Source organism: Streptomyces sp. NPDC033136 (genome assembly GCF_055578235.1).
In genome coordinates this window covers 55,888-113,221 of sequence record NZ_JBVIPD010000001.1, presented here as the reverse complement: position 1 = coordinate 113,221, position 57,334 = coordinate 55,888, and the positions used below count along the sequence as shown (strand labels likewise).

The window sequence follows — 57,334 nt, the reverse complement described above, 5'->3', positions numbered from 1 at the left end:
AACCGAAGGCGGCTCTGGACGCCCTGCGCGGCCAGATCACGCAGGCCCGGCGCGAGGGCGTCGCACTCGGCTCCGTCCCGAACCTCGACGACTCCCGCACGATGCTCGTCCACGACGGCCTCATCACCATCGGCAAGGCCCTCCACCAGGCCCAGAAGGGCGGCCCCGAGACCGCGGTCCCCACCCTCGAGGACGTGGGCCGCCAGTGGTCCCTCCTCCACTCCCGCCACCGCGTCCAGGGCACCAGCGGCCTCATCTGCCTCACCACAGGCGGCAACCCCTACGACAAACCGGCCGCGATCGTCGAACTCGACCCGGGGCGCGAGGGCGAGGGCACGCTGAAGTTCGTGGGCCTGGGCTGGCCGACGGGCAAGGCGCAGCCGAAGAACTGCGTGATCCCCAGCGACACGCCCTGAGGCCCGCCGAGTATTCATGTTTCCCTGAATTCACGACACCCTGTACTGTCAGGTGGATGCTGACTGTTGCTCCCGACATCGAGGTGCTGGTCCGGTTCGGCCGGGCGCTCGCCGATCCGATCCGCTGCCGCATCCTGCTCGCCCTGCGCGAGGCCCCCGCCCACCCGGCCGACCTCGCCGAGTCCCTCGGCGTCTCGCGCCCCCGCCTGTCGAACCACCTGGCCTGCCTGCGCGACTGCGGCCTGGTCGTCACCGTGCCCGTCGGCCGCCGCACCCGCTACGAACTCGCCGACGAACGCCTCGGCCACGCGCTGGACGACCTGCGAACCGCCGTGGTCGCCGTCGAGACCGACCGCACCTGCCCGGACGCCGGCACCGAGGGGTGCTGCTGACCATGACCGCGGAGATCTCCCTGTCCCGCGGCCCCGGCCAGGGCCGCCACGACGTGCTGACCCGCCGGATACGGCTGCTGGTCGCCGTGACCATCACTTACAACGTCGTCGAGGCGGTCGTGGCGATCACCGCCGGCGCCCTCGCCTCCTCCACCGCCCTGATCGGCTTCGGCCTGGACTCCGTCGTCGAGGTGTCCTCCGCCGCGGCGGTCGCCTGGCAGTTCTCCGCCCGGGAGCAGGCGGTACGGGAGGCGCGGGAGAGGACCACGCTGCGCATCATCGCGGTCTCCTTCCTCGCGCTCGCCGCCTACGTCACCGTCGACGCCGTACGGGCGCTGGCCGGGACCGGTGAGGCGGAACGCTCCATCCCCGGCATCGTGCTGGCCGCCCTCTCCCTGGCCGTCATGCCGTTCCTGTCGGCCGCCCAGCGCAGGGCCGGACGCGAGCTGGGGTCCGCCAGCGCGGTGGCCGACTCCAAGCAGACGCTGCTGTGCACGTACCTGTCGGCCGTGCTCCTGGCCGGCCTGCTCCTCAACGCCACCGTCGGCTGGTCCTGGGCCGACCCGGTCGCCGCTCTGGTCATCGCCGCCGTCGCCGTCAAGGAGGGCCGGGACGCCTGGCAGGGCAAGGGCTGCTGCGTGGTCCCCACGACACCGTCGGCGTCCGGTGCCGAGACGGACGACTGCGGCTGCCAGCCCGGGTGCCAGTGCTGCGGCTGACCGGGCCTGGGGCTCGCACCGAAACCCGGAAGCGCCGGTAGGAAAATTGCTGCATTCGGCTCCGGTCGTTCGCATTCAAGCTATTTTCGCAGTGCTGTGCTCCGTTCGAATGATCGGAAATTCTCCGGCTTTGTTCTAGTCGGTCGCAAGGGTATTTCTGCGTAATGTGCGGCGGTAGCGCCAGGCTTCCCGAATGATCGATGGGGCCCGGTGCACCATGGCCCCCACAGGAAATGGCCTTTCGATGAAGCTGAAGATCCTTCAAGTAGCTCACCGCCGTACTTTGGGCTTGCTGGCCTCGGCCCTTGCCGCCACGGTTGCCGCCGTGATGGTTGCCCTGATGCCGACACAGGCGCTGGCCATCGCTACGCCCGTACCTTTGGGCACGGCCGCGGATTTCTCCGTTCTCGCAGGTCAGGGAGTCACCAACACCGGCCCCACAGTGATCGGCCAGGACCTCGGCACCCACCCGAATGCGGCGATCACCGGATTCCCGCCCGGCATCGTGCTCGGCTCCATGCACGCTGCGGATGCCGTCGCACTTCAGGCCAAGTCCGACCTGGTCACGGCGTACAACAACGCGGTCGGCCAGGCCACGGACTTTGCACTCCCGGCGGCCATCGGCGGTGGCCAGACGCTGCTTCCGGGCGTCTACACCGCCGAGTCCGGAGTCGGGCTCACCGGCGACCTGATCCTGGACGCGGAGGAAGACCCGAACGCCGTCTGGGTATTCCAGATTCCTGAAGCCCTGACGACAGCGTCCTTCAGCCGGGTGCTCCTTACGAACGGCGCCTCGCCGTGCAACGTGTTCTGGCAGGTCGAGAGTTCCGCCACCCTCGGCACCAGCTCCACCTTCGTGGGCACCATCATGGCTCTGCAGTCGATCACCGCCACCACGGGGGCGATCATCGAGGGCCGGACGCTGGCTCGTGAGGGCGCCGTGACGCTCGACACCAACAACATCTTCCTCAACGAGTGCGCGACCTCCACTACTGGTGGAACGGCGACTGGCGGTACCACCACTGGTGGAACGGCGACTGGCGGTACCACTACTGGTGGAACGGCGACTGGCGGCACCACCACTGGTGGAACGGCGACTGGCGGTACCACCACTGGTGGAACGGCGACTGGCGGTACCACTACTGGTGGAACGGCGACTGGCGGCACCGCTACTGGTGGAACGGCGACTGGCGGCACCACCGGCGGCACGTCCGGGGACACCGGGAACACCTCGGGCGTCACGTCCGGGAACACCTCGGGCGTCACGTCCGGGAACACCTCGGGCGTCACGTCCGGGAACACCTCGGGCAACACCGCGGGGAACACCACCGGCGGGAGCGGCCATGCGCCGGGCGGCCCGGACCACGGTGGCAAGCCTGGAAAGCCGGACCACGGTGGCAAGCCTGGAAAGCCGGACCACGGTGGCAAGCCTGGAAAGCCGGACCACGGTGGCAAGCCTGGAAAGCCGGACCACGGCAAACAGTCCGACGAGCACTACGGCTATGACAAGAAGCCCAAGGGCTACGAGGACGACCACTCCAAGAGCCACGGGGGCTAGGCAGCCCACCGCGACCAGTCCGCTCACCTGCTGACGGCGCGCGGCGGAATCTCCTCGAGTCCGCCGCGCGCCGTCAGCGGTAGCCAGCGGAAAACGCCAGGCGCGAGCAGCTGATAAGAGAAAGACAGGGTGGGCGGTGTCGAGCGGAATTGACTCAGTGGCCGTGGAGGAAATCCAGCACTCTGATTCCGGTCCGGTCACGCAGTCATGTCCTGACGCCATGGCCGCGCACCTGAAACCATCGAGAGGCGTCCGTGCGCTGAGAGCCGGACTGTGCGCCGTTGTGGCCCTTTTCCTGGTGACGAGCGTCGTCCACGTGCTTCTGGTGTTCCTCCACGTGGCACCGGCCAACACCGTCTCCAAGCGATACGGCCCGCAGATCAATGCATGGGTGCTCCCCTTCTTCGAACAGAATTGGCGGCTTTTCGCCCCGGACCCGGAATCCGTCAACCGGCAGATTCTGGCGAGAACCGCCCACACCGATTCCGATGGATCGGTTCAGGTGAGTCCCTGGTTCGACCTGACCGCCGTGGACGGCTCGGCGGTCGAACATCATGTGTTCCCGAGCCACACGGCGCAGAACATGTTGCGTCGTGCCTGGGCCGGTTATGTCGACTTGCACGGAGGGGACGACAGGGCGCGCACGGAACGCGCCGTGATGATGCGGAAGTACCTGACCAACATCGCCGCGGACCGCTTTGCCGCCCATGACGGCGACCCTTTCGACTTCGTCCAGCTCCGCGTCGTCACGCTGCCCGTCGCCGCGCCGGGATCATCAGCCGGCGACCGCCCGCCGAAGCCGTCCGAGAACCGGCTTCTGCCCTGGTGGAAGGTGACCCGCCATGCGAAATGAGACGCGGAGGGCGGCGCTTCCCGGCGCCGACCGGTGGCTCGGTGACCGGATCGCCGCGGTGTGGGGCCTCCTGACCGGGCGTCCGGTGTCCCTGTACGCCGCGTCGGTGCTGCGCATCGGCTACGGGCTGCTCTATCTGGTCTTTCTGCTGCGTGAGTTCCCGCACCGGGACGAGATCTGGGGCCCCGGATCCCCGTGGACGCCCGCCCTGGCCCACGAGCTCTTCGAGCAGACGGGCTGGGTCAGCGTCCTGGCACTGTCCGACAGCCGGGCCTACTTCGAGATCTGCTACGTGTTGGCCCTCGTCACGTCCGCGCTGTTCATGCTGGGCTGGCGGACCCGCCTCATGTCCGTCCTCTTCGCCGTCGTGGTGACCTCGTTCCACGCCCGCGCGATCTTCATGACGGACGGGGGCGACAACCTGGTCCTGCTGATGGCCCTCTACCTCGTCCTCACCGCCTGCGGCCGACGCTGGTCCCTGGACGCGCGCAGAAAGAGGTTGAAGGCGGTTCCCGCCGGCAGCGCGCCGCAATCTCCGGAAAGCCCCCTCACAGGGCAACTCCGCGATGCCCGAACCACCTTGGTCACGGCGGTGCACAACTGCGGCATGTTCCTCATCGCGGCGCAGGTCTGTCTTCTCTACGGATCAGCCGGCCTGTACAAGGTCCAGGGCGGTACCTGGGCCGGCGGCACCGCTCTCCACTACGCCCTGAACCTCGAACTCTTCCGGCCCTGGCCCGTGCTCTCGGCCTTCGTGGCCGAGCACACGCTCGTGATCGCCATCGCCGGTTACCTGACCGTGCTCCTGCAGGTGGCCTTCCCGTTCGTGCTCTTCGGACGGCTCAAGTACCCCGTGCTCACCCTGCTGCTGGGCATGCACCTCGGCATCGCCGTGCTCATGGGGCTGCCTCTCTTCTCCGGGGCGATGATCGTCGCGGACGCGGTGTTCCTTCCCGACCGCTTCTACACCCGTCTGCCTCACCTCTGGCGACGCGTGGTGCGGCGGACGGACGGCAGCGGTCCGGCACCGGCGGGAGCGGCGGGCGCCGGAGCCGTACCCGCGCAGGGCGGTCCCGGCGGCGCCCTCGGCTCGAAGCATCCCGTCGTGCTCCCCGCCGAGCGGAAGGACACCCATGACCGCCCGGAGACCGTGTCCCCTCAGCTTCCCTCCAAGGGAGCCTGACGCAGCGCTGAAGCAGCGGGCATCGCCCGGCGGAGCGACTCGGTCAGGGCCGCCGCTTCTCGCGGGCGGCTGAGGCCTGCCGGGTGTCCGCCCCGGAGCTGACGTGCCGCTGGGTCTCCTGGGGGCCGTGCCAGTCCAGGCACATGACGGTGGCGTCGTCCTCGAGCTTGCCGCCGGCGGCGTCCCGGACCGTGGACGTCAGCACCAGCGCGGCCTCCCGCGGGTGCAGATCCCGGGTGCGCTCCAGCAGGGCGGCCAGGTCGACCTTCTCCCCATGACGTTCGAACATGCCGTCGGTGAACATGAGCAGACGGTCACCGGGGCGCAGATCGAGGTCCTGGACGCGGTAGGGGTGGGGCGCGAGCACGGACAGGCCGAAGGGATGGTCCACCTCGCAGGTGATCGCCTCCGCGACGCCCTCGCGCATGCGGAGCGGCCAGGGGTGACCGGCGTTGACGAGGTGGGCCTGCCCGGTGCGGAGATGGATGCGCAGCAACTGCCCGGTGGCGTGGCCTTGGCCGTGGTCGACCAGTGCCTGGTCGGCCCGCTGGGCCTGCTCGGCCAGGCCGGCTCCGGCGCGGCGGGCGCGTCGCAGGGCGCTCACCAGGACCGTGGCGGCCAGGGCGGCATCGATGTCGTGTCCCATGGGGTCGGTGACCGACAGATGCAGGGTGTCGCGGTCCAGGGTGTAGTCGAACGTGTCGCCGCTGAGGCTCTCGGAGGGCTCCAGGCTCCCGCACAGGGTGAACTGCGCGGCCTCGCAGGACAGTGACGGGGGGAGCAGCTGGTACTGGATCTCCGCTGCCAGCGTGGGCGGCCTGGAGCGTTTGCCCCAGGTGTAGAGATCGGTGAAGCGCCCGTTGGCGATCATGATGTAGGCCAGGACGTGGGCGGCTTCCGCGACCGCGGCGAGGATGTCCTCGCCGGGGTCGGCCGGCAGGAGCAGCTCCAGCAGTCCGATCGCGTCCCCCCGGTTGGTCACCGGCATGATCACCCGCTGCCCCTGGCCGGTCGCCTCGTGGTACAGCCGCTGGGTGCGGATCACCTCCTCGTAGACGCTGCCGAGCATCGGGATCCGCTCAGCCTCCCGGCCGCCCTCCGCGGGGGCGGTCGACAGCCGCGCCACGGCCTTCCCTGTCAGATCCACGATGAGGAACGAGACCATCTTCGCCTCGAAGCGCTGCCGCAGGTCCTCCGCGACCACGTCGACAGCGTCCACCGGGGCTGCCGTCTCCACCGCCGTCAGCAACCGGGGAAGCCCACTCTGCCCACCACTCACGACCGCGGTCCCTTCCACCAGCCCCCTCCTCTCAGCTTGGGAACCTCCGCGGTGAGCGTCAATCCGCGGACGGTCACGGTGCGTGAAACCGGTCGCGTCATGCGATCGCGGGCGGGGGAACGTCCCGGTGTACGCCCGCGGACGCGGTTGCCCGGCCCGGGCCGTCGCACTCCGTGCGGATCCACGAGGAACAACTCCTCATCGAGGCTGCCGTTGTCACCCGGCCGGCTGAGGCGCGGTGTCGGTGATGAGGACGGCGGTGGTGACCGGGCCGGGGGTGTCGGCGGTGGCGGCCTCCGCCAGGGCGGCCCGGACGGCGCGGGCGACGTCCAGCGGATGGTGTCCGGGGGCCACCGCGAGCTGGACCTCGATGTGTCGGCCCGGCGGATCGCCCTCGTGCCTCACCTTGACCGGGCGGCCTCCCAGCACCGTGGTGAGGCGGTCGACGCCGGGAACGGCCGCCGCGACGTCGGCCGGCTTCCCGGTGGGTCCCGGCGTGGGTCCTGTTCCGGTCGCCGGGGGCGAGCTCCGCGCGGCCGCCGCTTCGTGCCGGGGCCTCATTTCCCCCCTCGCGGCCGGTGACCTGACGACCGTCTTCGGGTCATCGTCGAGATCCGTGACGCGCAGGTCGGCTGTCACGAGGGCCAGGCCGAGGTCTTCAGCGGCCGTGTGGAGCAGTGCGCTCCGCAGCTGTTCGGCGGTGTGCGGCAGCGGCTGCCCGGGAGCTGCTGTGAAGGCGGCTTCCAGCCTGAGCGGGCCGGGCGGAAGGGCGCCGACCGGCGGTTGGACGGCCGGCTCGGACACGGGCTCGAGGGGTGCCGCCCCGATGCGCACGGACTCCAGCCGAACTCCGGGAATCCCGTCCGCGGCACGTCTGAGGGCCCGTACGGCTGCTCGTTCGGTGATCCATGTCCCGTCGTCGGGCCCACCGAGCGGGAGCAGCCGGCCCAGCTCGAGCTGGTATCGGACCGCCCGCGTCCACGCCTCAGTTTTCACCGGCTTCTCGCCTCTCTCTTCTATCCCGTCTCCAAGATGCGCTAAAACGAATATAATTGTAAAAGAGGTGATAAGGGGGCTCATTAAGGGAGGAATAACCCGATGGCTGAGAACACCGGCGCAAGGCGCGGTGGTGCGCCCGGGTCTCGCGGGCGGACGTCCGTCGCCGATGTGGTGGTCGAGAAGATCGCCGGAATGGCGGCACGGGACGTGCGCGGCGTCCATGCCCTGGGCAGCGGATTCGCGCGCTCGATGGGCTCCGTGCGCGAACGGATGCCCGGCGCTGGTAGTGGCAAGTCCGTCACACGCGGGGTCGGCGTCGAGGTCGGTGAGCGGCAGGCGGCCATCGACCTGGAGATCGTCGTCGACTACGGCGTCTCCATCACGGACGTGGCCGGTGAGGTGCGGGAGAACGTGATCTCCGCAGTGGAACGGATGGCGGACCGGGAAGTCGTGGAAGTCAACATCACGGTCAGCGACGTGAAGCTCCCCGACGAAGAGGACGAAGGGGAAGAGCGGCAGCGGTTCCAGTAGCCGGGGCGGAGTAGCCCACTTGAGTGAAGGAGCGCGTGATGAGCAGGGCTGTGGTGGGCTTGATCGCGGGAATGGCGCTGGGTTTCGCCGCCTATTTCGGCAACTTCTGGGCCTTTCTGCTGGTGCTTGGGCTGGGCGTCGTCGGACTCCTGGTCGGGCGGTTCGCGGAAGGTGACCTCGAACCGGGCGACTTCGTCCGCCGCCGGGACCGGCAGGACCGGATGCGCGATGACCGGCGACGGGCCCGGGAGGACTGGCGGCAGTGACCGGTGCACGCGGGGCGTCCGGCGGCCGGGCGGGACGTGGCCGACCCACTCGGTGAGGCGCCCTGGCATCCCCCGCGGGGAGCGCGGTGCGATCACCGTCGCTGACCGGGTCGTGGCGAACACCGCCTCCCGGGGCCCGGAGCGCGGCGAGAGTGGTGTCGAGCGGGCTGCGGCTGATCAGCACCGTCGGTGCCAGCTGCCGCAGTGCGAGCTTGGCGAGCCTGCGGTGGGCGGCGAGTTCGGCCAGGAGCGCGGGTTCCTCGCCGTGGATGACGCAGGCGGCGGGCGCGATGCGCACCCGCCCATGACCCCGCGCGGTATCGGCGATCAGGTAGGACAGCGACAGCGGCCAGGTCCGCTGTGATGTCGTCGGGGACCCGGCCGGCGTCCAGAGCCCGGCGGATGCTGGTGGCCCTCATGCCCTGCCGTGCCGGGAGTTGGGCGGCCGCGGCCAACAGTCCGTGGCGGGCCTGCACGCAGCCGTCGCAGGGCGGTGCTCCCGCAGCGTGAGTGTGTCCAGCTTCTGCTCGTGATTCCTGGTCAGCGGGAAATCGCCTCCTTACTCCCATTTCTGCGACCATGCCGCGGTGAGCGCGGTGACCGGGTCACTGTCGGCTGGGGCCGCGGCCCACCATTCGCCGTCGTCGTCCCGGAGGTAGGGGTACCAGCGGGCGTCAGGGCCCAGACGCAGCTGGATGCCGTGGTGTGTGAGGGTGAGGCGGTTGCGCCAGGTTCTGAGGTGTGTGGGGGAGTCGGTCATCTCGGCGAGGGCCGCGTCCACGGCGGTGCGGGCGGTCTTCATCACCGCCGGATCGGGGGCGTAGGGCTGTTCGGCGACGGTGATGCCCGTGGGACCGCCGTGGCGCCAGGCGCGGGTGAGACGTGCGAAGGCAGTGGGTCTGGCGCCGGTGTTCTGGATCAGGTGGTGGAACCACTCAGGTCCGGGGTTGCTTGCGGCGATGCGGATGGCGTCCTGGTGCTGGGTCAGGTGCAGGTCGGCGGTGTCGCCCGCGAGGAGCCGGGCGGCGCGCGCGGTGGCGTCGGCCATGAGGCGTTCCAGGTCCGCGGCGGCCAGGCCGGTGCCGGGTGGCGGGGCGACGGGCAGCGCTGTCGTGTGGGCAGCGGGTTCCGGGAGGTCGGGCAGTGCGGGAGGCTCTTCGGCCCAGTGGGCGTACGCGGCGGCGGCCAGGGTGCCGGCGGGTGCCGGTTGGGCTGTGGCCTCCTGTGCTGCCGTACGGCGCACGCGTAGCTGGGCGAAGACCTCCTCGCGACCGCGGCCGCGCAGCGTGAAGAGCACGAACGGGTCGGTGTCGATGGTGGCGGCGATGGCGTAGCAGAGCGCGGCGGCGTGCTTGCAGGGGTATCCCCAGTCGGGGCAGGAACACTCCGGATCGAGCTCGGTGGGCAGTGGGAGCAGTGGGACGCCTGCGTGCCGGGCATCGTCTACGAGTTCGGCGGGCATCTCGTCGTCGAGAAGTGCTGCGAGATGTCCGGCGCGGGCCGCGATCGTGTCGAGCAGGGTGTCCCACTGCGGGTCGGTGAGGACGGGCAGGTGGACGGCGGAGCGGTAGGGGCGGGGCCTGCTGCCCTGGACGGCGGCTTTGACCTGGCCGGGGGCGATGGTGACGGCGCCGACCATGCCCTGGCGGGCGTAAGTGCGTCCGCGGGACAGGCGCCCCGAGTCCAGGGTGGAGTCCTCCAGGGCCGTTACCCATGCCTGGCCCCACCAGGTAGCGGCGAAGGCACGCCTGCCGCGGGCGGGCGCGCGGCGCTGGCCGGGAAACGAAGGGCTCATGTCTGCCTCCCCAGGGCGACGAGTTCGGCGAGGTCGGCATCGGACAGTTCGGTCAGGGCGGCCTCACCGGAGCCGACGACGGCGTCGGCCAGCGCGCGCTTGGACTCGAGAAGCTTCGCCACCTTGTCCTCCACGGTGCCCTCCGCGAGGAGTTTGTGGACCTGTACGGGCTTGTCCTGGCCGATGCGGTAGGCGCGGTCGGTGGCCTGGTCCTCGACGGCCGGGTTCCACCAGCGGTCGTAGTGCACGACGTGGGTGGCACGGGTGAGGTTGAGGCCGGTGCCCGCGGCCTTGAGGGAGAGCAGGAACACCGGCACCTCGCCGAGCTGGAAGCGGTCCACCATCTCCTCGCGCGCGGTGACGCGGGTACCGCCGTGGAGGAAGAGGGTGGGGACTCCTCGCTCTGCGAGGTGCTTCTCCAGCAGGGTTGCCATCTGCTTGTACTGGGTGAAGACCAGCACCGACTCGCCCTCGGCGGTGATGGTGTCGATCAGTTCGTCGAGCAGGTCGAGCTTGCCGGACCGGCCGCGCAGCGGTGTCGACTGGCGCAGGTACTGCGCGGGGTGGTTGCAGATCTGCTTCAGTGCGGTGAGGAGCTTGAGAACCAGACCGCGGCGGGCGATGCCCTCGGCTTCGGCGATCTTCGTCATGGATTCGCGGACCACTGCTTCGTACAGGCTTGCCTGCTCGGCGGTCAGAGGCACGACGCGGTCGGTCTCGGTCTTGGCGGGCAGTTCGGGTGCGATGCCCGGGTCGGACTTCCTGCGGCGCAGCAGGAACGGGCGGACGAGACGGGACAGCCGGTCGGCAGCCTGTGGGTCCTCGCCCGACTCGATCGCTCGGGCGTGCCGGTCGCGGAAGGCCGTGAGCGGGCCGAGGAGTCCGGGGGTGGTCCAGTCGAGGAGCGCCCACAGTTCGGAGAGGTTGTTCTCCACGGGGGTGCCGGTGAGGGCGACGCGGGCGCGGGCGGGCAGGGCGCGCAGCACACGGGCCGTGACGGCGTAGGGGTTCTTGACGTGCTGTGCCTCGTCGGCGGCGATCAGCGACCAGTCGTGCTCGGTGAGGGTCTCCCGGTCGCGTCGCAGGACGCCGTAGGTGACCAGGACGATCTCGTCATCGGCGAGGTCCTTCAGGTGGCGGTCGCCGCCGTGGTAGCGGCGCATGGGGATGCAAGGCGCGAACCTGGCGGCCTCGCGCTGCCAGTTGCCGAGCAGAGAGGTGGGGCAGACGACGAGCGTGGGGCCGGCGGTGGCGGGGTCGGTCTGGCGGTGCAGGTGCAGAGCGAGCAGGGTGATGGTCTTGCCCAGACCCATGTCGTCGGCGAGGCATCCGCCGAGGCCGAGTGCACACATCTCGGCCAGCCACGCCAGGCCACGCTTCTGGTACCCGCGCAACGTGGCCTTGAGGGCGGCGGGCTGGGGCACGGGGGTGCGGGACTCGGGATCGCGGAGACGAGCGACCAGGTCACCGAGCGCACCGACCGCCGCACAGGGGACCCGGTCACCGTCCCGCTCGGCCTCGCCGGTCAGCGCGGCGCTCAATGCCTCCATGGGGGTGAGCGGTTCCATCCGGCGGCGCTTGGCGCGGGCCACCAGCTTCGGGTCGGCGACCACCCACTGGTCGCGAAGCCGGACGAGGGGACGGCGAGACTCTGCGAGAGCATCCATCTCGGCCTCGGTGAGCGGCTCGCCGCCAAGGGAGACCTGCCAGCGGAAGTCTAGGAGGGCCTCGGTGTCCAGCAGGCCGCCCGCGGTGGAACCGGGGGCGGTGCGCTGCCCGATCTCCGCGGTCGCGGTGAGTGTCTTGACCAGCTCGCGCGGCCAGTGCACGTCGACACCGGCCGCGCGCAGCGCGTCCGTGGCGTCCCCAAGGAGATCGAAGGCTTCGTCGTCGGTCAACCGGAGTTGATCTGGAGCGGCGTCGTTGAGCAGCCTCCGCAGCGGGGGCCAGGCGCGGGCGCCGCGGCGCAGGGCGAGAAGGGTCTCGGTCTCGGCGCGTGGGCCGAGCAGCCGCTCCACTTCGGTCGGCTCGCTCCAGAGTCGTGCGGCCTCGATGACGAGCGCCGGGTCCGCCGCGGTGTGCAGTTGCAGGACGGCCCGGAACTGCCGTCGGCATCCTTCGGGTACGTCGACGCGCAGGGAGGCACTGACCTCGGCGGTGAGCGCCGCCTGGGTTTCCTCGGCCCATTCACGCAAGGCGGGCACGGCGCGGGCCTCGCGCCAGGCGTACGGCAGCGCTCCCATGGCGAGCGGCGCGGCCGGCGTGCGGACCAGGTCATCGGCGACCGCGTCGCAGAACTGGCGTACCAGCGCAGCCGGTTCGGCGATCCGAACCGGAGGAGGGCCAGGCTCGGGCAGGCAGTGGGCGTGTGGCGGGAAGGCGGCGGCCAGGGCGTCCAGCGTCTGGCGCTGGGTGGCGGTGTACGGACCCACCTGCCAGCTGTCGTAACCAGCGGGGGTGATGGCCGGGTGGAGGCGGCCGTCGGCGAGCAGCCGCAGCGCGAAGCGAGTGGCGGCCTGCCAGGCGGCGCCGGCGGGATGCGTCGGCTCCGCATCGGCCAGGGCGGAGACAGCGACGGCGACAGGCAGCGCGTAACCCTCGACCCTGCGCCGCCTGACCGAGCGGCCATGCGGCAGGACCAGCTCCACCGCCTCGGTCTCAAGGCAGGTGGGCGCCATACTGTCTCCGGCTGCTGCCCCGGTCGGCTTCCACAGCAGCAGCCGCCCGAGGCGGGCGGGCTCACCGGGCAGGAACACCGCCGCCCAGCCGGCGCCGAGGAGTTCCCTCACGACGGCGGATGTTTCCTGCCGGGCCATCGGCGGTGCGCTCCTCGTGCCCGTACTCAACTCTCGTGCGACGACTCGTGCCACTCTCTTCCGCCCTGTCACTTGCCAGGCCCACCCCTGGGCCGCTTACTACCGAACCCCACCAGGCAACGTCACGCGCTGGCAACCGCGAGCCTTGGCTTGACTGCCGGCGACGGCGTGGAAGAGCTGGCCGAGGCGCGGGCGCGGATCTTCGGTACCACGCAGGCCGCCGGCGGCGCGAGCGCCGCGTGAGCGGGCACATTGAGACCGTCGTCCTGGACAGCGAAGGACTTTCGGCCTGGGTGGCGCAGGACCGGAAGGTTCTGGCGATGTTCCAGGTGTTCCACGACATGGGAGCGGACCTTGTCGTCAGCGCCAACACCATCGTGGAGGTGAGTCACGCCAGGGTGAACCCGCCCCGACTGCAATGGGCGCTCTCCCGGGTCAAGGTGGAGCCGGTCACCGAGGCGGCGGCCAAGGCGGCACAAATGGTCAAGGGCGCCGGTCTGCGTGGACACAAGTACGCGATCGACGCCACCGTCGCCGAAGCGGCCTTGCGTCAGCCTGGCCCGGTCGCCATCCTCACGTCGGAAGTCGATGACATGACCCGGCTGTGCGGCAGCAAGGTCCGGATGATCGGGCTATGACCGCGACATCGTCCTGGGACCATGGACAGATCCGCGTGGATCCGCCGAGAACCAGAGTCGCCGCAGGTCAGTCCGCGATGGGTGAATAAGGCATCGACGGATGCGGGGGCATGACTGCGTTCGGCACCAAAGCCCCCTCAGGGCGCACCGCCTGCTGGCAGCTCAGGGCGGCGACTACCTCTTCGTCTACGCCGTTGAGGACGGCCAGCTCATCATGTGGGTCCTGGCTGCCGGGGACGTATCCCGTCAGGTGTGGCTCCGCACAGCCTGCGCCGGTCGCCGATAGGACGTGAGCGTGCGCCTTCCCTGCTTGATGGCATGTCCTAAATGTCGCCTATAAATGCAACCGAAACTGCAAGCAGGGCATGCCGAAGAGTCGGACCGCAATGAGCAGTCCGACTCTTCGTTTCGCCTGTTCAGGCGGCTGCGGAGGATACGAGATTCGAACTCGTGAGGGGTTGCCCCCAACACGCTTTCCAAATGTTCGCCAGAGGGTTCGGAGATGGTCGCCGGTGTCCTGACCAGCAGTGGAGCGGACTGTCCGGCGGCGTCCGGACGCAGCTGAACGTAGGTGAATGAGACCAGAACTGAGACCACGAGGTGACGGGTGGGCGACCCGCGTCGTTCGGGAGGGTGCTGCACCCAGGCCGGATTCCTACTTGTTTGATAATCTCGATCCCATGAACGAGATTTCCTACCGCGTCGGTGAAGGGCCAGCCACCAGGGTCAGCCTCTCCCTCCCCGAGGGGACGGCGGAGGCGATCCGCCGACGGGTCGGCAAGCGTGAGTTCTCCGCGTTCATCACCGAAGCGGTGGAGCGCGAACTGCGCGGTCAGATCCTGGATGAGTACCTGGCCGACTACGAACGCCGTAAGGGACCGATCTCCGAGCAAGAGCAGGAGCGGGCACGCCGGGTCTTCGACGAGGTGTTCGCCGAGGAGGGGCAGTGGCCCGCCGCAGGCTGAGTCACGAAGGCACCCTCGTTCTCGACTGCGAGGGCCTGTCGAAGTTCGTCAGTGATCACGAGCCCGTGGTCGCCCTCATCGCCGAAGCCCGCAAGCGGGGGATGGAGGTGGTCATCAGCGCGCTCACCATCATCGAAGCGGTGCATCGCCGGACCGACAAGGCGCGGCTCGCCTGGGTCCCGTCCGGCGTGAGGATCGTGCACATCGGCGACGAGGAGGCGAAGGCCGCCTCAGCCATGCTGATCAATGCTGGGCTTCATGGTCACAAATACGCCATCGACGCCGCCGTGGCCGAGATGGCGCTGCGGCAGCGCCGCCCAGTGGTCATGCTCACCTCGGACATCGACGACATGACGAAGCTCTGCGGCGACCGAGTGCGCCTCGTCGCCGTGTAGTCGAAGCCGAAGATCCGAACGCCGGGGACGGAAGGTCGGCCCGTGCGTCCTTGTCCGAGCGCGGCGGACCGGTGGACCAGTCGGTAGCACCCAGGGACGTGAACGGCTGTGTGGCCGGACGCCTCGTCTTTCACGGTGCCGTGAGGTGCAGCAGCCGCGTGTTGGCCTCGTCCGGCGCGAAACGGGCAGGGGCGAATTCCGTGGCGGACCGAAGTCCGAGCCAGGCCAGCATGGCGTGGTGTTCCTCATGGGCCGGGTCGGCGAGGATCACTTTGAGATCGCTGTAGCCGGGGGCACCGCCACAGTCCTCGGGCGGGCACGCCCCGGCACCGTCCACGCAGCGCGGATAGTGAAGCCCGGCTGAGGCTGTCTGGAGCTGCTCCACGGTGATGAGGTGCTCCCAGGAGTCCCCGAAGTCGTACGTGTACACGAATTGGGCGCCCTGCTCAAGCAGGGTGCCCAGTGCGGCGGTGCGCTCGTCGCGGAAGCCGAGTTCGCCGTCGTGACGGCCGTACTGGACGCCGTCGATGGTGAACGCGTGCATATGGCAGTTCTCCCAGCCCATCACGGCCTGGATCACCGAGTGAAGCCGGTCCAGGCGGATCGAGGCGGGCACCAGCAGTTGCCGCCAAACTCGGGGGTCGTCCACGTCGGCGAGCTCGACGAGGATCCGCAACACCGCGTCGCCGGGCTCGGGCTCGCCGCGCATTCGGGCCGTCTCAGTGCGACCGTCCGCCGTCAACTCGGCGCTGTCCTCTGTGAGACGGACAGCGCTCAGTGATGCGATGGCCTTCAGGAGTCGTTGGATGTCGTGGTCGTTGGCGGTGCGTAGATGCCTCAGACGGTCGGGGGACAGGTCGTCGAGCACGTACAGCGGGCTGACCGCCTGCCACACCGCCTCGTACAGGTCACTGAGCGGCACAGGGGTCGTGGCCGCGTACAGCCGTTGCATCAAGGCCCGCAGGCCCCGGTCGTACTCGTGCGCGAACAGGGACTCCAGCCAGCCGGACATCGTCACGGCCGGGCCGATGTGCGGTAGTGCGGCGAACAGCGCGCGACGCAGTTCGTCGGGGCGGTCCAGTAGCTTGGCGTTCTTCTTCACCGGCAGCAGGCGCCCGCCCGCGGTCCGCAGCAGCCGTGCCGCCTTGGCCCACTCGACCAGCAGTGTGAGGTGGTACAGCTCCTCGCTGGACTTCGTCTTGAACGTAGCGTCTCCGATCACCGGGTCCATCCGGTCGCCGGTGTCCAGAACCTCCACCAGCGCCCGCGCGTCGGCGAGCGTCACACGGCCGGTCTGGGTCAGCTTGCGGCCCGTGCCGACCCAGCCGACCAGCGCTCGCATCTGCTCGACGGTCCTGCCCACTGCTGCCTCACCCATGTTGATCCACACGTTCCGGCTCGATTGCGCCCGTTGCCACCAAGCTCAGGATGACAGGCGGTGGGCAGCTGGGCCGGAATCATGTGCACTCCGTAGGAGCATGGCGCGGGCGTGGCAGACTGCGACGGTGACCACGCACGACGAGGAACTGCTGGCCCGGGTACGGGAGATGAGGGAGCGCGGCGGCGCGCCGAAGCAGATCGCGAAGGCGCTGGGGCTGCGTCCGGCCCAGGCCACCGCGCTGGTGCGGCGGGTTGCCGAGGCGGCGCAGGCGCACACTCCTCCAGATGAGCGGCCAGTGGTGGGCTGCTGGGTCAATGCGGGTTGGAGCGCGGGGCTGGACATGACCGGGGCCCCGGAGTGGGCGGCGGCCGACCCGATCGGGCAGGAGCCGGATCCTGACACGGGTGGCTTCGCCCAGATCCTGCTGGCCCGCCAGGAACGGGCCAGCAGGGTGACCGTCACCGGTTTCCTGGTGGATGTGTACTGCTTGGGGGTGAAGAACGTGACCGGCCCGGAGGTGATGGGTTCCGGCTCCCTGACCACTTACGTACCGATGTATTACTCGGCTTTCGGCCACCGGCCGCTGTCGATCGGTGTGCAGCAGGCACAGACGATCGTGCACGATGCGGTCGCCTACGCCGGCGGCTTCGGCTTCGAGCCCGCGGCCGGCTTCACTGACGCCGCCGTACACCTGGGGAGCCCGCCCGGCGATCGGCCCGTCATCGGCTTCGGCCGGGACGGCAAGCCGTTCTATTTCTCCGGCCCCTACGACGACCCGCGCAAGGTGGTGCAGACGCTGGAACGCACCTGTGGTCCGGGCAACTACGACTACGTTGCCCATCTGTAGGAACGGGACGTGAGCGGCACGGAGCGGGGAATGCGCGCAGTGACACCGGTCGAGCGGCAACAGGAGTCCGCCGACACTCCGCGGGTCCGGCACACCGAGCATGAGGCGCAGGCCAGCCTGCTGGCGGTGCTGCGTCTGTGCGCCGCTGGCAAGCTGAGGTGCAGTGAGAAGACCCGTCGCCCCGGCGCCGCCACTGTCGCGGCGGTCGCCGACGTCCTGGAGGGCGGCGACTTCTATGAGCACGAGGCCATTGCCGCCTTCGCCTGGCCGATGCTGCTCCAGGCAAGCGGCCTCGCTCAGCTCACCAGCGGTCGGCTGGCGCTGACCCCGCGCGGACGGGCCGCGCTGACCCGGCCACCGCACCTGACGATTGCTCAGCTGTGGCAACGCTGGCTGAACAACAGCCTCCTGGACGAACTCTCCCGCGTCGAAGAGATCAAGGGTCAGCGCTCGGCGAACGTCCTCACTGCCGCCAAACCGCGCCGCAAGCTCGTCTGCAAGGCACTCGCCGGCCTCACCCCGGGTGAGTGGACATCCATCGACGGCCTGTTCACCGAGATGCGCGCGACTGGCCTGAATCCCATCGTCCACCGCAGTGAACGCGCCCTGTGGAAGCTCTACCTGGAGGATCCCCAGTACGGCAGCCTCGGCTACGACGGCCACCACGGCTGGTCCCTCCTCCAGGGCCGGTACACCCTGACGGTGCTCTTCGAGTACGCCGCCACGCTCGGCCTCATCGACATCGAGCACGTCGAGCCGGAGGGCGCCCGCGACGACTACCGGCACAACTGGGGCGGCGACTACCTCGACCGGCTCAGCCGCTACGACGGCCTGACCGCGGTCCGCCTCAACCCTCTCGGTGCCTACGCCCTCGGACTCACCGGCGACTACGCCCCCACTCCGGCACCGGCCGTCCCTACGGGCAGGGTCACCGTCCTGGCGAACTTCGACATCGTCGCTCTCGACGGGCTGCCCTCGGCCGACGCACTTCTCCTGGACACGTTCGCCGACAGGAAATCCGACCGGGTCTGGACGCTCAGCACCGCGTCCCTCCTGAGCGCCCTCGACCGCGGGCACACTCTCGACGAGTTCCGTCGCTACCTGGACCAGGCTGCTTCGCACCCTCTGCCTCAGAGCGTCACCACGCTGCTGGACGATACCGCCCGCCGCACCGGCCGACTCCGTGACACAGGGCAGGTCCACCTCATCGAATGCGAGGACGAGGCACTGGCGGCCCTCGTTGTGAGCGACCGCCGCCTGCGCGCGTTGTGCACCCGGCTCGGCGAACACCACCTCGTGGTCTCCCCTGAGCAGCTACAGGCGTTTCGCAAGGCCACTCGGGCCCTGGGCTACCCGCTGGGATGAGGCGAGCAGACCAAGACCAAGACTGAGTGGGGCGTTGCCCGACAGTAGTCGGCCCATGAAGGGCAGCGCCGAGCCACACAGCAGCAGCCGAGTGCGTGAGCGGGTGCGCTGATCACGTAGGGGCCGCAGAGCCTCCTGGATGATTGAGGGCAGTTCCGGATTGGCCTTGGCCAGGTACGGAAACTCGTCGATCACCACGGGGACGGGGCGTTCGGAGCCGAGGGCAAGCAGCGCGTCGACCACCTCTGACCAGTTGGCGAAATGGAACGGGCTGGCGGGCCGGACGTGATCGGTCAGCGCGGTGCTGATCCTCCGCAGCGACTCGGCGTCCGTAGCTTCGGTCGCACCGAAGTAGAAACCTTCGGCGGCGCGGCACGCGGCATCCAGCAGGAAGGTCTTGCCTTGGCGGCGACGCCCGGAGACCACGCCGAGAGTCGCGCCCGGCTGTGGGTCGGTGATGAACCGCCTCAGCGCCGACCACTCGTAGTCCCGGTCGAACATCTCGGCAGGCTTGTCCATGTCACACCTCAGATATAGAAGCACGCCTCCATAAAACACACCCCTATATGTAGAAGGAGGTGCGTACCTGCGCGGATGCCGCTCGGTGATCGCCATGCCGCATCCGCGAGTGCCCCTGCTGGAGGCCCGCCCTTCCCCAGCGCTCACCGAGCGCCCGGAAGCCGTCCAGCGACCCCTCCGTGAGCGCCTCGCCCTTCTGGAGATACCCCGCCCCGCACAGTGCGTGCGAACGGGAACCACTGCGCGCAACTCTTCCGTCGACGGCGCCACCGCAGACCGTCGGAGCCCGCAATCTCCCGTGCCCCGGGTCGCCGGATCGCGTAAACGGGCGATGCCGAGGCCGCAGTTCACCGCGGAGACTGCGGGTAAAGCCCGTAGAGGAGAGGGACAATGATGTTCGCGAATCTCTCATTCGGTCGGAGGCTCCGGCTGAGGCGGCTGTTCGGCACTGGCGACGACCGGCTCTTCGTCGTGGCGATGGACCACCCCATCACCGACGGCCCGATCATCGCGCGGGGCGGCGGCCTGGGGTCCCTCGTGGCGGAAGTCGCTGCCAACGGTGCCGATGCCGTGGTCCTGCACAAGGGCGGCCTGCGGCAGATCGACCCGGCCCGGCTCTCCGGGACCTCCCTCATACTCCACCTGAGCGCGAGCACCGCACAGGCTCCCGACCCCGACGCCAAGTACCTGGTGAGCGGGGTGCAGGAGGCGCTGCGGTACGGAGCGGACGCGGTGAGCGTGCACGTCAACCTCGGCTCAGCGCAGGAGCGGGAGCAGATCGCGGACCTCGGCAGGGTGTCCGACCTGTGCGACCGCTGGAACGTGCCGCTGCTGGCGATGGTCTACCCCCGTGGACCGAAGGTGACCCATCCAGGGGACCCGCAACTCGTCGCCCACGCCATCACGCTGGCGGCGGAACTCGGCGCGGACGTCGTCAAGACCTCCCACGCGGGTACGCCGAGCGAGATGGCCGATGTGGTCAAGGGCGCGCCCATCCCGGTCATCGTGGCCGGCGGTCCGCGCAGGAGCTCGGTGCCGGACGTATTCACCTACGTCGAGGAGGCGATGAGCAGCGGGGTTTCGGGAGTGGCGATGGGTCGCAACGTCTTCCAGGCGGCCGATCCGGGCACGATGACCCGCCGGATCGCGGAACTGATCCACCCGGGCAGCCATGTCGGCCCACGCGAGGCGGCGGCCGTGCACCCCGAGGTGCGCTCGCCTCAGCCCGTGCTGGGCTGAGTTCCACGGTCGTCAGAGACGGCCCGGCACCACTTGAGCACCACCTCACGCAGACCTGTCCCAGGGGCCGATCGATCGCAACCGGTCCCAACCGATCCCAGCAGGAGACAACACCCATGAAGATGAGCTGGCTGGACATCCGCGGTCTCGGCGAGGCGAAGGAGGCCATCCTCCAGGAGGCACTGCACTACCGTGTCGAGGCCGTCGTCGCCGACGACCCCGCGGACTTCGCCGAGCTGCCCCCGACCTTGTCCAAGGTCCTCTTTCCGGAGGGCAAGAAGCTGCCGGAGGACTTTGGGGACGCCACGATCGTCATCGTGGACCCCGCCCGGCACGGTGCCACCACGGCTGAGCTGGCGGAGCGTCACCCCGGCGTGGAGTTCGGGCGCTTCGTGGAGATCGTCGACGCGGCCACGCTGGAGGACGCGTGCGAGTCGGCGCGCACCGAGCAGTGGAGCCTGCTGCTCTTCCGGGACCCCACCAAGATTCCGCTGGAGATCGTGATCGCCGCCGCCGCCCGGTCGACCGGCAGTCTGATCACCGTTGCCAAGGACGTGGAAGAGGCGGAGATCATCTTCGGGGTGCTGGAACACGGTTCCGACGGTGTGATGGTGGCTCCCACGGCAGTCGGCGAGACGGCCAGACTCAAGGCCGCTGCCCAGGCCGACACGCCCCAGCTGGAGCTGGTGCAGCTCAAGGTCACGGCGACCGCGCACGTCGGCATGGGTGAGCGTGCCTGCGTCGACACCTGCACGTACTTCCGCGAGGACGAGGGCATTCTGGTCGGCTCGCACTCCAAGGGCATGATCCTGTGCGTCAGCGAGACGCACCCGCTGCCGTACATGCCCACCCGCCCGTTCCGGGTGAACGCCGGTGCCATCCACTCCTACACGCTGTCGAAGGACGAGCGCACCAACTACCTGAGCGAGCTCCAGTCGGGCAGCAAGGTGATGGCCGTGGACGTCAAAGGAAACACCCGGCTGGTCACGGTCGGCCGGGTCAAGATCGAGTCGCGTCCGCTGATCTCGATCGACGCCCTCGCGCCCAACGGCCAGACGGTCAACCTCATCCTGCAGGACGACTGGCACGTCCGGGTGCTGGGTCCCGACGGGGTCGTGCTCAACAGCACAGAGCTCAAGCCCGGTGACACCGTGCTCGGTTACCTTCCCAGCGAGGACCGCCACGTGGGCTACCCGATCGACGAGTTCTGCCTGGAGAAGTGAGTCCGGCATGGTGGAGCCCCGGATATTCGACTTCCACGTCCGGCTCGCGCCCGTGTCCGGGGCGACCTACCGCCTGCTGGAGCTGATGGACGCGAGCGGCATCAGCCGTGCGGTGGTCTGCGCCGGCGGGACCATGCCGCTGGCGCAGCTGTCCCGGTTCCTGGTGGAGGGCGGGCATATCGAGTCCGACGTGGACAACGACGCGGTACTGAAGGCGTGTGCGGCGTCCGACGGACGTCTGGTGCCGTTCTTCTTCGCCAATCCGCACCGCGACCCGGACCACTACCGCGCCCGCGCGGACGAATTCCGGGGCGTGGAGATCTCGCCGGCGGTGCACGGTGTGCCGCTGGCGGACCCCCGCACCGTGGAGATCGTGGCGGCCGCCGGCGAGATCGGCCACAGCGTCTACACCGTCTGCCTGGAGCGTCCCGGCAGCCGCGTCGCCGACCTGGTCGCGCTGGCCGGCGCCCACCCCGAGGTCACCTTCGTCCTCGGGCACGCGGGCATAGGCAACATCGACCTGTACGCGGTCGAGACGGTGGCCGACCAGGAGAACATCCTGGTGGAGACCTCGGGTGGATACACCGTCGTCCTGCGTGAGGCAGTGGCGCAACTGGGCGCCGACCGGGTGTTGTTCGGCTCCGAGGCACCCATCTAGCACCCCGAGGTCGAGCTGGCCAAGCTGCGGCACTCCGGGATCAGCGACGACGACCGGCAGAAGATCGCGTGGCACAACGCCGTCCGGCTGCTGGGACTGGAGGACATATGATCGCGCGTCCGGACCGACTGCCCCGGCTGGGAGACTGGTCGACGTACCAGGAGCTGTCGCGGCTCCAGCGGCAGCAGCTGCCCCAGGTCCTCAAGTGGGCCGCCAAGTCCCCTTTCTACCAGGCCAAACTGGCCTCGGGCGGATGGCCGGAAGGCCCGGCGGACTTCGCCGCGCTGCCGACCACGGCCAAGACCGAGCTGCGGGACAACTACCCGTTCGGCATGCTCGCCGTGCCGCCCTCGGAGCTGGCCACCTACCACGAGTCCAGCGGCTCCACCGGGCAGCCCACGCCCTCGTACTACACCGAGGCGGACTGGCTGGACCTCGCCGAGCGCTTCGCCCGCAAGTGGATCGGCATCACCGCCTCGGACACCCTGCTGGTACGCACCCCGTACGCGATGCTGCTCACCGGGCATCTCGCCCACGCGGCGGGCCGGTTACAGGGCGCCACGGTGGTCCCCGGCGACAATCGCTCACTGGCCATGCCGTACGCACGCGTGGTCAGGGCACTGCACAACTTGGGCGTGACCCTGACGTGGTCCATGCCCACCGAGTTGTTGCTGTGGGCCGCGTCGGCCCGGGCGCTGGGGCATGAACCCGATCGGGACTTCCCCGCGTTGAGGGCCCTGTTCGTCGGCGGCGAGCCGCTCAGCCCGGCCAGGCGGGCCCGGATCAGCAGGCTGTGGGGCGTCCCGGTGGTGGAGGAGTACGGATCCACCGAGACCGGCTCCCTGGCCGGTGAATGCCCCGAGGGCCGGCTGCACCTGTGGGCCGACCGGGCCCTGTTCGAGGTGTGCGACCCGGGGACGGGCCGGATCACCCGGGAGGGCGCGGGGCAACTCGTCATCACCCCGCTCTACCGCCAGGCAATGCCGCTGCTGCGATACAACCTGGAGGACTCCGTCGAGGTCTCCTACGACCCCTGCGCCTGCGGCTGGGTGCTGCCCACCGTCAAGGTGCTGGGGCGGGCGATCCACGGCCATCGGGTCGGCACGACGCTGATCACCCAGTACGAGCTGGAGGACATCGTCTACCGGCTGCCTTACGAGTACGGGGTGCTGTTCTGGCGTGCCCAGACGGCCGGGGACCGGCTGCGGGTCGAGATCGAGGTCGCGCCGGAGCACGCGGTGGCCGCCGAGGCCGAGCTGACGGTGGCCCTGGAGCGCGAACTGGCCGTGGTCTCCCTCGTGGGCTCCGTCCCTCCGGGAACGCTGGTGCCGCACGACGTCCTGACCCGGGCGCCCGACGTGGTCAAGCCCAGGAGCCTGTTCGGCCCGGACGAGGACTGGAACAACGCGGTTCTCTACTACTGAGGACGGCGACAACGCCGCTGACGACGGGAACATCGCCGTTCTCCGTCACCGACGACGACCGGAGCCGATTCGCCATGAACTCATCGCATCGCAACGAACGCGCGGAATCCGGGGACAGCGCCGTCCGGGTCGCGGTGGTGGGCGCCGGAATCGCCGGCCTCACCCTGGCCCTGGCACTCGACCGGGTGGGCATCCACTGTGAGGTCTTCGAGCAGGCTCAGGCCCTGCGCGAAGTGGGCGTCGGCGTGCAGATCGCGCCCAACGCGACCCGGCTCCTGCGTCGGCTCGTGCCGGCTGAGCAGCTGGACGAGGTGGCCGTGCGGCCCGCAGCCGTGGAGATGCGGCGCTGGGACGACGACCGGCTCCTCAACCGCGCCGAACTCGGCGCCGCGATCGAGGTTCGCCACGGAGCGCCGTACTACCTGATGCACCGGGCCGATCTGCACGAGGTGCTGCGCTCCCGCCTCGACCCGGGCCGACTGCACCTGGCTCGTCGGTGTGTGCGGGTGGAGGAGCGCGCGGACCGGGTGCTCCTGCACTTCCAAGGCGGTTCCGTACGGGAAGCCGACCTGGTGGTGGGCACCGACGGTATCCACTCCGTTGTGCGCGAGGCACTGGCCGCGGACCGGCCGCGGTTCTCCGGGCAGTCGATGTACCGCGGCCTGGTGCCGGCCGGGGAACTGCCCTTCCTGATGGACGAGCCCAAGGTCCGGCTGTGGTTCGGACCCGAGCAGCACTGCGTGTGTTACCCGGTGAGCGCTGGTGACTGGATCAGCGTCGGCGCCACCGCTCCGGCCGGTGACTGGAACACCGAGTCCTGGACGGCGCAGGGCCGGACCGAGGAACTCCTGGACACCTACCGGGGGTGGAGCGAACAGGTGAGGGCTGTGCTCAGCGCGTTGACCACCGTCAGCCGATGGGCGCTGCACGACCGGGATCCGCTGCAGCGATGGACCAGCGACCGGATCGCGGTGGCCGGCGACTCGGCCCACCCGATGCTGCCCTTCATGGCGCAGGGCGCCAACCAGGCGATCGAGGACTCCGTAGCACTCGCCGCGTGCCTGGCCGGCACCGGTCCGCAGGGCATCCCGGCCGCACTCGCCCGCTACGAACGGGTGCGCAGACCACGCACCGACAGGATTCAGCGAATGTCCCGGGCGAACTCACGCACGTTCCATCTGGACGACGGCGAGGGGCAGCAGGAGCGCGACGCCGCCCTGGGCCGGCAACAGGCCCGGGACCAGGAGTGGCTCTTCGACCACGACGCCGAAGCACTGGTTGAGGTCCCGCTGTGAGCGTCCTGGTACAGAAGTACGGCGGGACGTCCCTGGCCGGGCCGGACCGGCTCCGCCATGTCTCCGAGCGGGTGGCCGCGGCCCACCGGGCGGGCCGCGGCACGGTCGTCGTGGTCTCCGCGCGCGGCGACACGACCGACAGGCTCCTGGAGCTGGCCGCCGAGGCCGGCGGGCCGCATGCGGCGACGCGGGCCGCCCGGGAGACCGACCAGTTGCTGGCGACCGGCGAGTACGCCTCGGCCGCCCTGCTGGCCCTGGCACTGGACCGGCTCGGCGTACCGGCCGTCTCCCTCACCGGGCCGCAGGCCGGTCTCCGGGTGGCCGGCCGGCACGGCGCGGGGATGATCGACCGGATCGACACCGCACGACTGCACCGGGAGCTCGCCGCAGAACGGGTCGTGGTGGTCGGGGGTTTCCAGGGCGTCAACGCCGAGGGTGACGTGGTCACCCTCGGCCGCGGCGGGTCCGACACCACGGCTATCGCGCTCGCCGCCGTCCTCGGTGCCCGGCGTTGCGAGGTCTACACCGATGTCGAAGGCGTCTGCACGGCCGACCCGCGGATCGTGGCGTCGGCCCGCACATTGCCCGTGGTGCCCCCGGACGTCATGGTCGAGATGGCGTTCTCGGGCGCGAGGGTCCTGCATTCCCGCTCGACGGAACTGGCCGTAGCCAGAGGAGTTGAGGTGCACGTCAGGAGTTCTCTGGTCCCCAGGGAGGGGACGGTGGTGCCCGCCGTGGGGGCGGCGGTGCTGGAGACTGGGAGCGCGGTCACGGCCATCACCTCGGACCCCGAGGCCGCCCGGGTGCTCGTGCACGCCCCGGGCGGTGCGGATCTCGCCCCGACGGTCCTGGCGCTGTTGGCCGGAAAGGCGGTCCCTGCCGACCTGGTTGCACGCTCCGGCCCGCACGAGGACGAGTTCCGCATGGGCTTCACCGTGGACGCGGGGGCCGTGGAGCTGATCCGGGAGCCGCTGGAGGAACTCGCCGGCGGGGCGGGCGGCGGCATCCGGATCGACACGGATGTCGCCAAGATCTCGCTGGTCGGAGTAGGTCTGCTGAACCGGCCCGAGTACCTGGCACGAATGACGTCCACTCTGTCCCTCGCCGGCATCACCACGAGCTGGGTCTCCGGCTCACAGCTACGTGCCTCGGTGATCGTGCCCGGACGGCACCATGCGGCGGCCATACGGCTGCTGCACCAGGAGTTCGGCCTGGCGAACGGGGGCTGACCAGAGAACGGCCCCGATCGGCGTGAGCCGAGGGAAGATCGGCTCGGCTCGGGGAGAGCGTGCGGAGGCGGCAGGCCCGGTGCCCGTTTCATGCGGGGCAACGGGTCTGTCCCTTTCCTCAGTTGGGTTCCGTTGGCGCCACGCCATTTCACCGCCGGTTCACGCAGAGCGATCCCCCGCGGGGCCAGGTCACCACCATCGCGCGAAGACGTGATGTTCGCGCCTTGATGCCTGGCGAGGATGGCCGTGGCGCATAACAGACGCACTCTGGAGCAGCGGGAGCCGACCGTATGACGAGTGACACGCGATCAACCGTCCGCGATCCCTGGGCGACCTTCAGAATCCTCGCGCTCATCGAGTTCATCACGGTCCTCGACATCTCGGTCGTGAACATGGCCCTGCCGTCGATCCAGCAGGACCTGGGCTTCTCCGCGACCGGCCTGGTCTGGGTGGTGGACGCTTTCGTGCTGGCCTACGCGGGCTTTCTGCTGCTGGCCGGCCGGGCGGCGGACGTCCTCGGACGCAAGGGGCTGTTCCTGGCCGGCGTCGCAGTCTTCACCCTCGCCTCGCTCGGCTGCGCGGTCGCGACCGAGGATTGGCACCTGGTGGGCAGCCGGGTGGTGCAGGGCCTCGGCGCCGCCATCGTGGTGCCCACCACCCTGGCCCTGATCACCGACATCTTCCCCGAGGGCCCGCAGCGCAACAGGGCACTGGGCATCGCCAGCAGCATGGGCAGCGTCGCCGCAGCGGCCGGGGTGCTGGTCGGCGGCCTGCTGAGCGACATCGCCTGGCAGTGGGCGTTCCTGGTCAATGTCCCGATCGGGGCAGCGGTGTTCGTGGCCGGCCTCCGGCTGGTGCCCGATGTGCGCCCGCGGTCCGGCGGCAGCATCGACGTCGTCGGCGCCCTCACCATGGCGCTCGGAGTGTGCGCCCTGCTCTTCGTGATGATCCGTGCCGGCGCGCACGGCTGGACGTCCGCCGGCTCGCTGGGAGGTTTCGCCCTCACTGCGCTGCTGTTGGCGGTGTTCGTGTGGCGCCAGCGCACGGCCCGCCTCCCTCTGATCCCGACGGCTTTGCTGCGGCAGCGGAACCTCGTCGTAGGCAATGCCGTCATCTTCCTGGTGGGCGCGCTGATGTTCGCCACCTTCCTGCTCATCACGCTCTACCTGCAGAACGTCCGGGGCTACGGACCGGCGATCGCCGGCCTGATGTACCTGCCCATCCCGGTGGCCACCTTCGCCGGTACCCAACTCGCCCCCCGCCTGCTCCGCTTCGGTCCCGGCACCTCTCTGCTGCTGGGACTGGCGACGCAGGTTTTGGGACTCCTCTGGTGGGCGGTCGTGATCGGCGACCACACGAACCCTGTGCTGGACGTGCTGGCCCCGACCGTGCTGTGGAGCCTCGGCGTCGGTGTGTCCATCGTCAGTGCGTACGTGGTGTGCACCCTGGGGGTGTCCGGCGGGAGCGCCGGTGCCGCCTCGGGCCTCGCCACCACCAGCCACCAGGTCGGTGGGGCGATCGGCCTCAGTGCGCTGGTGGCCGTGGCCGACGGCCGCACCCGCTCGCTGCTCGACGGCTCCGGGCCCGTCTCCGAGACCGCCGCGTTGACCGGCGGCTACCGCTGGGCGCTGTGGGGCGCGGTGGGCATCGCCGCCGCGGGGGTCCTCCTCACCCGTCTGATGACCTTCCGCGGCCCCGATGACGCCCTCAACCCTGAAGGAGAACCAGCATGACCGGCGACCAGGCGAACATGAGGCCGACCGCGCCCGAGGAGCATGCGGTCCTGATCGTGGGAGCGGGTCCGGTCGGCGCGACGCTGGCCCTGGAGCTCGCGCACCACGGCGTGCACAGCACAGTGGTCGAGTCGGGCACGACCGTCTCCGCCCATCCGAAGATGGATTTCATCAACGGTCGCAGCATGGAGCTGCTGCGCCGCCTCGGGGTGGCCGAGGAGATCCGCCGCCGCGGGGTGGCCCCCGACGAGCCGTTCAACTTCCTGTGGACGGTGGAGCCCGACCGTCCGCCGGTCTCCGTGTGGGCGTACCCCTCGGTGGAGGGGATGCGCTCCCGGTACGCGGGGGTCGAGGACGGCTCGGCACCGCTGGAGCCGTACCAGCGCCTGCAGGGCTCGCTCCTGGAGGACGTGCTGCGCGGCCGGCTGCGCGAGCACCCGCTGGTCGATCTGCGCGAGGGCTGGACCCTCAGATCCCTCACCGACCACGGCGACGTCGTCGAGGCGGTGCTGTACGACGAGACCGAGGGCGTGGCACGGACAGTGCGCGCGGATTATCTGGTCGGCTGTGACGGAGGCGGCAGCACAGTCCGGCGGGAGGCCGGCATCGAGACCGAGCAGATCGGGCCCGCCACCCGCCACTGCGATGTGTACTTCCGCAGCGCCGACCCTGCCCTGCTCCGCAACGGGAAGTTCTTCCTCACCATCGCCGCGGGCGGGGTGACCCTGGTGAACCGTGACGGCAAGGGCACCTGGACCGGCACCTTCGTCCTTCCCGAGGGAGAACCGGAGCCCGCGGAGCCGCTCGACGCCGTCAAGCGGGGCCTCGGCATCGACTTCGAGGTCGACGAGGTGATCAACGTCGCCCACTGGTATGGGCGGCTGGCCGTCGCCACCGCCTATCGCAGAGGGCAGGTCTTCCTCGCGGGCGACGCGGCCCACCAGTTCTATCCAACCGGTGGCCACGGCGCGAACACCGGCCTGGGCGACGCCTGCGATCTGGGCTGGAAGCTCGCCGCCGTCCTGAACGGCTGGGGAGGCCCAGGCCTGTTGGACGCGTACGAGGCCGAGCGACGCCCGGTCGCGCTGTTCAACCGGGAGATGTGCGCCAACCTGCTCGCGGTGTGGACCCGTTTCCCGCGACTGGCCGCGCTCGGCGCGACCCGCCCGCAGCTCGCCGCGTACCTCGGCAACGAGAGCTTCCAGATCGACAACGTGGGTATCCACTTCGGCTATCGGTACAACGCGTCCCCGATCGTGGCGCACGAGGCGGGGCAGGAGCCCGACTGGCAGTGGCAGGCCATCACACCGACCACCTGGCCCGGTGGCCGACCGCCGAGCGTACGGGTGGCCGACGGCACCGCGCTCTTCGACCAGCTGGGCAAGGAGCTGACCCTCGTCGATCTGTCCGGTGAGAAGCGCGGCAAGGCCCTCGCGGACCAGGCGCGAAACGCGGGGCTGCCGCTCGTCCTGCTCAGCGTCGACCACGCCGGGGTGCGCGCGGTGTGGGAGCGGGATCTCGTCCTGCTCCGTCCCGACCAGCATGTGGCCTGGCGTGGCGACGAGGCACCTGGGCCGCAGGAGTGGGACAACCTGCTCGACCGGATCAGGGGCGCGTGACTACACGGGCTCGAACGTCCCTTCAGGTTCCTCCACTCATCGAGCCCCACAGCGGCCAGTCGACAAAGGGTATGAGATGTCAGACACCTACGTTCCGACCGATGTGGCGACCTCGGCCGTGGCGACCGCCCGGTGTGGTCTCACCGCTGACCTCGACTCCGATCTCGCCTTCTTGGCGTCGAGCCCCGCCCACCAGCAGCCCGACTGGGCCCACGATCCGCGGCTCGCGCCGGCACGGCGGGAGCTGGCGGCGGCCCCCGGACTGGTCCGTGCGGAGGACGTGGCCGCCTTGCGGCAGCTGCTCGCGCGGGCCGCCGCCGGAGAACTCCTGGTGGTGCAAGCCGGAGACTGCGCCGAGGACTTCGCCGAGTGCACCTCTGGCCACATCACCCGTAAGGCGGGGCTGTTGCATGTCCTGGCCGGGATCGTCTCGGCCAACACCGGCCAGCCGGTGGTGCGCGTCGGTCGCATCGCCGGCCAGTTCGGCAAGCCGCGGTCCGGGTCCGTCGAACGGATCGGCGACCTCGAACTGCCCGTCTACCGCGGCAGCATGGTGAACGGCCCGCAGCCCGACCCGCAGGTCCGCCGCCCCGACCCGGGCCGGCTCGCCGAGGGCTACCGGGCCGCGAGCAGCGCCATGGAGCACCTGGGCTGGGCCGGCCAGGAGCCGCGAGCGGGCAGCGACCCACGGCCGCCCGGCGGTGTACCGGTGTGGACCAGCCACGAGGCACTGCTGCTCGACTACGAGGTGCCCATGCTGCGCCGCGCCGACGACGGCAGGGTGTTCCTCGCCTCCACCCAGTGGCCCTGGATCGGCGACCGGACCAGGCAGTTGGACGGCGCCCACGTGGCGCTGCTGGCCGGGGTGGCCAACCCGGTGGCGTGCAAGGTCGGCCCGACCCTGTCGCCGGGTGCACTGGTGGCCCTGTGCGAGCGCCTCGATCCGCTGCGCGAGCCGGGCCGGCTGACGCTGATCGCCCGGCTGGGCGCGGACGCGGTCGCCGCCCGGCTCCCCCCGTTGGTCGCCGCGGTGCGCGAGGCCGGGCATCAGGCGCTCTGGCTGACCGATCCCATGCACGGCAACACTGTCCCCGGTCCCGACGGCCTGAAGACCCGGTTCGTGGAGGCGGTTCTGCGCGAGCTCAGGGAGTTCCGGGCAGTGATGGCCCGGGTCGGCGGCGTAGCGGGCGGCATGCACCTGGAGTCCACTCCCGACGAGGTCACCGAGTGTGTGGCTCACCCGGGCGAGCTGGGGCGGGTCGGCGAGAAGTACACGAGCCTGTGCGATCCGAGGCTCAATCCCCAGCAGGCCGTCACGGTGGCTGCGGCCTGGGAGGCGTGAACAGCAACGGCAGACGATCAGGCAGGACGAGACGGGGTAGGCATGACGGACAAAATCGCTGTGGTGACCGGTGCCGCGGGCGGTATCGGTGAGGCCGTGGCTCAACTCCTGGGCGAGCGGGGTGTCACCGTCGCCGCCGTGGACAGGGAGCGGGATCGCCTGGAGGAGACCGTGTCCAGGCTGTCCGCCAAGGGGCTGTCGGTCGAGGCGTTCCCGGCGGACGTGACGTCGGCGGCGGCCGTCGGGTCCATGGTGGACGCGGTCGAGCACCGGCTGGGGCCGGTGGAGAACCTGGTGAACGCGGCGGGGGTGCTCAGGCTCGGCCGAGCCCGGAACCTGACCGAGGAGGACTGGCTCACCACCTTCGCGGTGAACGCCACGGGTGTCTTCCTGACGTCCCGTGCGGTCGCCGACCGGATGGTGCCGCGCGGGCGGGGAGCGATCGTCACGGTCGCCTCGAACGCGGCGGCCACGCCGCGTACGGAGATGGCCGCCTATGCCGCGTCCAAGGCCGCGGCCACGATGTTCACCAAGTGTCTGGGCCTGGAGGTCGCCCGGTACGGGATCCGTTGCAACGTCGTGGCGCCCGGATCCACCGACACCCCGATGCTCAGCTCCATGTGGCACGACGAGTCCGGTCCGGCGGGCACGATCCAGGGCCGGCCCGAGGAGTTCCGCGTTGGGATTCCGCTGCGCCGGATCGCCCAGCCGGTCGACGTGGCCCGGGCGGTCGCGTTCCTGCTGTCCGACGAGGCATCCCACATCACCCTGGGCGGCCTGACGGTGGACGGCGGCGCGGCTCTCGGCGTCTGAGCGGAGCGCGAGGCGACGCCGGAATCCTGGCAGCCCCTGAGCGGCCGTGCGCCCGGAATCCCTGTCGGCGCCGAGCGCGACAGCGTGCGTCCGCCCTCACCACCCCACACACCCCTTGACCCCACGAGGAGACGGGCATGAGCAGCATTCCCCACCCACCTGGAATTCCCCGCATCGAGGCCTACCCCATGCCGGATCCGGGCGGGCTGCCCGCCAACACGGCGCACTGGTCGCCGGATCCGGAGCGCGCCGTCCTGCTCGTCCACGACATGCAGCGCTTCTTCCTCCAGACCCTTCTCCCTGGACTGTCCCCCTACGAAGACCTCGTCCGCAACGTCGCGCTCCTACGCGAGCGGTGTGCGGCCGTCGGCGTACCCGTGGCCTACACGGCACAGCCGGGGTCGATGACACAGCAGGAGCGAGGACTCCTCAACGACTTCTGGGGCCCCGGGATGACCAGGGCACCAAAGGACCGGCAGGTGATCGAGGAGGTCGCCCCACGGCCCGGGGACTGGGTGTTCACCAAGTGGCGCTACAGCGCCTTCTTTCGCTCCGGTCTGCTGGAACGCATGCGGGAGGCCGGCCGGGACCAACTGGTCGTCTGCGGGCTGTACGCGCACATCGGTGTGCTGATGACGGCGGTGGAGGCGTTCACCAACGACATCCAGCCCTTCCTCATTGCCGACGCGGTCGCCGACTTCTCACCGGAGCACCACCGGTTCGCGCTGGAATACGCGGCACAGCGCTGCGCCGTCGTCATGACCACCGACACGCTCCTCACGCGACTCGGGACCGTCGGAGCGGCTCGATGACCGCCGGGCCGGAACACGTGGTCGCACCCGATCTGCTGGGACGCGTCCTGGGTTCGCAGCCGCCGCCCTTCGCGCTGCTGTACCGCCCCGAGACCGCGGTGGGCCTGCTGGATGTCGTGGTCGGCGATGTCGCCGCCGCGGACACGCTGGCCGAGCTGCCGGTGCCGGTGCCCTCTGCGACCCCCTCGGCCGCACGGCACCAGCTGCTGGCGCTGCTGCCCTTCAGGCAAATCTCCGAACACGGCTTCGCCTGCACCGACGACGGTGAGCCGCTGGTGACGATGGCGGTCACCGACCAGGCGGCCATCACCCTGGTCGAGGCGCTGCAACGGCTCCCCTCGGTGCCGATCGAGCTGGCCGACAAACATTTCGACATATCCGACGAGGCGTACGCGGGGCTGGTGAGCACCGTGATCGAGGAGGCCATCGGCGAGGGCGACGGGGCGAACTTCGTCATCAGACGGTCCTTCGTCGCGGACATCACCGGCTACACCACGGCCCACGCTCTGACCTTCTTCCGCCGCCTGCTGGAGTGTGAGCAGGGAGCGTACTGGACCTTCCTGGTGCACACGGGGGAGCGGACCTGGGTCGGCGCCAGCCCCGAGCGGCATGTCAGCCTGCACGACGGCACCGCACTGATGAACCCGATCAGCGGGACCTACCGCTATCCCCAGGGTGGCCCCACGCTGTCGTCCGTGCTGGACTTCCTCGCCGACCCCAAGGAGACCGACGAGCTCTACATGGTCGTCGACGAGGAACTGAAGATGATGACCCGTCTCTGCCCCGAGGGTGTCCGGGTCACGGGGCCGCACCTCAAGGAGATGGCCCGGGTCGCCCACACCGAGTACTTCATCGAAGGGGACACCACACGCGACGTGCGTGACGTCCTCCGCGAGACGATGTTCGCGCCGACCGTGACCGGCAGCCCGCTGGAGAACGCCTGCCGGGTCATCAAACGCTACGAGCCGGGCGGTCGCGGCTACTACAGCGGCGTCGTCGCCCTCATCGGCCATGACGAGCGGGGCGGGCGGACACTGGACTCCGCGATCCTCATCAGGACGGCCGACATCGACCGCTCCGGCCGCCTCCGGGTCGGCGTCGGTGCCACGATCGTGCGGCACTCCGACCCGGCCTCGGAGGTCTCCGAGACCCGGGCCAAGGCGGCCGGGCTGCTGGCCGCGCTGAGTGGCAGCGACCAGCGGTTCGAGGCGCACCCCGAGGTCCGGGCGGCCCTGGACCGGCGCAACGCCACGGTCTCCGGCTTCTGGCTCACCGACGGCGACGCCCGGATCGCACCGGACCCCGGTCTGGTCGGCCGCACCGTGCTGGTCGTCGATGCCGAGGACACCTTCACCTCCATGCTGCGGCTGCAGTTGTGCGCCCTCGGGCTGACGGTACGGGTGAGGCGTCACGATGAGCCGTACACCCTGGACGGGCACGACCTCGTAGTGCTGGGCCCGGGGCCCGGCGACCCCCGCGACCTGCGGCACCCCAAGATGGCCCGTTTGCGCGTCGTGACCCGGCAACTGCTGGACGAGGGGCGCCCGTTCCTGTCGATCTGCCTCAGCCACCAGATCCTGGCCGGGGTGCTCGGCTTCCCCCTGATCCGCCGGGACGTGCCCAACCAGGGTGTGCAGCGGGAGATCGATCTGTTCGGCAGCTTCGAACGCGTCGGTTTCTACAACACCTTCGCCGCCCGTCACCGGCCCGGCTGTGCCGACCGGCCCGGCGGGGACACCATCGAGGTCAGCGCCGATCCGGAGACCGAGCAGGTGCATGCGCTGCGAGGCAGTCACTTCGCCTCGATGCAGTTCCATCCCGAGTCTCTGCTCACCGAGCGCGGGCCGCAGATTCTGGTCCGGACGCTGAGGGGGTTGCGGCAGGGGCGGGCGGTCCCGGATCCCGCGAAAGCGTGATGCAGCGGACTTGCCCCAAGCCCCATTCTCACCAGGAACTGGCCGCACGGAGCCAGGGAAGAACGAGGAGTGCACGTGGGTGAGATGACACGCCGGTCGGTCCTGGCCGGCACGGCGGCCGCAGGGGGGACGCTGATGGTCGCGGGCACCGCCGCCGCAGCCCGGGGGGAGACGACAGCGGCTGTGCCGACCGCGGCCGACGTGCCGGCACAGATCCGCGGCGCGGACCTGACGGTCCGTCCGGGGGACCACCGGTACGGGGACCTGGTCAGGGGCGAGAACCACCGCTTCGTGGGCAAGCCGGAGTACGTCCGGCTGTGCACCACACCCGCGCAGGTCCTGGAGGCCGTGCAGGCGGCGGTACGGGCCGGCAAGCGTATACAGGTGCGCAGCGGCGGTCACTGCTACGAGGACTTCGTCTCGAACTCCGAGGTGCAGGTGGTCCTCGACCTGTCGGAGATGAAGGCGATCTCCTACGACCCCGCCCGCCGTGCGTTCGCCGTCGAGGCTGGTGCGACGGTGGGCGAGGTCTACGAGACGTTGTTCAAGGGCTGGGGAGTGACCGTCCCGGGGGGCTCCTGCCCCAGCGTCGCGGTCGGCGGCCAGGTGGCGGGCGGCGGTTACGGCCAGCTCAACCGCTCGCTCGGCCTGATCGTGGACTACCTGTACGCGGTCGAGGTCGTGGTCGTCGACGCGGGCGGCGTCGCACGCCGGGTCATCGCCACCTCGGAGGCGAGCGACCCGAACCGGGACCTGTGGTGGGCGCACACCGGCGGTGGCGGCGGTACCTTCGGCGTCGTCACGCGCTACTGGTTCCGGACCCCGGGCGCGACCGGCACCGACCCCACGCGGCTGCTGCCCAGACCTCCGGCCGAGCTGTGGATCAGCCGGGTGGTCTGGCCGTGGGCCAAGCTCGGCGAGGCGGACTTCACCCGGCTGGTGGGCAACTACGGCATCTGGTGCGAGCGCAACAGCGCGGCCGACTCCCCGTACGCGGCGCTGTTCGCCCGGCTCACCCTGACCCATCAGGCCAACGGCCTGATCACCCTCGTGTCGCAGATCGACGCCTCGGTCGCAGGCGCCGAAGGGCTGCTCAACACGTTCAACGCCGCCATCGGCGAGGGCATCGGGACCAAGCCCGACGTCTGGGACCACCGCAAGCTGCCCTGGCTGCACAGCACCACATGGCGCGGCATGTTCGACGGTGACTCCACCTACCGTGCCGACTTCAAGTCCTCGTACATGCGCACACGCTTTCCGGACGCGCAGATCGCCGCGATGTACCGGAACCTGACCCGCACCGACTACGCCCATCCCACGGCGCTGGTGCAGATCTCCACCTACGGCGGCAGGACCAACACCGTCGCGCCGTCGGCCACGGCTGTGGCGCAGCGCGACTCGGTGATGAAGCTGCACTACCTGGTCGGCTGGGGCGACGAACGCGACGACGCCCGGCACATCGCGTGGATCCGGGAGTTCTACCGGGACGTCCACTCGGCGACAGGCGGGGTTCCGGTGCCGGACTCCGTGACCGACGGATGCTTCGTCAACTACGCGGACATCGACCTCGGCGACCCGAAGTGGAACACCTCGGATGTGCCCTGGACCAAGCTGTACTTCAAGGAAAACTACGCGCGGCTCCAGCAGGTGAAGGCGCGTTGGGACCCGCGCGACACCTTTCGCCACGCCCAGTCGGTGAGGTTGCCCGGCGCCACGGCCCAGGAAGGGGGCGCGTGACCATGCCGGCCCCTGTCGTCCGCCGTCCCGAGGACGGGTTCAGCCTGGTGCACCCCAAGGTCACCGAGCGGGTGGCTCTGCCGAGCACGTCGACGGGCGGCTCGTCCAGCCTGATGGACATCACGCTGGCGCCGGGCGGTCTGCTGGCGCCGGTGCACACTCACCGGTTCGAGGACGAGACGGTGTATGTCGTCGAGGGGACCGTCGGCGCCCTTCTCGGCGACCGGGAGGTCGAGGTGGGGACCGGCTCGGTACTCTTCGCGCCGCGCGGCGTCCGCCACACGTTCTGGAACGCCGACAGGAGCGGCATCACACGGTTCGTCATGGTGATTTCGCCGGGAAACCTGGACGAGTACTTCGCCGGAATCGACGATGTGGTCGGCCCGGTGTCCTCCCCCGATCTCGACGCGTTGCTGGCACACGCCGCGAAGTTCGGCATTTCCCTGGAACTCGACAGCGTTTCTCATTTGGCCCATCGGCACGGGGTGACGCTGGACTGACCGGAGATCGCGTACTCACGTGATGACCGACCGTGCTGCCCCGAGACTACGTTTGCGACACGAAGCGCATGAATCAAAGAGCAATACCGATGAAGTGAACGGGCCGAAAAGCAGGCTTCGATCAATCAAGAGCGAAAACAAGGAGTTGGCGGAACATGTCCCATGCCCTGGGTCCGCGTCTTGAGCATCCGGCGGAGGCAGCGCTGCGTCCGCTGTACAAGGCGCATTACCGGTTCCAGTTCCTGAGTGCAGCCTTCCGGGCCGGCCTGTTCACCGTCCTGGCTTCGTCACCGGGCCTGAGCCGGTCCGAGATCGCCAAGCGGCTGGAGATGGAAGAGCAGCCGACCCGGATTCTGCTGCTCGGCTGCACGGTGGCCGGCTTGGTCGCCAAGGAGGGCGATGCATACTTCAACACCGCGATCTCGGAGCCGCTGGCGGCCGATGTCACCGATCTGCCGGGCGCGTTCGTCCCGTTCGAGCACCACCTCACCTACCGGGCGATGGGTTGGTTCTACGAGGCGCTGAAGGCGAACACCAACGTCGGCCTGGACAAGGAACTGCCCGGTGAGTCGAGCACCATGTACGGGCGGCTGGTCGACCATCCCGAGCTGGAGACCACGTTCCACCACATGATGGGCGGGGTCAGCCGGTCGGTCGCTGAGGACCTCGCGCGCAAGCTGGACCTGTCGGAGACCCGCCATCTGCTCGACGTGGGCGGCGGCACCGCGGTCAACGCGACCGCGCTCGCCCGGCGCTGGCCTCACCTGCAGATCACGATCGCCGACCTGCCCACGGTGGTCGAGGCCGCGAACGCCCGTATCGCGGAGGCCGGTCTCGGCGACAGGGTCCGCGCGGTGGGGCTGGACGTCTTCAACGACGAGCTGCCCGGCGGCTGCGACGGCGTGATCTTCGCGCACTTCCTGGAGATCTGGTCGGTGGACCGCAACAGGATGCTGCTGGAGAAGGCGGCCCGAGCCCTGAAGACCGGCACGAAGGTATTCGTGCTGACGCCCTTCCAGGAGGATGACGAGACCGGGCCGGAGCTCGCCGCGTACCTGTCGGCGTACTTCCAGACGCTCGCATCGGGCGAGGGCATGGTGTACACCGCCAAGGAGTACGAGCAGTGGCTCACCGAGGTCGGCTTCGAGCCGTCCGGCCGGTTCTACGTCGGCGGTCTCAGCGATGTGCTGATCTCGGGTGTCAAGCGCGACGTCTCCTGACGCCGGGTACCGACCCTCATGGCAGTGAACGCGACTCGCCGGGTCCGCCCCATGGGCGGACCCGGCGAGTCAGAGCGGGCCGACCGTGCCCGCTCAGGGTTTCTACTCGAAGCCGCCGTTGACCGCGATGGCCTGGGCGGTGACCCAGCGGGAGTCGTCGCTCGCCAGGAACGCCACGACGTCGGCCAGGTCGGCCGGTTGGCCGAGACGGCCGAGCGGCGTCGCGCCGATGATCTGGGCCTCCGCCTTGCGAGCCTCCTCGGACAGCATGTCGGTGTCCGTCGGGCCGGGGAGCACGGCGTTCACGGTGATGCCGCGGGCGCCCAGGGCGTGGGCGAGCGAACGGCTCAGCACCTCGACACCGGCCTTGGTCGCGCCGTAGGCACCCATGAAGGCGATCCCGCCGTTGGGCAGCCCGGCCGCGATGTTGACGATCCGGCCCCCGTCACGCAGCCGCGAGCTCGCCTGCTGGCCGGTGAAGTAGACGCTCTTGAGATTGACCGCGAGCAGCTGGTCGAACACCTCCTCCGGCAGGTACTCCAGCGGAGCCGCCGCGAACATCGCCGCGTTGTTCACCAGGATGTCGACACCGCCGAACTGCTCCTCGGCCGCGTCGAACAGCCCCTTCACATCGCCGCTGCGGCTGACATCGCCTGCCACGGCCAGGGCGCGTCCGCCCGCCGACGTGATCGCCGCGACCACGTCCTCGGCGCTCTGCTTCGCGCCGTCGCGCTCGGCACGGTAGTTGACGATCACAGCGGCACCGTCACGGCCGAGCCGCTCGGCCACCGCACGACCGATGCCACGGGTGGCTCCGGTGACTATGGCGACCTTGTTCTTCAGAGACATGAATGCCCTTTCTGTGACGGGATCGGAAGTGGGTGCCCAGCAGCCGTCCTCGGCGGTGGTGCCCAGCTTGGGAGTCTCGCGGTAGACGCGTGCGGGGACATCACGCCTTTACGTGATCCGGGCTGAGTCGCGCCTTGCGCTTCTGGTCGGCCAGCAGCGCGTGCCGGGTCAGTTCCACCCGGCTGGATATGCCCAACTTGGCGAAGGCGTGCCGCAGATGCGTGTCCACGGTGTGCGGGGAGAGGAACAGCCGCTGGGCGACGGCCCGGTTGGTCAGCCCCTCGGACACCAGCCGCACCACTCGCAGTTCGGCCAGGGTGAGACTGTTCCAGCCGGTTTTCGCCCGGGCCAGGGGTTTCCATTTCTTGGGACGTACCCCCAGGTTGCGCAGGTCGCGGCGGGCCCGCGCCATCGAACGCTTGGCGCCGCACTGAGTGAACAGCTCCAGCGCCTCTTCCAGGACGGTGATCGCCCGGCTCCGCCGCCCAGCCCCGATCTCACCGTGCGCCACGTCCATCAGGGCGAGGGCGCACGCCAGTTGCCGCGGCCCGCCCCGGTAGGCGTTCACCGCGGCGTGCAGGGCGTCGAGATCGCCGCGGACCAGTCCCTCCGCGTGGTGGGCGGCGGCCGTCAGTGAGACCGTTCCCGGTGAACCGTCGGCCAGAGCGCGGGCCACCCGCGCGGTGCTCTCCGCCCGTTCCGAGGCCCCGGCATCGAGTGCGAACCGCACCATCGCCGGAGCCGCCCAGGCGATCTCGGTCAGCAGGATCGGACGGTCCTCCAGCCTGTCGTAGACCGGAGCGAGGGCGGTCACGGCACCCTTCGGGTCCTCGTGCGCGTACGCCAGCTGAGCCTGCACCCATGCCAGCGACTGCGGTGGGAAGCGGTAGCCGGAGCCCCCCAGCCGCCGTGTCTCGCGGACCAGGTCGCAGGCCTGTGCCAGCTCGTCCCGGTGGATGGCCACCTGCCCCAGAATGAGCAGCAGCGACGGCATGATGGCCAGTGCGCCCAGCCGTTCGGCTGCCTCCTTGCCGGCCAGGGCGGCCGCCTCGGCGTCGTCCAGCCGGCCCGCCATCATCCGCGCCTCGGCCCGGCCGAAATACCACAGCGGAAGAGACCAGGCGGAGCCGAGCTCCTGTGTCTCCTGCTCTCCCCGGTCGAAGGCGGCATCCGCCTCGTCCAGCCGGTCGGCCGCTGTGAGGGCCCGCCCCAGCCAGAACCGGGGGTGCCGGTGACGCGCCTCCGGCCCCGACTCGTCGGCGAGCCGCACCGCGTCCACGGCGTGTGTGACCGCCTCGTCGATCCTGCCGAGGGCGCGTGCGGCCGCGCTGCGCGCGGTGGCGGCGAAGGCGGCCGTCGACGGCTCACCGAGCTCGATCGCCTGTACCGCACGGGCTTCGGCCCGCTCCGGTTCATCACAGTTGAGCAAGGCATGGGCCTGTACGGCGAGCAGTTGGCCCCGGACCGGGGCCGGCGCCCCAGGCATGCCGAGGGCGCGTTCGGTGTGGTCGACCACGAGCGAGTCCTGGCCGGCGTGCTTGAGCGCCTCGGCCAGCCCGACGTACACCTCGGGCCCCGTCGCGTACAGCGCGGACTCGCCCAGCTCACGAGCTTCGGCGATGCGCCCGGCCGAAGCCAGCAGCCGTACCGTCCGGGCGACCAAGTCCGCACGCTCGGGGGCGTCGGCCGGCACCAGGTCGAGCGCCTGGTACAGCATGTCGGCGGCGGCGCCGGGAGCGCTGCCGGCCAGTTCTTTCGCCGCCTCGCACAGCGCGGCGATGGTCTGCGCGTCGTCCTCGCCGCCGCCCCGCACCAGGTGCAGGGCCACTTCGGCGCGCGGCCCGCCGGACTGCTGAAGGGCGGCGGCGGCTTCCTGATGCAGGGCGCGGCGCAGTGGCCCGGACAGCCGTTCGTAGACGGCCTCTCTGATGAGGTCGTGCCGGAAGGAGAACGTGACGCCTTGGTCGGCCAGCAGATCCGTCTCCACTGCCTCCTCCACCTGGGACATCAGGGAGATGGGCCGACAGCCGAGCAGCGCCGACACTTCGTTCAGTGAGAAGGGACGGTTCAGGACGGCTCCGGCCTCCAGCAGCCGACGGGTCGCCAAGGACAGATGGCGCAGCTGCGCGCTTACGGCCGAGACGAAGTCGGAGGGCAGGTTCTCGTCGGGAGCCACCATCGCGGCGCCGCCCACGATGGAGACCCGGCCCTGCACGCGCAGCGTCGTCAGCAACTGCTTGAGCAGGAACGGATTGCCTCCGCTGCGCATGGCCAGTGCGGTGAGCCCTGGACTGGCCGGGGCACCGAACGCGTGGGTGCAGTACTCCTGGATGGCTGCGGAGTCCAGCGGTCGCAGCTTGACGCACCGTGCGAAATCCTCGTCCGGCCGTTCCATCAGCTCAAGGCAACTGCGCCGCTCGCTGTGGGTGCTCCTCGCCAACAGCCACATCACCGGCAGATCGCGCAGCCGGGGGATCAACGTCACCAGTGCCAGCTCGGTCAGCTCGTCCGTCAGGTGCGCGTTGTCCAGGGCGATGAGGAGCGGTCGGTGCCGTACGTGCTCCTCGATCAGATTCCCAATGCAGTCCAGCAGCCATAGGCGGTCGGCCTCCGTGCCACCGTGGGCCCTCAGCTCCACGAGACCGTCGCCGTCGATGACCGGTGGTTTGCTGGTACGAAGGGTGGTGAGCAGCAGGGAAAGCGGGGCCACCCGGTTCAGTTCGGTGGCCTGGCCCGCTGCCGCCGTCATTCCCATTTTCTCGGCCTGCTGCAGGGCTTCCGAGAGGAGGTGACTCTTGCCGATTCCTGCCGATCCCTCGAACTGCAGGAAACGGCCGGTGCCCGACATGGTTGTTTCAAGTGCCTGGCGAATAAGTGACAGTTCGGTGTTGCGCCCGACCGTCGAAATGCGTTCCCCCATTTTATCGCTACCCCTCACGAGACCCGTCGAAGGTGCCGGTCAGGGGCCCGCCAGGGACACGCAGCCGTCCGGTTCGTCCAGCCGCGCGCTTTCTTTCGTAAATCCGGTCTTCTGTTGTTCATGTCTCCATGCCCTCTCAGGGGGGAGGACTTATGGGGCGGTCATTCCCCCGGTCCGTGCCCCTGCAGCCGCCCCGTTGAAGGATGAAGAATCTCCACCAATTCTGTCAATGGGCATTTCACCTGACTGGTGATGTCGAGATGCGTCGGGAAACGCGCCGGAAAGTTTAATATGAAACCACGGGGTAAGTAATGCCTACCGGATGAAATGGCTGATTTTAGCCTGGCCTTTGGCGCGACTGAGTGAGTCGCCCCGGATCCAGAGACGGTCGGCGCACAGACGGCTCCACCGCCCGAGCAGCTGGTGAACACCCTGCGTACCCGGACGGCGCCGACCCGATGGCCTGCGTGAACCACTCGTGAAGCCGTGCTCGGCGGCGTCCGGACAGGGGGGGCAGGGGGATATGACGGAGTCGGTCAGGAACGTGGCGGTCTTCTCCCTCGGCGGCACGATCGCCATGACCACCGACCCAACCACCGGAGGCGTCGTACCCGCTTTCGGCCCACGAACTCCTCGCCGCGGTACCTGCTCTGGCCACGAGCGGCATCGGCCTCAAGGTGCGGGACTTCCGGCGTCTGCCCGGCGCCTCCCTGACCTTCGATGACCTCGCCGCGCTGTCGGCCGCGATCACGGCGGAGCTGGAGGCCGGTGACGTCGACGGCGTCGTCATCACCCAGGGCACCGACACCATCGAGGAGACGGCCTTCCTGCTGGACCTTTACCACGGCCACGAGCAGCCGGTCGTCGTCACCGGCGCGATGCGCAATCCCACCCTTCCCGGCGCCGACGGCCCTGCCAACATCCACGCCGCCGTCCTGGCCGCCGCCGACCCCGGCCTGCGGGGCGCCGGCTGCCTCGCCGTCTCGGCGACGAGATCCACTCGGCACGGACCGTCCGCAAGTCCTACACCACCAGCCCCGCCGCCTTCACCTCACCAGCAAGCGGCCCGATCGCGCGGATCGCGGAGAACCGGGTGCGGATGGTGGGCGGCCTGCCATCCCGTGGACCGCTGGTCGGCGTCCCCGACCGCTCTTCATCGGAGCCTTTGAGGAGGCCGAGATCGTGGGTGCCTGCGAGAAGCTCGCCGACCCGGACGCACCGGTCTGGGCGAAGACGTACGTCACCAACGTCGAGGCGTTCGGCGCGGGCACGATCGCCCACGACCCGGCCACCGGCGGGATACTTCCGCACATCCACGTCTCCGCCGGCCTGAAGGCCCAGTCGGCCGACGGCAGGACGAGCCACCTCCTCAGCGCCAAGGTCCAGTTCCTCAGCGAACTGCTGATCGTGGAGGTCACGTCGCCCACGATGACCCGGCCCCGGAACCCCGACCTCTACGACGTCCCGCTGCTCACGTTCGGCTGACCGGCAGGAGCCGGCGGAGCCAGGGATGGCCGGGCGCGATCACCTTGATCGCGTCCGCCAGCCAGGCACGTGCCGGAGCGTCGAGCAGCGGCAGTTACCGCTTCGAAGTCGGTCTCGTCCTTGTCCCGGGTCGCCCTGGCCTTGTAAAAGAGCTGCACCTCGGGTGCGAGCGCTGGCGTACGAGACGGCCGTCTCCATGACGCTCGCCACACCGCAGCCACCGTCCTACTGATCCTCGGCGTCCCGGACGTCGTGATCGACTCGATCATGAGTTGGGAGCCCGGGGGAGCGGCTCGGATGCGCGCCCGCTACATGCACGTGACGGGGACCATGCTCCGCAAGGTCGCGCAGCAAGTCGGGGACGCGCTGTGGGAGCTCCCGAAAACGAACTGAGACGGAAACTGAGACGGACAACGTCGAAGGGCCCCACCGCGAACGGTGGGGCCCTTCGACATCGTGCCCGGTGAGGCACTGGCGGAGGATACGAGATTCGAACTCGTGAGGGGTTGCCCCCAACACGCTTTCCAAGCGTGCGCCCTAGGCCTCTAGGCGAATCCTCCGCCGGAAACATTACATGACCGAGAGGAGTGCTCGCGAACTCGTTCCCTGCCCCCGACATCAGGTAGCCTTGGCGCAGCCCCTCACGCGGCGCTATCTGACTGAACTCCCCCAGGGCCGGAAGGCAGCAAGGGTAGGTTGGCTCTGGCGGGTGCGTGGGGGGCGTCTGCGTTCCCGGGCGGGGCCCGATGTCAGTGGGCGCCTATAACCTCGTATGCGTGTCGTCTCTCGCTCTGTACCGCCGCTACCGCCCGGAGACCTTCGCCGAGGTCATCGGGCAGGCGCATGTCACCGACCCGCTGCAGCAGGCGCTGCGGAACAACCGGGTCAACCACGCGTACCTGTTCAGCGGGCCGCGTGGCTGTGGCAAGACGACCAGCGCGCGGATCCTGGCGCGGTGTCTGAACTGCGAGCAGGGCCCCACACCCACCCCGTGCGGTGAGTGCCAGTCCTGTCAGGACCTCGCGCGCAACGGCCCCGGTTCCATCGACGTCATCGAGATCGACGCCGCTTCCCACGGTGGCGTGGACGACGCCCGTGACCTGCGGGAAAAGGCCTTCTTCGGGCCCGCCCGCAGCCGGTACAAGATCTACATCATCGACGAGGCCCACATGGTCACGTCGGCAGGCTTCAACGCGCTGCTCAAGGTCGTCGAGGAGCCCCCGGAGCATCTCAAGTTCATCTTCGCGACCACCGAGCCCGAGAAGGTCATCGGGACCATCCGGTCCCGGACCCACCACTACCCGTTCCGCCTCGTGCCACCGGGGACGCTCCGCGAGTACCTCGGCGAGGTGTGCGGCAAGGAGAAGATCCCCGTCGAGGACGGAGTGCTCCCGCTCGTCGTGCGTGCCGGTGCCGGATCCGTGCGTGACTCCATGTCGGTCATGGACCAGCTGCTCGCCGGGGCCGCCTCGGACGGTGTGACGTACGCCATGGCCACGGCCCTCCTCGGGTACACGGACGGCTCGCTCCTCGACTCCGTCGTCGAGGCCTTCGCCACCGGGGACGGGGCTGCCGCCTTCGAGGTCGTCGACCGCGTGATCGAAGGCGGGAACGACCCCCGTCGTTTCGTCGCCGACCTGCTGGAGCGGCTGCGTGACCTGGTGATCCTCGCCGCCGTCCCGGACGCGGCGGAGAAGGGGCTCATCGACGCCCCCGCCGACGTGGTCGAGCGCATGCAGGCCCAGGCCGGCACCTTCGGCCCCGCCGAGCTGAGCCGGGCGGCCGACCTCGTCAACGAGGGGCTGACCGAGATGCGCGGCGCCAACTCGCCCCGTCTCCAGCTCGAACTGATCTGCGCCCGCGTCCTGCTCCCCGCCGCCTACGGCGACGAGCGGTCCGTCATGGCCCGCCTGGACCGGATCGAGCGCGGTGTGAACTTCTCCGCGGGGCCCGCCGCGGGCATGCCACCCATGGGCTACGTCCCCGGGCCCGAGGGCCACCACCACGAGGCGCACGGGGGAGCGGCAGCGGCTCCCGTCCCGCCCGGCGGCGGCCCGGCCGCGGCCCGGGCTGCGGTCCGTGCTTCCGGAGCACCCGGCAGCGGGAGCGGTGGCGGGACCGGCGGGAGCGGTGGTGGTCCCGGTGGCCCAGGCAGTGGCGGCACCGGCGGGCCCGGCACCGGCGGTGGTACGGCGGCCGCTGCGGGGCATGCCCCTGCGGCAGCGGGCCAGGCCGCGCCCCCGCAGGGGCCCGGTACGCCTGCGGAACACGCTCCCGGTGCCCCGGGAGCTCCCGCCGACGCCCCTGCCGACTCCAGCCCCGGCACCGGGACACCCGCCCAGCCCGGCGGATCTTCCCAGGCCGCCCAGCCGCCCCGGACACCGGCCCCGTCCGGCCCGGCCCCCGGCGCCTGGCCTACCGCCGCCTCCGCGGGCAGCGGCGGCCGTCGCCCCGGCGGCTGGCCCACGTCGGCCCCGGGGGCGCCCGCCCCGGGGGCCCCCGCAGCGCGCACCCCCGCGCCCAGCGGCCCCGGTTCCCCGGCCGAACCCCCGGCCCCCGCCCAGGCAGCCCCGGCCCCGGCCCCGGCCTCGACTCCGCCCCCCGCCGGCGGCCTCGACCCCCGCATGCTCTGGCCGAACATCCTGGAGGCCGTCAAGAACCGCCGCCGCTTCACCTGGATCCTGCTCAGCCAGAACGCCCAGGTGACCGGCTTCGACGGCACGACCCTGCAGCTCGGCTTCGTCAACGCGGGCGCGCGGGACAACTTCCTGAGCAGCGGCAGCGAGGACGTGCTGCGGCAGGCGCTGGGCGAGCAGTTCAACGTCCAGTGGAAGATCGAGGCGATCGTCGACCCCTCCGGTGGCTCGGCGCCGCCGGCACCGGGAGGCCCGTCCGGCTTCGGCGGTGGCGCCCCCAGCGGCTACAACACCGAGGGAGGCGGTGGTGGCTACACCGGCAGCGGCGGCGGTGGCGGTTACAACACCGGCAGCAGCGGCCGCAGCGGCGGAAGCGGCGGTACGGCGACCGCGCAGCGCCCGGCCCCGTCCCAGCCGGCGGCGGCGTCCACCCCCGTCCAGAAGCCGAGCGGACCCTCCTCCGCCCCGGCCGCGCCCGTCCCCCAGCCCTCCGCTCCGGAGCCCCGCCATGTCTCCGTCGAGGAGGACATCCCCGAGGACGACGACCCGGACCTCGACGAGTCGGCCCTCTCAGGCCAGGAGCTGATCGTCCGGGAGCTGGGCGCGACAGTGGTGGAGGAGTTCTCGAGCGAGTAGCCCGGCCGAGTGGCCCGGAGGGGGCGGCTCAGCCCTGGAGAGCAGCGCCCTTTTGTAGGAACCTCCAGCTCCGCATCGCCACCCGGTTCGGAAGCCCGCACAAAGCGAACCCGCCGTCTCCCGTTAGGCTGATCCACGTGAAGGTCCTCGTCATCGGCAGCGGCGCCCGCGAACACGCCCTGTGCCACTCCCTGTCCCTCGACCCCGACGTCACCGCGCTGCACTGCGCCCCCGGCAATGCAGGCACCGCCGAGGTCGCCGAGCTGCACCAGGTCGACGCCCTCGACGGCGCCGCCGTCACCGCGCTGGCCACGCGGCTCGGCGCGGAGCTCGTGGTCGTCGGCCCTGAGGCGCCCCTGGTCGCCGGTGTCGCCGACGCCGTGCGCGAGGCGGGCATCCCCGTCTTCGGCCCGTCCGGCCAGGCCGCGCAGCTCGAGGGCTCCAAGGCCTTCGCGAAGGACGTCATGGCGGCGGCCGAGGTGCCCACCGCGCGGTCGTACGTCTGCACGACACCGGAGGAGGCCGCCACGGCCCTCGACGCCTTCGGCGCTCCGTACGTCGTCAAGGACGACGGGCTCGCCGCCGGCAAGGGTGTCGTCGTCACCGACGACATCGAGGCGGCCAGGGCGCACGCCGCAGCCTGTGAACGCGTGGTCATCGAGGAGTACCTGGACGGCCCCGAGGTCTCCCTGTTCGCCGTCACCGACGGCGAGACGGTCGTGCCGCTCCAGCCCGCCCAGGACTTCAAGCGCGCCCTGGACGGCGACGAGGGCCCGAACACCGGCGGCATGGGGGCGTACTCCCCGCTGCCGTGGGCCGACCCGAAGCTGGTCGACGAGGTGCTGCAGACCGTCCTGCAGCCGACCGTGGACGAGATGCGGCGCCGCGGCACGCCGTTCTCCGGCCTGCTCTACGCCGGTCTCGCGATCACCTCCCGGGGCGTGCGCGTGATCGAGTTCAACGCCCGCTTCGGCGATCCGGAGACGCAGGTCGTCCTGGCCCGGCTGAAGACCCCGCTGGCCGGTCTCCTGATGGCCGCCGCCACCGGCAACCTCGCCCACCTGGAGCCGCTGCGCTGGAGCGACGACGCGGCCGTGACGGTGGTCGTCGCCTCGCACAACTATCCCGGCACCCCGCGCACCGGCGACCCGATCACCGGTCTCGACGAGGTCGCCGCCCAGGACGCCCCGCACGCGTACGTGCTGCACGCCGGCACCAAGCGGGACGGCGACGCGATCGTCAGCGCGGGCGGCCGCGTCCTGTCCGTCACGGCCACCGGCAAGGACCTCACCGAGGCCCGCGACCGCGCCTACACGGCCGTCGGCCGCATCCGCCTCGACGGTTCCCAGCACCGCACGGACATCGCCGCGAAGGCGGCGGGCGCGTAACCGACCCCACGCGCGGAGCGGGGAAACCACCCCGCCGCCGATGAACCCCACAGGCCCCGGATCCGTCTCAGGATCCGGGGCCTGAAGTGTTCTGTCGGTGGGCCCGACCCCCGCTGTCCGTCATCCACCTCTCCCCAAAGCCATTCCATCGAGTGACCGATGCCCTATCCGGCTGACGGGGGGCGAAGCCCCAACTAGGGTGCGGCGCAAGCGTTCCGGCACTTGGCCCACCGGCATTGCGATGTCAGTAGCGGGTGCCACAGTGGGGGAGTGAGCAAGGAAAGCGTCAGGTCAACGGGGAGGGGGTGAGGTCGGTCGTGACCGGAATGGGTGTGGAGGCAGGAGCGCGGGCCGCGCGGGTCCGGGCGCTGATCGTGCTGCGCATCCGCAGCCGCGCACTGGCCGTCGCCCTGCTGCCCGCCGCCGTCGCCGTGATCCTGCTCGCGGGCGCCGCCGGCGACCGTCTCGAAGGCCCCGTCTGGGACGCCGCACGCTGGGCCCTGACGCCGGTCGCCGTCCTCGTGCTGCTGGCCGCCGCCGGGGTGGCCCTGGTCGTTGCCCGGGCCCGGCCCGCCATGACCCCGACCGTCCCGATCAGTGCGGAGGCGGCCCCCGATCTGTACCGGATGGTGCGCGACCTCGCCGACCGGCTCGACGTCCCGGCGCCCTCCGCGATAGCGCTCACCCCGGACTGCGACAGCTGGCTGGAGGACCGTACGCACCCGGCCCACGGACCGCCCCCGGCCGAGGAGCACCACGACATAGCCGGCCCCGGGCGGCACGCGCACCGCCGGTACCCCGTCGCACCGGTCCTCGTCATCGGCTCTCCGTTCCTGTGGTGGATGCGGGTCGGCGAGCTGCGTGCGGTGCTCGCCCCGGTCGTCGCCGGTACGGGCCCCTCGGCCCACCCGGACATAGCCGCCGCCCGGCGCTTCGTCCGGGGCCTGGACGCCGCGGTGGCCGTGACCTCGGCGCCCCGTCGCGATCCGGTGTCCCGGGTGGTGCTCGCCGGGGTCGGCTGGGTGGCCCGACTGCTGCTGCGCAGTTGCCGCGGCCATGCTGCCGAGATGGAGCGGGGCGTGGCGGCCTCGGCCGCGGAGCGTGCACAGGCTGTGGATTACGGACTGCGGATCGTCGCCCAGGAGCAGGTGGGCCTGGCGTACGCGGGCTGGGACCGGCTGCTGACCCGGGTCGCGCTGCCCGCATGGCGGATGGGCCGCTGGCCGTCCCGGCTGGACGCGGGTGTGGTCGCGGCGCTCACGGAGCTGTCCCGGCGCGACCGCCTGGCCGAGGGTTTCGCGTCCCGTCTCGGCGAGCGGCCCGCCTGCGATCTGCTCGAGGAGCCGGGCACGGTCGACGAGGCCGCCTCCCTCCTCGCCGCCCGACTCTTCCACGGCGGCCCCGCCGGGCCCGGGCCCGACTGGGCGCCAGTGGGCTGGAGCGAGTATCCGGAGGAGGTAGTGGACCGCAAGTGGCGCATCGACGCGGCCCGTCTCCATCGCGTCCTGGACACCATGGGTGTCCGCCCCGTCACCGGTCCCACGGCCCCGGCCACCGGCGCCCCGACCCTGTCCCGCGTCCTCGACCACCTGACCGACACGGCTTCCGCGTGGCCGAGCGAGAACACCGGAACCGGTACGGGCCCCGCAGGCACCGGCCTCAGAGCGGGCACCGACCCGGCCGGCACGACCCGCACTCCGGCTCCCGCCGACGACGAAGACTTCGCCGACACCACCCCGCGCAGCGCCACCCTCGCCGCCCGCCTCAGCGCGGAGCTGGCCCGCGAGGAAGCGACCCCGTCCCCGGCCACCCCGTCCCAGGCCACCCCGTCCCCGGCCGACGCGCCACAGGCCTCACCCGCCACCCCCGACCCCGCCGCCCTCTGGGACGACCGGGCTCTCCCGCTCTTCCCCCTCCAGCCCCCGCGCACGGCCCGCGAACTGCTGGCCGACCACCTCACGGCGATGGTGTGCTGCGCCGCGATGGACACCGCCGACGCGACGCCCGGCCTGGACTGGCTGGACGGCCCGACCCTCCTCGTCGACGGGGAGCGCACCGCCGACCTCGCGCCAAAGGTCCTCACCCTGATCGAGGACGGCGACGCCACGCCGCTGCGCGCCTGGCTGGCCGAGCTGGGGATACGCCCCGAGAAGCCGGTCAGGCTCGCCTGACCGCAGCCGGTTCCCCGACGGAGCCGCACCTTCCGCTTCTGGCCAATTCGAAACGAACAGTAACGAAGTGCGCGCTTTATGTGATGTGCTTGGACCGTTCGGGCGCATGGCAAGGGCTTGCGGAATACGACAAGCACATAGGCACGAAGACGGCGCACGCACCGCAGGCGCCGCACCCACCGCATGAGGTTCCACGAAGCGCACGGCCCACGAGACCGCAACACTGCACAGACTGCAACACCGCAAGGTCCGCGAGACCGCACTCACCGCAACGCCGCGCGGTCCGCGACACCGCACACACCGCGACACCGCACACACCACACCGGGACGCACGACCACGGGGGCAAGGGGAGGGGGCGACCATGGGTTCGGAGCAGATCCGCCGCTGGGAGTCGGGAGCACTGGCGCACGCCGTGACGGATCCCTTCGGGCAGGGCCCCGTGCCGTGGCTGCGCGGCAACGTGACGTACTTCGACGACACCGGTCAGGTCGTCCCCTGGTACATGGACCAGGACGGGCCCCGCCTGCCGAAGAAGGGCAGCCACTCCGGCGGGCCCCGCGCCGCCGACGACGTCAACCGCCAGATCAAGGGCTTCACCTCCACCGGCGCGGTCGGGCCCGGCGAGGCCATCGACTTCCACATCACCGTCGACCCGCCCCAGGAGTTCGGCGTCGACATCTACCGCATCGGCCACTACGGCGGTGACGGCGCCGCGAAGATCACCACCAGCCCGCGCCTGTCCGGCATCGTCCAGCCCCCGCCGCTCACCGCGGACCGTACGGTCTCCTGCCACCACTGGTGGCTGTCCTGGCGCCTGCAGATCGCGTCGTACTGGAACACCGGTGCGTACGTCGCCGTCCTCACCACCGCCGACGGTTATCGCTCCCACGTCCCCTTCACCGTCCGGCACGACCAGCCGGCGGACCTGCTGCTCGTCCTGCCCGACGTGACCTGGCAGGCGTACAACCTCTACCCGGAGGACGGCCGCACCGGCGCGAGCCTCTACCACGCCTGGGACGAGAAGGGCCGGCTGCTGGGCGAGTCCGAGGCCGCCACCACGGTGTCCTTCGACCGCCCCTACGCGGGCGCCGGCCTCCCCCTGCACGTCGGCCACGCCTACGACTTCATCCGCTGGGCCGAGCGCTACGGCTACGACGTCGCCTACGCCACCGCCGCCGACCTGCACGCGGGCCGCGTCGACCCCGCCCGCTACCGCGGTCTGGTCTTCCCGGGCCACGACGAGTACTGGTCGGCCGGCATGCGCCGGACCGTGGAGGACGCCCGTGACACCGGCACCTCGCTGGTCTTCCTCTCGGCCAACTCCATCTACTGGCAGGTGGAGCTGGGCCCCTCCCCCTCCGGCGTCCCCGACCGCCTGCTGACCTGCCGCAAGCGCAGGGGCCCGGGCAAACCGGTGCTGTGGCGGGAGATCGACCGGGCCGAGCAGCAACTCATCGGCATCCAGTACGCCGGTCCCGTCCCCGAGCCGCACCCGCTGATCGTGCGCAACACCGGGCACTGGCTGTGGGAGGCGACCGGGGCGCACGAGGGCGACGCGATCGAGGACCTGGTGGCGGGCGAGGCCGACCGCTACTTCCCGCGCACCCCACTGCCCGAGCACGAGGAGCGCGTGCTGCTCGCCCACTCCCCGTACCCCGACAGGGACGGCGTCCTCCGCCACCAGGAGACGTCCCTGTACCGTGCCCCCTCCGGCGCCTGGGTCTTCGCAGCAGGAACGTTCGCCTGGTCCCCGGCCCTGGACCGCCCCGGCCACGTCGACCCGCGCATCCAGCGCGCCACGGCGAACCTCCTGGACCGCATCTGCAAACGCGACTGACCCGCTGTCGGTGATCAAGCTCGCATACGGGAGAATCGAGCCACTCGTACAGAACCACGGGGAGGAACCGTGTCCGGATTCGTCGAAAAGCCCGAGCCGCTCCAGATTCCGGGCCTGGTGCATCTGCACACCGGCAAGGTGCGCGAGCTGTACCGCAACGAGGCGGGCGACCTCGTGATGGTCGCCAGCGACCGCATCTCCGCGTACGACTGGGTACTGCCGACCGAGATCCCCGACAAGGGCCGGGTCCTCACGCAGCTCTCCCTGTGGTGGTTCGACCTCCTCGCCGACCTGATTCCGAACCATGTCCTGAGCACGGAGCTGCCCGCCGGCGCCCCCGCCGGCTGGGAAGGCCGCACGCTGGTCTGCAAGTCGCTCCGGATGGTCCCCGTGGAGTGCGTGGCCCGCGGCTACCTCACCGGCTCGGGCCTCGCCGAGTACAACGAGACCCGCACGGTCTGCGGCCTCGCCCTCCCCGAGGGCCTGACCGACGGCAGCGAACTGCCCGCCCCGATCTTCACCCCGGCCACCAAGGCCGAGGTCGGCGAGCACGACGAGAACGTCTCCTACGAGGAGGTCGCCCGGCAGGTCGGCGCGGAGACCGCGGCCCAGTTGCGCCAGGCGACTCTCGCCGTCTACTCCCGGGGCCGGAACATCGCCCGGGAGCGGGGCATCATCCTCGCGGACACCAAGTTCGAGTTCGGCTTCGACGGCGACTCCCTGGTCCTCGCGGACGAGGTCCTCACCGCGGACTCCTCCCGCTTCTGGCCGGCCGACCAGTGGGAGCCGGGCCGGGCGCAGCCGTCGTACGACAAGCAGTTCGTCCGCGACTGGCTGACCTCGCCGGAGTCCGGCTGGGACCGCAAGAGCGAGCAGCCGCCGCCCGCCCTGCCCCAGCAGGTCGTCGACGCCACGCGCGCCAAGTACGTGGAGGCGTACGAGCGCCTGACCGGCACCAGCTGGACGTAGACCGGCATGGAGGACACGGAGAAGCCCCCCGGCCGGAACCGGGAGGCTTCTCGCTGGAGCGAACGACGAGGTTCGAACTCGCGACCTCAACCTTGGCAAGGTTGCGCTCTACCAACTGAGCTACGTTCGCATGCGCCGTGGCGCGACAACCACTATACCCAACCTCGCTCCCGCGCGAGCCGCACCGCCGCGTGCCGGTTCTCGGCCCCCAGCTTCGACACGGCCGACGACAGGTAGTTCCGCACGGTCCCCTGCGACAGCGCGGCCCGCTGCGCGATCTCCGCGACGGGCGCCCCGTCGGCGGCCAGTTCCAGCACCTCGGCCTCCCGCGGGGTCAGCGGCGAGTCCCCGGCGGCGATCGCGTCGGCGGCCAACTCGGGGTCGACGTAACGGTTCCCGGCGTGCACGGTCCGGATGATCTCGGCGAGCCGCTGCGCGCTCACGGTCTTCGGCACGAACCCCCGCACCCCGGCCTCCAGCGCCCGCTTCAGATGCCCGGGCCGCCCGTGGCTGGTGACGATGAGCACCTTGCAGGCGGGCAGTTCGGCGCGCAGGGATGTGGCGACCTTCACACCGTCGGCGCCCGGCATCTGGAGATCCAGTACGGCGACCTCGGGCCGGTGCGCCCGGGCCATCGCCAGCGCCTCCGGCCCGGTGGCCGCCTCGGCGACGACCATGAGGTCGTCCTCCAGCGAGAGCAGCGCGGCGAGCGCCCCCCGGATGAGGTGCTCGTCATCGGCGAGCAGCAGCCGGACGGGTTCCACGGCCGTCACGGCGTGACCTCACTCGTGGAACGCGCGGCGACGGCCGCCGGGGCAGCGTCGGTGGAGGCGGACCGCGACGGCAGCGGGACCTCCACCGTCAGCCGGAACAGCCCTCGCCCCGCGGGCCCGGCCTCCAGCGTGCCGTCGATCTCAGCAAGCCGTTCCCGCAGCCCGGCGAGCCCCGAGCCGGACGGTCCGCCCCCGGACTGCGTCCCGGACTCGCTCACCCCGTCGTTCTCCACGGACAACACCACCCGCCCCTCCAGCACCCGCAACCGCACGGCACACCGCCGCGCGTCCCCATGCCGCAGGACGTTCGTAGCGGCCTCCCGCACCACCCACCCCAGGGCGGACTGCACCGCCGCCGGCAGCCCGGCCGCCGTCGCCCCGCCGACCGTGCAGTCGATGCCGGCCGCCGCCAGTACCCCTTGCGCACCGGCCAGTTCCGACCCGAGGTCGGCCTCCCGGTATCCGCGCACGACCTCGCGTACCTCCCGCTGCGACTCCTGCGCGAGCCGCTGCACCTCGACCATCTGCGCCACGGCCTCCGGCCGCCCCCGCTGGGCCAGCTGCACGGCCAGCTCGCTCTTGAGGGCGATCACGGCGAGGTTGCGCCCCATGACGTCGTGCAGGTCCCGCCCGAACCTCAGCCGCTCCTCGGCGACGGCGAGCCGGGCCCGGGTCTCACGTGCCTCGTCGAGTTCGTAGACGGCGTTGAGCAGCCACACGGAGAAGACGGCCGTGAAGGCGATGAACACGCCGCCGACGAGCACGATCAGCGCGGTGACGAGCGCCGCGAGCGCGGAGGCGCCGAGCGCGAACGCCACGGCCCAGGCGCCTGCCGCGAAGCCACCCGCGATGGAGAACGCGCGCCGCCGGTCACGGACGCCGAGCGCGATGATGCCGGGACCGAAGACCAGGATCACTCCGAAGACGCCACCGGCGGCGGTGTCGACGTCCTCGCCGTCCGGTCCGAGCTCGACGAGGCCGATCGCGGCGGCGGCGATCGCCGCGGTGACGGCGGCCAGTGTCCACATCAGTCCGGTGGGCTGGGGCCTGCGGCCACGCGTCCAGTCGATCGCCCGTGACACGGTCACGAAGCAGAGGGCGGCGTGCAAGGCCACCATCAGCAGGGCGGCACCACCCAGCCGTGCCCCGAGCGGGGCCACGGACGTGAGCCCGACGGAGAAGAACTCCATCACCGCGAAGAAGTGGAACGACCACCGCGTGTACGTCTCGACCTTCTCCGGCGTGCTCTTGTGCCGCCACCACCTGCCCGGCGCGCGCATCGGCCCGTCACTCCCCCTTCGGTCAGTGCCGTGGCTCCCAGCGGAACCACCGCCGTACAGCAAACACCCCGATGAGGATCCAGGCCACGGCGGTCGCGCCGGCGCCCAGCGCCTCGTACGCGGAGAGGGACCCGGTCCAGCCGCCGCGCACCAGCGTCACGACGGGCGTCAGCGGTAGCAGCTCGCAGACGGAGGCCACCCGGTCCGGCATCAGCTCCAGCGGCCAGAACATGCCGGAGCCGATCATCGAGATCATCAGCAGCGGCATGGGGGTGACCTGGGCGCTCTCACCGGTCCGGGTGAAACTCGCGGTGGCCGCGGCGAGGGCGGCGCACATCACGAGCCCCAACAGCAGGCCGAGCACGACCAGGTGGGGTGCCGACGGCGCGGACAGGTCCAGCAGCGCGGCGCAGCCCACGGCCAGCAGCACGCACTGCACGAGCCCGGTGAGGACGGCCGGCAGCGCGGAGCCGGCCAGGATCTCGATGTCCCGGAGCTCACCGGTGCGCAGCCGCTTGAGCACGAGTTCCTCACGCCGGACGACGAACGCGCCGACGAGCACGGAGTAGACGGCGAACAGCAGGGAGAAGCCGATCGCGGCGGGCAGCACCAGAGTGCCGGTGCTCAGCCCCGCCTCGGCGAGGTCCATCTCCTCGGCCGCCGACCGCACGCTGACCGGCAGGATCAGCGGCACGAACAGCGCGGCGAAGAGCGCGCCCCGGGTCCGCCCGAGCAGGGTCACTTCGGCACGGGCGAGAGCCGTCATCCGGCTCAGCGGAGTCGTGATCGCCCCCTTCGCCGCCGGGGCCGGGCCGGGCGTCGTGCGGGTGGCGCTCATGCCGCGTACTCCTTCGTCGTCCTCTTGCCGGCCTGTTCCGCGGAGGCGTTCCTGGCGATGCCGAGGAACGCCTCCTCCAGGGAGGCCGACCGGACGTCCAGGCGGCCGAGCTCCACCCGGGCCCGCGCGGCCCACATCAGCAGCCCGGTGGCGGTCCGCTGCAGTTCGTGGGTGCGGAGCCGGACGATCCGGCCGTCGGTCTCGTGCCCGGTCACGCCCAGCTCGCCGAGCGGCGGGAGATCGCCCGCGAAGTAGCCCTCGGGCAGTTCGAAGGAGATCCGCGAGGGCTCCGCCGCGGTCACCTCGGCCGGGGTCCCGGTGGTGGCGATGCGCCCCTCGTGCATGATCGCCAGCCGGTCGGCGAGGTTCTCGGCCTCCTCCAGGTAGTGCGTGGTCAGCAGCACCGTCGTACCGCCGTCGCGCAGCGCGCTCACCAACTCCCAGGTGTCCCGGCGGCCTTCGGCGTCCAGCCCGGTGGTCGGCTCGTCCAGGAAGAGCACCTCGGGGTCGCCGAGCAGCGCGAGCGCCAGGTCCAGCCGGCGCCGCTGGCCGCCGGACAGCTGCTTGACCCGGGTGCCGGCCTTCGACTCCAGGCCGACCAGCGCCAGCACCTCCGCGGGCGGCCGGGCTCCGCTCACGCAGCCCGCCCACATCCGCGCGGTCTCGGTGACGGTCAGCTCGGACGGGAAGCCGCCCTCCTGGAGCATCACGCCGGTGCGGGGCCGGACGACGGCCCGTTCGGTGTACGGGTCGTGCCCGAGGACGCGCACCCGGCCACCGGCCGGAACGGCGAGTCCCTCGAGCAGTTCCACGGTCGACGTCTTGCCCGCGCCATTGGTGCCGAGCAGGGCGAAGATCTCGCCGCGCCGCACGGAAAAGCTGATTCCGGCTACCGCCTCGAACCCGCCCCCGTACACACGCCGCAGGTCAGTGACCTCGATCACGTGCTCGTGTCCGTTGGTTTCCATGCCTTCAGCGTTCCGCCCGGACCGCGTCGGCAGCAGTGCGCGCTGTCATCACTCGGCATGACAAATGTCAGACGGATGGCCGCCGGACCACACGAAAAGACCCCGGTCCTGAAGGACCGGGGTCTCATTCCCGAGCGGACGACGAGGCTCGAACTCGCGACCTCAACCTTGGCAAGGTTGCGCTCTACCAACTGAGCTACGTCCGCATTGCTCCCGACCAGCTTTCACCGATCGGTGCGGGCACCAGCCTACCTGATCCTCCCCCAAGCTCTCGACAAGCTCGAGCAGGGGGTACCCCCATGAGTGGCCGGTACGGCGATGCAGAGCGGGTGACAGGAATCGCACACTGCGCCTTCCCCCTGGAAGGGGGATGTTCTACTACTGAACTACACCCGCGTGTTCCGTGAGCTGGGCCTTTCGGCCTCGCCCCTCGGCGTGCTCCAGACTCTAGCTGATCAGCCGGGGTGCTGCGCAAGTCGGTTGCCGCGAGGGGCGGGTGAGCGGCCGTCGGCCCGGGCCCGGCGGGCCGTCACCGGGCGGCGCTGAACGCCTCGTAGACCCTCTTGGGGATGCGCCCGCGCGCGGGAACCTCCATCTTGTTGGCCTGCGCCCACGCACGTACGGCCGACGGGTCGGGGGCGACCTCCGTCTGCCGGTACGCCTTGCCCGAGCGGGACCTCTTGCGGCCGGCCTCCACATAGGGCGCGAGCGCCTTCCGCAGTTCACCGGCGTTGACTTCGCTCAGGTCGATCTCGTACGACTTGCCGTCCAGTCCGAAGGCGATCGTTTCCGTCGCTTCCGAGCCGTCGATGTCGTCAAAGAGAGTGACCACGACCTTCTGCGCCACGAATATCGGTCCCTTCTTGCGGCACTTTGCCAATTCATTTGTACAGTGCCCGGCAATGC

46 protein-coding genes, 4 tRNA genes, 1 other RNA gene and 5 pseudogenes (1 of these 56 cut by a window edge) are annotated in these 57,334 nt (G+C 70.6%); 38 read left to right on the top strand and 18 right to left on the bottom strand.

The features are described from left to right. The 6 genes from ACZ5TL_RS00555 to ACZ5TL_RS00530 form a co-directional block, all read left to right on the top strand. Positions 1–416: the 3' portion of an ABC transporter substrate-binding protein gene (locus ACZ5TL_RS00555; protein WP_468586189.1), read on the top strand. Its footprint begins 1,207 nt before the window's first position; 416 of the gene's 1,623 nt are visible here — the last part of the coding sequence; its start codon lies beyond the left edge, outside the window; the stop codon is at positions 414–416. Positions 417–472: 56 nt separating this feature from the next. Continuing rightward, the gene (locus tag ACZ5TL_RS00550; RefSeq protein ID WP_468586187.1) at positions 473–808 is read left to right on the top strand and encodes an ArsR/SmtB family transcription factor; all 336 of its coding nucleotides are present in this window, start codon (positions 473–475) and stop codon (positions 806–808) included. Positions 809–810: 2 nt separating this feature from the next. After that, the gene (locus tag ACZ5TL_RS00545) at positions 811–1,527 is read left to right on the top strand and encodes a cation efflux transmembrane domain-containing protein (protein WP_468586185.1); all 717 of its coding nucleotides are present in this window, start codon (positions 811–813) and stop codon (positions 1,525–1,527) included. A 244-nt stretch (positions 1,528–1,771) separates the two neighbouring features. Further along, positions 1,772–3,085, top strand: coding sequence for an ice-binding family protein (locus ACZ5TL_RS00540; protein ID WP_468586183.1), 1,314 nt, complete (start codon positions 1,772–1,774; stop codon positions 3,083–3,085). A gap of 220 nt (positions 3,086–3,305) precedes the next feature. Further along, positions 3,306–3,938 (top strand): DUF5819 family protein, encoded by a 633-nt coding sequence (locus ACZ5TL_RS00535; protein WP_468586181.1) that lies wholly within the window; start codon positions 3,306–3,308, stop codon positions 3,936–3,938. Beyond that, positions 3,928–5,121: an HTTM domain-containing protein gene (locus ACZ5TL_RS00530; RefSeq protein ID WP_468586179.1), complete on the top strand. Its 1,194-nt coding sequence runs from the start codon at positions 3,928–3,930 to the stop codon at positions 5,119–5,121. The genes ACZ5TL_RS00535 and ACZ5TL_RS00530 overlap by 11 nt, the downstream gene beginning before the upstream one ends. A 43-nt stretch (positions 5,122–5,164) precedes the next feature. On the opposite strand, the gene ACZ5TL_RS00525 is transcribed toward ACZ5TL_RS00530, so the two are convergent. Together ACZ5TL_RS00525 and ACZ5TL_RS00520 are read right to left on the bottom strand one after the other, a co-directional pair. Then, positions 5,165–6,340: a PP2C family protein-serine/threonine phosphatase gene (locus tag ACZ5TL_RS00525; RefSeq protein WP_468587046.1), complete on the bottom strand. Its 1,176-nt coding sequence runs from the start codon at positions 6,338–6,340 to the stop codon at positions 5,165–5,167. A 276-nt stretch (positions 6,341–6,616) separates the two neighbouring features. Then, complete coding sequence (locus ACZ5TL_RS00520; RefSeq protein WP_468586177.1) at positions 6,617–7,396, bottom strand: hypothetical protein; 780 nt, start codon at positions 7,394–7,396, stop codon at positions 6,617–6,619. A gap of 102 nt (positions 7,397–7,498) precedes the next feature. On the opposite strand from ACZ5TL_RS00520, the gene ACZ5TL_RS00515 reads away from it, so the two are divergent. Further along, positions 7,499–7,930, top strand: coding sequence for an Asp23/Gls24 family envelope stress response protein (locus tag ACZ5TL_RS00515; RefSeq protein ID WP_468586175.1), 432 nt, complete (start codon positions 7,499–7,501; stop codon positions 7,928–7,930). A gap of 38 nt (positions 7,931–7,968) precedes the next feature. Beyond that, positions 7,969–8,196: a hypothetical protein gene (locus tag ACZ5TL_RS00510; RefSeq protein WP_468586173.1), complete on the top strand. Its 228-nt coding sequence runs from the start codon at positions 7,969–7,971 to the stop codon at positions 8,194–8,196. Positions 8,197–8,446: 250 nt separating this feature from the next. On the opposite strand, the pseudogene ACZ5TL_RS00505 reads toward ACZ5TL_RS00510, so the two are convergent. The 3 genes and pseudogenes from ACZ5TL_RS00505 to ACZ5TL_RS00495 form a co-directional block, all read right to left on the bottom strand. Then, positions 8,447–8,524 (bottom strand): annotated as a pseudogene (locus tag ACZ5TL_RS00505) (hypothetical protein); the annotation flags it as partial. 231 nt (positions 8,525–8,755) lie between these two features. Continuing rightward, positions 8,756–9,991, bottom strand: coding sequence for an SWIM zinc finger family protein (locus ACZ5TL_RS00500; RefSeq protein WP_468586171.1), 1,236 nt, complete (start codon positions 9,989–9,991; stop codon positions 8,756–8,758). Beyond that, entirely contained in the window at positions 9,988–12,807 is a 2,820-nt protein-coding gene (locus tag ACZ5TL_RS00495; protein WP_468586169.1) for a DEAD/DEAH box helicase, read from the bottom strand. Before ACZ5TL_RS00495 ends, ACZ5TL_RS00500 begins: the two co-directional genes overlap by 4 nt. 239 nt (positions 12,808–13,046) lie before the next feature. Here ACZ5TL_RS00495 and ACZ5TL_RS00490 point away from each other — a divergent pair, with 239 nt between their 5' ends. From ACZ5TL_RS00490 to ACZ5TL_RS00480, 3 genes are all read left to right on the top strand, one after another. Next, positions 13,047–13,445: a DNA-binding protein gene (locus ACZ5TL_RS00490; RefSeq protein ID WP_468586167.1), complete on the top strand. Its 399-nt coding sequence runs from the start codon at positions 13,047–13,049 to the stop codon at positions 13,443–13,445. A 680-nt stretch (positions 13,446–14,125) separates the two neighbouring features. Further along, complete coding sequence (locus ACZ5TL_RS00485; RefSeq protein ID WP_468586166.1) at positions 14,126–14,410, top strand: hypothetical protein; 285 nt, start codon at positions 14,126–14,128, stop codon at positions 14,408–14,410. After that, on the top strand, positions 14,392–14,805 hold the full coding sequence (locus tag ACZ5TL_RS00480) for a DNA-binding protein (RefSeq protein ID WP_468586164.1): 414 nt from the start codon (positions 14,392–14,394) through the stop codon (positions 14,803–14,805). The genes ACZ5TL_RS00485 and ACZ5TL_RS00480 overlap by 19 nt, the downstream gene beginning before the upstream one ends. Before the next feature lie 130 nt (positions 14,806–14,935). Here ACZ5TL_RS00480 and ACZ5TL_RS00475 read toward each other — a convergent pair whose 3' ends face one another. After that, positions 14,936–16,183 carry a plasmid pRiA4b ORF-3 family protein gene (locus ACZ5TL_RS00475; protein WP_468586162.1) on the bottom strand — a complete coding sequence of 416 codons (1,248 nt, stop codon included), beginning with the start codon at positions 16,181–16,183 and terminating at the stop codon, positions 14,936–14,938. Positions 16,184–16,310: 127 nt separating this feature from the next. Between ACZ5TL_RS00475 and ACZ5TL_RS00470 the strand changes: the two genes are divergently transcribed. Continuing rightward, positions 16,311–17,033 (top strand): hypothetical protein, encoded by a 723-nt coding sequence (locus tag ACZ5TL_RS00470; RefSeq protein ID WP_468586160.1) that lies wholly within the window; start codon positions 16,311–16,313, stop codon positions 17,031–17,033. 30 nt (positions 17,034–17,063) lie between these two features. After that, a complete protein-coding gene (locus ACZ5TL_RS00465; RefSeq protein ID WP_468586158.1) occupies positions 17,064–18,398 on the top strand; it encodes a helicase-associated domain-containing protein in 1,335 nt (444 codons plus the stop codon). 6 nt (positions 18,399–18,404) lie between these two features. On the opposite strand, the pseudogene ACZ5TL_RS00460 reads toward ACZ5TL_RS00465, so the two are convergent. Next, positions 18,405–18,917: pseudogene (locus ACZ5TL_RS00460) on the bottom strand (AAA family ATPase); the annotation flags it as partial. A 390-nt stretch (positions 18,918–19,307) separates the two neighbouring features. Between ACZ5TL_RS00460 and ACZ5TL_RS00455 the strand changes: the two are divergent. The 15 genes from ACZ5TL_RS00455 to ACZ5TL_RS00385 all read left to right on the top strand — a co-directional run bounded on the left by ACZ5TL_RS00455 (position 19,308) and on the right by ACZ5TL_RS00385 (position 37,677). Beyond that, the gene (locus ACZ5TL_RS00455) at positions 19,308–20,156 is read left to right on the top strand and encodes a 2-amino-3,7-dideoxy-D-threo-hept-6-ulosonate synthase (protein WP_468586156.1); all 849 of its coding nucleotides are present in this window, start codon (positions 19,308–19,310) and stop codon (positions 20,154–20,156) included. Positions 20,157–20,272: 116 nt separating this feature from the next. Then, a complete protein-coding gene (locus tag ACZ5TL_RS00450; protein WP_468586154.1) occupies positions 20,273–21,379 on the top strand; it encodes a 3-dehydroquinate synthase II family protein in 1,107 nt (368 codons plus the stop codon). Between the two features lie 7 nt (positions 21,380–21,386). Continuing rightward, complete coding sequence (locus ACZ5TL_RS00445; RefSeq protein ID WP_468586152.1) at positions 21,387–22,037, top strand: amidohydrolase family protein; 651 nt, start codon at positions 21,387–21,389, stop codon at positions 22,035–22,037. A 107-nt stretch (positions 22,038–22,144) separates the two neighbouring features. Continuing rightward, on the top strand, positions 22,145–23,461 hold the full coding sequence (locus tag ACZ5TL_RS00440; RefSeq protein WP_468586150.1) for a phenylacetate--CoA ligase family protein: 1,317 nt from the start codon (positions 22,145–22,147) through the stop codon (positions 23,459–23,461). Between the two features lie 74 nt (positions 23,462–23,535). Continuing rightward, positions 23,536–24,756: an FAD-dependent monooxygenase gene (locus ACZ5TL_RS00435; protein WP_468586148.1), complete on the top strand. Its 1,221-nt coding sequence runs from the start codon at positions 23,536–23,538 to the stop codon at positions 24,754–24,756. Continuing rightward, on the top strand, positions 24,753–25,985 hold the full coding sequence (locus ACZ5TL_RS00430) for an aspartate kinase (RefSeq protein ID WP_468586146.1): 1,233 nt from the start codon (positions 24,753–24,755) through the stop codon (positions 25,983–25,985). The genes ACZ5TL_RS00435 and ACZ5TL_RS00430 overlap by 4 nt, the downstream gene beginning before the upstream one ends. A 290-nt stretch (positions 25,986–26,275) precedes the next feature. Continuing rightward, a complete protein-coding gene (locus tag ACZ5TL_RS00425) occupies positions 26,276–27,718 on the top strand; it encodes an MFS transporter (protein WP_468586144.1) in 1,443 nt (480 codons plus the stop codon). Further along, positions 27,715–29,337 carry an FAD-dependent monooxygenase gene (locus tag ACZ5TL_RS00420; RefSeq protein ID WP_468586142.1) on the top strand — a complete coding sequence of 541 codons (1,623 nt, stop codon included), beginning with the start codon at positions 27,715–27,717 and terminating at the stop codon, positions 29,335–29,337. Before ACZ5TL_RS00425 ends, ACZ5TL_RS00420 begins: the two co-directional genes overlap by 4 nt. Before the next feature lie 76 nt (positions 29,338–29,413). Then, complete coding sequence (locus ACZ5TL_RS00415; protein WP_468586140.1) at positions 29,414–30,679, top strand: 3-deoxy-7-phosphoheptulonate synthase; 1,266 nt, start codon at positions 29,414–29,416, stop codon at positions 30,677–30,679. Between the two features lie 42 nt (positions 30,680–30,721). Then, entirely contained in the window at positions 30,722–31,492 is a 771-nt protein-coding gene (locus tag ACZ5TL_RS00410; RefSeq protein WP_468586138.1) for a 2,3-dihydro-2,3-dihydroxybenzoate dehydrogenase, read from the top strand. Positions 31,493–31,629: 137 nt separating this feature from the next. Further along, on the top strand, positions 31,630–32,304 hold the full coding sequence (locus tag ACZ5TL_RS00405; protein ID WP_468586136.1) for an isochorismatase family protein: 675 nt from the start codon (positions 31,630–31,632) through the stop codon (positions 32,302–32,304). Beyond that, positions 32,301–34,220 (top strand): anthranilate synthase family protein, encoded by a 1,920-nt coding sequence (locus tag ACZ5TL_RS00400; protein WP_468586134.1) that lies wholly within the window; start codon positions 32,301–32,303, stop codon positions 34,218–34,220. Before ACZ5TL_RS00405 ends, ACZ5TL_RS00400 begins: the two co-directional genes overlap by 4 nt. 84 nt (positions 34,221–34,304) lie before the next feature. Next, positions 34,305–35,957, top strand: a complete 1,653-nt coding sequence (locus ACZ5TL_RS00395) for an FAD-binding oxidoreductase (RefSeq protein WP_468587044.1) — start codon at positions 34,305–34,307, stop codon at positions 35,955–35,957. Between the two features lie 47 nt (positions 35,958–36,004). Next, positions 36,005–36,457 carry a cupin domain-containing protein gene (locus ACZ5TL_RS00390; RefSeq protein ID WP_468586132.1) on the top strand — a complete coding sequence of 151 codons (453 nt, stop codon included), beginning with the start codon at positions 36,005–36,007 and terminating at the stop codon, positions 36,455–36,457. A gap of 155 nt (positions 36,458–36,612) precedes the next feature. Then, a complete protein-coding gene (locus ACZ5TL_RS00385; protein WP_468586130.1) occupies positions 36,613–37,677 on the top strand; it encodes a methyltransferase in 1,065 nt (354 codons plus the stop codon). A 102-nt stretch (positions 37,678–37,779) separates the two neighbouring features. On the opposite strand, the gene ACZ5TL_RS00380 is transcribed toward ACZ5TL_RS00385, so the two are convergent. Together ACZ5TL_RS00380 and ACZ5TL_RS00375 are read right to left on the bottom strand one after the other, a co-directional pair. After that, positions 37,780–38,526 (bottom strand): glucose 1-dehydrogenase, encoded by a 747-nt coding sequence (locus ACZ5TL_RS00380; protein ID WP_468586128.1) that lies wholly within the window; start codon positions 38,524–38,526, stop codon positions 37,780–37,782. A gap of 100 nt (positions 38,527–38,626) precedes the next feature. Beyond that, entirely contained in the window at positions 38,627–41,446 is a 2,820-nt protein-coding gene (locus ACZ5TL_RS00375; RefSeq protein ID WP_468586126.1) for a helix-turn-helix transcriptional regulator, read from the bottom strand. 650 nt (positions 41,447–42,096) lie between these two features. On the opposite strand from ACZ5TL_RS00375, the pseudogene ACZ5TL_RS00370 reads away from it, so the two are divergent. From ACZ5TL_RS00370 to ACZ5TL_RS00355, 4 genes and pseudogenes are all read left to right on the top strand, one after another. Beyond that, positions 42,097–42,369, top strand: a pseudogene (locus tag ACZ5TL_RS00370) (asparaginase domain-containing protein); the annotation flags it as partial. Positions 42,370–42,416: 47 nt separating this feature from the next. Beyond that, positions 42,417–42,494: pseudogene (locus ACZ5TL_RS00365) on the top strand (hypothetical protein); the annotation flags it as partial. Positions 42,495–42,628: 134 nt separating this feature from the next. Then, positions 42,629–42,931, top strand: coding sequence for a PPC domain-containing DNA-binding protein (locus ACZ5TL_RS00360; protein WP_468586124.1), 303 nt, complete (start codon positions 42,629–42,631; stop codon positions 42,929–42,931). 171 nt (positions 42,932–43,102) lie between these two features. Then, positions 43,103–43,324, top strand: a pseudogene (locus ACZ5TL_RS00355) (site-specific integrase); the annotation flags it as partial. A gap of 79 nt (positions 43,325–43,403) precedes the next feature. On the opposite strand, the gene ACZ5TL_RS00350 reads toward ACZ5TL_RS00355, so the two are convergent. Then, a tRNA-Ser gene (locus ACZ5TL_RS00350) sits at positions 43,404–43,491 on the bottom strand. Between the two features lie 73 nt (positions 43,492–43,564). Between ACZ5TL_RS00350 and ffs the strand changes: the two genes are divergently transcribed. The 6 genes from ffs (at position 43,565) to ACZ5TL_RS00320 (ending at position 52,569) form a co-directional block, all read left to right on the top strand. Continuing rightward, positions 43,565–43,659, top strand: an RNA gene (ffs, locus tag ACZ5TL_RS00345) — signal recognition particle sRNA small type. A 48-nt stretch (positions 43,660–43,707) separates the two neighbouring features. Continuing rightward, on the top strand, positions 43,708–46,203 hold the full coding sequence (locus ACZ5TL_RS00340; protein ID WP_468586122.1) for a DNA polymerase III subunit gamma and tau: 2,496 nt from the start codon (positions 43,708–43,710) through the stop codon (positions 46,201–46,203). 137 nt (positions 46,204–46,340) lie between these two features. Continuing rightward, positions 46,341–47,591, top strand: coding sequence for a phosphoribosylamine--glycine ligase (purD, locus tag ACZ5TL_RS00335; RefSeq protein WP_468586120.1), 1,251 nt, complete (start codon positions 46,341–46,343; stop codon positions 47,589–47,591). A 326-nt stretch (positions 47,592–47,917) separates the two neighbouring features. Then, positions 47,918–49,762 carry a hypothetical protein gene (locus ACZ5TL_RS00330; protein ID WP_468587042.1) on the top strand — a complete coding sequence of 615 codons (1,845 nt, stop codon included), beginning with the start codon at positions 47,918–47,920 and terminating at the stop codon, positions 49,760–49,762. Between the two features lie 362 nt (positions 49,763–50,124). Beyond that, on the top strand, positions 50,125–51,600 hold the full coding sequence (locus ACZ5TL_RS00325; RefSeq protein ID WP_468586118.1) for a N,N-dimethylformamidase beta subunit family domain-containing protein: 1,476 nt from the start codon (positions 50,125–50,127) through the stop codon (positions 51,598–51,600). Between the two features lie 69 nt (positions 51,601–51,669). Then, positions 51,670–52,569: a phosphoribosylaminoimidazolesuccinocarboxamide synthase gene (locus tag ACZ5TL_RS00320; RefSeq protein ID WP_468586116.1), complete on the top strand. Its 900-nt coding sequence runs from the start codon at positions 51,670–51,672 to the stop codon at positions 52,567–52,569. 54 nt (positions 52,570–52,623) lie between these two features. Here the strand turns inward: ACZ5TL_RS00320 and ACZ5TL_RS00315 are convergent. From ACZ5TL_RS00315 to ACZ5TL_RS00280, 8 genes are all read right to left on the bottom strand, one after another. Then, a tRNA-Gly gene (locus tag ACZ5TL_RS00315) sits at positions 52,624–52,699 on the bottom strand. A 22-nt stretch (positions 52,700–52,721) separates the two neighbouring features. Beyond that, on the bottom strand, positions 52,722–53,342 hold the full coding sequence (locus tag ACZ5TL_RS00310) for a response regulator (RefSeq protein WP_468586114.1): 621 nt from the start codon (positions 53,340–53,342) through the stop codon (positions 52,722–52,724). Then, positions 53,339–54,622 carry a sensor histidine kinase gene (locus ACZ5TL_RS00305; protein ID WP_468586112.1) on the bottom strand — a complete coding sequence of 428 codons (1,284 nt, stop codon included), beginning with the start codon at positions 54,620–54,622 and terminating at the stop codon, positions 53,339–53,341. Before ACZ5TL_RS00305 ends, ACZ5TL_RS00310 begins: the two co-directional genes overlap by 4 nt. Positions 54,623–54,644: 22 nt before the next feature. Further along, positions 54,645–55,460 carry an ABC transporter permease gene (locus tag ACZ5TL_RS00300; RefSeq protein WP_468586110.1) on the bottom strand — a complete coding sequence of 272 codons (816 nt, stop codon included), beginning with the start codon at positions 55,458–55,460 and terminating at the stop codon, positions 54,645–54,647. Further along, positions 55,457–56,428 (bottom strand): ABC transporter ATP-binding protein, encoded by a 972-nt coding sequence (locus ACZ5TL_RS00295; protein ID WP_468586108.1) that lies wholly within the window; start codon positions 56,426–56,428, stop codon positions 55,457–55,459. The genes ACZ5TL_RS00300 and ACZ5TL_RS00295 overlap by 4 nt, the downstream gene beginning before the upstream one ends. A gap of 133 nt (positions 56,429–56,561) precedes the next feature. Further along, a tRNA-Gly gene (locus ACZ5TL_RS00290) sits at positions 56,562–56,634 on the bottom strand. A gap of 118 nt (positions 56,635–56,752) precedes the next feature. Then, a tRNA-Gly gene (locus tag ACZ5TL_RS00285) sits at positions 56,753–56,824 on the bottom strand. 133 nt (positions 56,825–56,957) lie between these two features. Then, positions 56,958–57,275 (bottom strand): histone-like nucleoid-structuring protein Lsr2, encoded by a 318-nt coding sequence (locus tag ACZ5TL_RS00280; protein ID WP_468586106.1) that lies wholly within the window; start codon positions 57,273–57,275, stop codon positions 56,958–56,960. Between the last annotated feature and the right edge of the window lie 59 nt (positions 57,276–57,334).

Coding starts and splice junctions, on each gene's coding strand:
- ACZ5TL_RS00550 (WP_468586187.1), top strand. CDS start 473: ATGCTGACTGTTGCTCCCGACATCGAGGTGCTGGTCCGGTTCGGCCGG.
- ACZ5TL_RS00545 (WP_468586185.1), top strand. CDS start 811: ATGACCGCGGAGATCTCCCTGTCCCGCGGCCCCGGCCAGGGCCGCCAC.
- ACZ5TL_RS00540 (WP_468586183.1), top strand. CDS start 1,772: ATGAAGCTGAAGATCCTTCAAGTAGCTCACCGCCGTACTTTGGGCTTG.
- ACZ5TL_RS00535 (WP_468586181.1), top strand. CDS start 3,306: ATGGCCGCGCACCTGAAACCATCGAGAGGCGTCCGTGCGCTGAGAGCC.
- ACZ5TL_RS00530 (WP_468586179.1), top strand. CDS start 3,928: ATGCGAAATGAGACGCGGAGGGCGGCGCTTCCCGGCGCCGACCGGTGG.
- ACZ5TL_RS00515 (WP_468586175.1), top strand. CDS start 7,499: ATGGCTGAGAACACCGGCGCAAGGCGCGGTGGTGCGCCCGGGTCTCGC.
- ACZ5TL_RS00510 (WP_468586173.1), top strand. CDS start 7,969: ATGAGCAGGGCTGTGGTGGGCTTGATCGCGGGAATGGCGCTGGGTTTC.
- ACZ5TL_RS00500 (WP_468586171.1), bottom strand. CDS start 9,991: ATGAGCCCTTCGTTTCCCGGCCAGCGCCGCGCGCCCGCCCGCGGCAGG.
- ACZ5TL_RS00495 (WP_468586169.1), bottom strand. CDS start 12,807: ATGGCCCGGCAGGAAACATCCGCCGTCGTGAGGGAACTCCTCGGCGCC.
- ACZ5TL_RS00485 (WP_468586166.1), top strand. CDS start 14,126: ATGAACGAGATTTCCTACCGCGTCGGTGAAGGGCCAGCCACCAGGGTC.
- ACZ5TL_RS00475 (WP_468586162.1), bottom strand. CDS start 16,183: ATGGGTGAGGCAGCAGTGGGCAGGACCGTCGAGCAGATGCGAGCGCTG.
- ACZ5TL_RS00465 (WP_468586158.1), top strand. CDS start 17,064: ATGCGCGCAGTGACACCGGTCGAGCGGCAACAGGAGTCCGCCGACACT.
- ACZ5TL_RS00455 (WP_468586156.1), top strand. CDS start 19,308: ATGATGTTCGCGAATCTCTCATTCGGTCGGAGGCTCCGGCTGAGGCGG.
- ACZ5TL_RS00450 (WP_468586154.1), top strand. CDS start 20,273: ATGAAGATGAGCTGGCTGGACATCCGCGGTCTCGGCGAGGCGAAGGAG.
- ACZ5TL_RS00445 (WP_468586152.1), top strand. CDS start 21,387: ATGGTGGAGCCCCGGATATTCGACTTCCACGTCCGGCTCGCGCCCGTG.
- ACZ5TL_RS00440 (WP_468586150.1), top strand. CDS start 22,145: ATGATCGCGCGTCCGGACCGACTGCCCCGGCTGGGAGACTGGTCGACG.
- ACZ5TL_RS00435 (WP_468586148.1), top strand. CDS start 23,536: ATGAACTCATCGCATCGCAACGAACGCGCGGAATCCGGGGACAGCGCC.
- ACZ5TL_RS00425 (WP_468586144.1), top strand. CDS start 26,276: ATGACGAGTGACACGCGATCAACCGTCCGCGATCCCTGGGCGACCTTC.
- ACZ5TL_RS00420 (WP_468586142.1), top strand. CDS start 27,715: ATGACCGGCGACCAGGCGAACATGAGGCCGACCGCGCCCGAGGAGCAT.
- ACZ5TL_RS00415 (WP_468586140.1), top strand. CDS start 29,414: ATGTCAGACACCTACGTTCCGACCGATGTGGCGACCTCGGCCGTGGCG.
- ACZ5TL_RS00410 (WP_468586138.1), top strand. CDS start 30,722: ATGACGGACAAAATCGCTGTGGTGACCGGTGCCGCGGGCGGTATCGGT.
- ACZ5TL_RS00405 (WP_468586136.1), top strand. CDS start 31,630: ATGAGCAGCATTCCCCACCCACCTGGAATTCCCCGCATCGAGGCCTAC.
- ACZ5TL_RS00400 (WP_468586134.1), top strand. CDS start 32,301: ATGACCGCCGGGCCGGAACACGTGGTCGCACCCGATCTGCTGGGACGC.
- ACZ5TL_RS00395 (WP_468587044.1), top strand. CDS start 34,305: ATGACACGCCGGTCGGTCCTGGCCGGCACGGCGGCCGCAGGGGGGACG.
- ACZ5TL_RS00385 (WP_468586130.1), top strand. CDS start 36,613: ATGTCCCATGCCCTGGGTCCGCGTCTTGAGCATCCGGCGGAGGCAGCG.
- ACZ5TL_RS00380 (WP_468586128.1), bottom strand. CDS start 38,526: ATGTCTCTGAAGAACAAGGTCGCCATAGTCACCGGAGCCACCCGTGGC.
- ACZ5TL_RS00375 (WP_468586126.1), bottom strand. CDS start 41,446: ATGGGGGAACGCATTTCGACGGTCGGGCGCAACACCGAACTGTCACTT.
- ACZ5TL_RS00330 (WP_468587042.1), top strand. CDS start 47,918: ATGGGTGTGGAGGCAGGAGCGCGGGCCGCGCGGGTCCGGGCGCTGATC.
- ACZ5TL_RS00325 (WP_468586118.1), top strand. CDS start 50,125: ATGGGTTCGGAGCAGATCCGCCGCTGGGAGTCGGGAGCACTGGCGCAC.
- ACZ5TL_RS00305 (WP_468586112.1), bottom strand. CDS start 54,622: ATGCGCGCGCCGGGCAGGTGGTGGCGGCACAAGAGCACGCCGGAGAAG.
- ACZ5TL_RS00300 (WP_468586110.1), bottom strand. CDS start 55,460: ATGAGCGCCACCCGCACGACGCCCGGCCCGGCCCCGGCGGCGAAGGGG.
- ACZ5TL_RS00295 (WP_468586108.1), bottom strand. CDS start 56,428: ATGGAAACCAACGGACACGAGCACGTGATCGAGGTCACTGACCTGCGG.